Source organism: Neobacillus cucumis, from assembly GCF_016908975.1.
GTDB classification, from domain to species: Bacteria; Bacillota; Bacilli; order Bacillales; family Cytobacillaceae; genus Neobacillus; species Neobacillus cucumis.
Genome location: NZ_JAFBEX010000013.1, coordinates 1 through 57,671, shown reverse-complemented (window position 1 = coordinate 57,671; position 57,671 = coordinate 1). Strand labels below are relative to the sequence as shown.

At 41.5% G+C, this 57,671-nt stretch carries 54 protein-coding genes, 1 rRNA gene and 1 riboswitch (1 of these 56 running past the window's edge); of the genes, 6 read left to right on the top strand and 49 right to left on the bottom strand.

From position 1 onward, the window contains the following. On the top strand, positions 1-300 hold the 3' end of the coding sequence (locus JOC76_RS17955) for an MFS transporter (RefSeq protein WP_205179812.1). It extends 1,047 nt beyond the left edge of the window; the window shows 300 of its 1,347 coding nt (coding positions 1,048-1,347); the start codon falls outside the window, past its left edge; it ends in the stop codon at positions 298-300. Positions 301-737: 437 nt separating this feature from the next. On the opposite strand, the gene JOC76_RS17950 is transcribed toward JOC76_RS17955, so the two are convergent. Both JOC76_RS17950 and JOC76_RS17945 read right to left on the bottom strand, forming a co-directional pair. Then, positions 738-1,364 (bottom strand): YczE/YyaS/YitT family protein, encoded by a 627-nt coding sequence (locus JOC76_RS17950; protein WP_205179810.1) that lies wholly within the window; start codon positions 1,362-1,364, stop codon positions 738-740. A 28-nt stretch (positions 1,365-1,392) separates the two neighbouring features. After that, positions 1,393-1,941, bottom strand: a complete 549-nt coding sequence (locus JOC76_RS17945; protein WP_205179808.1) for a helix-turn-helix domain-containing protein — start codon at positions 1,939-1,941, stop codon at positions 1,393-1,395. A 197-nt stretch (positions 1,942-2,138) separates the two neighbouring features. Between JOC76_RS17945 and JOC76_RS17940 the strand changes: the two genes are divergently transcribed. After that, positions 2,139-2,459 carry a hypothetical protein gene (locus JOC76_RS17940; RefSeq protein WP_205179806.1) on the top strand — a complete coding sequence of 107 codons (321 nt, stop codon included), beginning with the start codon at positions 2,139-2,141 and terminating at the stop codon, positions 2,457-2,459. 91 nt (positions 2,460-2,550) lie between these two features. Here the strand turns inward: JOC76_RS17940 and JOC76_RS17935 are convergent, their stop codons facing one another. The 9 genes from JOC76_RS17935 to JOC76_RS17895 form a co-directional block, all read right to left on the bottom strand. Beyond that, entirely contained in the window at positions 2,551-3,165 is a 615-nt protein-coding gene (locus JOC76_RS17935) for a hypothetical protein (protein WP_205179803.1), read from the bottom strand. Positions 3,166-3,387: 222 nt separating this feature from the next. Then, on the bottom strand, positions 3,388-4,758 hold the full coding sequence (gene rlmD, locus JOC76_RS17930; protein ID WP_205179801.1) for a 23S rRNA (uracil(1939)-C(5))-methyltransferase RlmD: 1,371 nt from the start codon (positions 4,756-4,758) through the stop codon (positions 3,388-3,390). Positions 4,759-5,001: 243 nt separating this feature from the next. Next, complete coding sequence (locus tag JOC76_RS17925) at positions 5,002-6,474, bottom strand: nicotinate phosphoribosyltransferase (protein WP_205179799.1); 1,473 nt, start codon at positions 6,472-6,474, stop codon at positions 5,002-5,004. 65 nt (positions 6,475-6,539) lie between these two features. After that, positions 6,540-7,085, bottom strand: a complete 546-nt coding sequence (locus JOC76_RS17920; RefSeq protein WP_205179797.1) for a cysteine hydrolase family protein — start codon at positions 7,083-7,085, stop codon at positions 6,540-6,542. 210 nt (positions 7,086-7,295) lie between these two features. Further along, on the bottom strand, positions 7,296-8,240 hold the full coding sequence (locus JOC76_RS17915; protein WP_205179795.1) for a diacylglycerol kinase: 945 nt from the start codon (positions 8,238-8,240) through the stop codon (positions 7,296-7,298). Positions 8,241-8,332: 92 nt separating this feature from the next. Beyond that, positions 8,333-9,250 carry a hypothetical protein gene (locus tag JOC76_RS17910; RefSeq protein ID WP_205179793.1) on the bottom strand — a complete coding sequence of 306 codons (918 nt, stop codon included), beginning with the start codon at positions 9,248-9,250 and terminating at the stop codon, positions 8,333-8,335. Between the two features lie 84 nt (positions 9,251-9,334). After that, positions 9,335-10,420: a DUF6677 family protein gene (locus JOC76_RS17905; protein ID WP_205179791.1), complete on the bottom strand. Its 1,086-nt coding sequence runs from the start codon at positions 10,418-10,420 to the stop codon at positions 9,335-9,337. Next, positions 10,417-10,881: a hypothetical protein gene (locus tag JOC76_RS17900; protein WP_205179789.1), complete on the bottom strand. Its 465-nt coding sequence runs from the start codon at positions 10,879-10,881 to the stop codon at positions 10,417-10,419. Before JOC76_RS17900 ends, JOC76_RS17905 begins: the two co-directional genes overlap by 4 nt. Then, positions 10,878-11,423 carry an RNA polymerase sigma factor gene (locus JOC76_RS17895; RefSeq protein ID WP_205180012.1) on the bottom strand — a complete coding sequence of 182 codons (546 nt, stop codon included), beginning with the start codon at positions 11,421-11,423 and terminating at the stop codon, positions 10,878-10,880. The genes JOC76_RS17900 and JOC76_RS17895 overlap by 4 nt, the downstream gene beginning before the upstream one ends. A 444-nt stretch (positions 11,424-11,867) precedes the next feature. Here JOC76_RS17895 and plsY point away from each other — a divergent pair, with 444 nt between their 5' ends. Next, the gene (plsY, locus tag JOC76_RS17890) at positions 11,868-12,482 is read left to right on the top strand and encodes a glycerol-3-phosphate 1-O-acyltransferase PlsY (protein ID WP_205179787.1); all 615 of its coding nucleotides are present in this window, start codon (positions 11,868-11,870) and stop codon (positions 12,480-12,482) included. A gap of 200 nt (positions 12,483-12,682) precedes the next feature. On the opposite strand, the gene JOC76_RS17885 is transcribed toward plsY, so the two are convergent. Then, complete coding sequence (locus tag JOC76_RS17885; RefSeq protein WP_205179779.1) at positions 12,683-13,231, bottom strand: thioredoxin family protein; 549 nt, start codon at positions 13,229-13,231, stop codon at positions 12,683-12,685. Positions 13,232-13,247: 16 nt separating this feature from the next. After that, the gene (locus tag JOC76_RS17880) at positions 13,248-13,784 is read right to left on the bottom strand and encodes a DUF1697 domain-containing protein (RefSeq protein WP_205179777.1); all 537 of its coding nucleotides are present in this window, start codon (positions 13,782-13,784) and stop codon (positions 13,248-13,250) included. A 180-nt stretch (positions 13,785-13,964) separates the two neighbouring features. Between JOC76_RS17880 and JOC76_RS17875 the strand changes: the two genes are divergently transcribed. Then, positions 13,965-14,396: a VOC family protein gene (locus JOC76_RS17875; protein WP_205179775.1), complete on the top strand. Its 432-nt coding sequence runs from the start codon at positions 13,965-13,967 to the stop codon at positions 14,394-14,396. Positions 14,397-15,402: 1,006 nt separating this feature from the next. Here the strand turns inward: JOC76_RS17875 and gatB are convergent. From gatB to JOC76_RS17855, 4 genes are all read right to left on the bottom strand, one after another. Then, positions 15,403-16,830 carry an Asp-tRNA(Asn)/Glu-tRNA(Gln) amidotransferase subunit GatB gene (gene gatB, locus JOC76_RS17870; protein ID WP_205179766.1) on the bottom strand — a complete coding sequence of 476 codons (1,428 nt, stop codon included), beginning with the start codon at positions 16,828-16,830 and terminating at the stop codon, positions 15,403-15,405. 14 nt (positions 16,831-16,844) lie between these two features. Next, the gene (gene gatA, locus JOC76_RS17865; protein ID WP_205180010.1) at positions 16,845-18,302 is read right to left on the bottom strand and encodes an Asp-tRNA(Asn)/Glu-tRNA(Gln) amidotransferase subunit GatA; all 1,458 of its coding nucleotides are present in this window, start codon (positions 18,300-18,302) and stop codon (positions 16,845-16,847) included. A gap of 12 nt (positions 18,303-18,314) precedes the next feature. After that, positions 18,315-18,608: an Asp-tRNA(Asn)/Glu-tRNA(Gln) amidotransferase subunit GatC gene (gene gatC / locus JOC76_RS17860; RefSeq protein WP_205179764.1), complete on the bottom strand. Its 294-nt coding sequence runs from the start codon at positions 18,606-18,608 to the stop codon at positions 18,315-18,317. A 181-nt stretch (positions 18,609-18,789) separates the two neighbouring features. Further along, complete coding sequence (locus tag JOC76_RS17855) at positions 18,790-19,269, bottom strand: VanZ family protein (RefSeq protein ID WP_205179762.1); 480 nt, start codon at positions 19,267-19,269, stop codon at positions 18,790-18,792. A 93-nt stretch (positions 19,270-19,362) separates the two neighbouring features. On the opposite strand from JOC76_RS17855, the gene JOC76_RS17850 reads away from it, so the two are divergent. Then, positions 19,363-19,818 (top strand): OsmC family protein, encoded by a 456-nt coding sequence (locus JOC76_RS17850; RefSeq protein WP_205179760.1) that lies wholly within the window; start codon positions 19,363-19,365, stop codon positions 19,816-19,818. A gap of 47 nt (positions 19,819-19,865) precedes the next feature. Here the strand turns inward: JOC76_RS17850 and JOC76_RS17845 are convergent, their stop codons facing one another. From JOC76_RS17845 to JOC76_RS17760, 18 genes are all read right to left on the bottom strand, one after another. Further along, positions 19,866-20,306, bottom strand: coding sequence for a YueI family protein (locus tag JOC76_RS17845; protein ID WP_307784740.1), 441 nt, complete (start codon positions 20,304-20,306; stop codon positions 19,866-19,868). Between the two features lie 102 nt (positions 20,307-20,408). Beyond that, positions 20,409-20,558 (bottom strand): hypothetical protein, encoded by a 150-nt coding sequence (locus tag JOC76_RS17840; RefSeq protein ID WP_205179756.1) that lies wholly within the window; start codon positions 20,556-20,558, stop codon positions 20,409-20,411. A 568-nt stretch (positions 20,559-21,126) separates the two neighbouring features. Further along, on the bottom strand, positions 21,127-22,410 hold the full coding sequence (gene aceA / locus JOC76_RS17835) for an isocitrate lyase (RefSeq protein WP_205179754.1): 1,284 nt from the start codon (positions 22,408-22,410) through the stop codon (positions 21,127-21,129). A 36-nt stretch (positions 22,411-22,446) separates the two neighbouring features. After that, a complete protein-coding gene (aceB, locus tag JOC76_RS17830) occupies positions 22,447-24,039 on the bottom strand; it encodes a malate synthase A (RefSeq protein WP_205179752.1) in 1,593 nt (530 codons plus the stop codon). A 184-nt stretch (positions 24,040-24,223) separates the two neighbouring features. Further along, positions 24,224-24,844: an NAD(P)-binding protein gene (locus tag JOC76_RS17825; RefSeq protein ID WP_239557799.1), complete on the bottom strand. Its 621-nt coding sequence runs from the start codon at positions 24,842-24,844 to the stop codon at positions 24,224-24,226. Further along, a complete protein-coding gene (cobA, locus tag JOC76_RS17820; protein ID WP_205179750.1) occupies positions 24,841-26,295 on the bottom strand; it encodes a uroporphyrinogen-III C-methyltransferase in 1,455 nt (484 codons plus the stop codon). The genes JOC76_RS17825 and cobA overlap by 4 nt, the downstream gene beginning before the upstream one ends. Positions 26,296-26,316: 21 nt before the next feature. After that, positions 26,317-26,637 (bottom strand): nitrite reductase small subunit NirD, encoded by a 321-nt coding sequence (nirD, locus tag JOC76_RS17815; RefSeq protein ID WP_205179748.1) that lies wholly within the window; start codon positions 26,635-26,637, stop codon positions 26,317-26,319. Further along, entirely contained in the window at positions 26,634-29,057 is a 2,424-nt protein-coding gene (nirB, locus tag JOC76_RS17810; RefSeq protein WP_205179747.1) for a nitrite reductase large subunit NirB, read from the bottom strand. Before nirB ends, nirD begins: the two co-directional genes overlap by 4 nt. A 416-nt stretch (positions 29,058-29,473) precedes the next feature. Further along, entirely contained in the window at positions 29,474-30,469 is a 996-nt protein-coding gene (locus JOC76_RS17805; RefSeq protein WP_205179745.1) for a hypothetical protein, read from the bottom strand. 88 nt (positions 30,470-30,557) lie between these two features. After that, positions 30,558-30,785, bottom strand: a complete 228-nt coding sequence (locus JOC76_RS17800) for a hypothetical protein (protein ID WP_205179743.1) — start codon at positions 30,783-30,785, stop codon at positions 30,558-30,560. A gap of 298 nt (positions 30,786-31,083) precedes the next feature. Then, entirely contained in the window at positions 31,084-32,631 is a 1,548-nt protein-coding gene (gene pruA, locus JOC76_RS17795; RefSeq protein ID WP_205179741.1) for an L-glutamate gamma-semialdehyde dehydrogenase, read from the bottom strand. Between the two features lie 153 nt (positions 32,632-32,784). After that, positions 32,785-33,945: a CamS family sex pheromone protein gene (locus JOC76_RS17790; protein WP_205179738.1), complete on the bottom strand. Its 1,161-nt coding sequence runs from the start codon at positions 33,943-33,945 to the stop codon at positions 32,785-32,787. 12 nt (positions 33,946-33,957) lie between these two features. Next, the gene (ligA, locus tag JOC76_RS17785) at positions 33,958-35,964 is read right to left on the bottom strand and encodes an NAD-dependent DNA ligase LigA (RefSeq protein ID WP_205179736.1); all 2,007 of its coding nucleotides are present in this window, start codon (positions 35,962-35,964) and stop codon (positions 33,958-33,960) included. A 49-nt stretch (positions 35,965-36,013) separates the two neighbouring features. Continuing rightward, complete coding sequence (gene pcrA / locus JOC76_RS17780; protein ID WP_205179734.1) at positions 36,014-38,302, bottom strand: DNA helicase PcrA; 2,289 nt, start codon at positions 38,300-38,302, stop codon at positions 36,014-36,016. A gap of 72 nt (positions 38,303-38,374) precedes the next feature. Further along, entirely contained in the window at positions 38,375-39,058 is a 684-nt protein-coding gene (gene pcrB, locus JOC76_RS17775; protein ID WP_205179731.1) for a heptaprenylglyceryl phosphate synthase, read from the bottom strand. Positions 39,059-39,214: 156 nt separating this feature from the next. Next, positions 39,215-39,526 (bottom strand): YerC/YecD family TrpR-related protein, encoded by a 312-nt coding sequence (locus tag JOC76_RS17770; protein ID WP_205179730.1) that lies wholly within the window; start codon positions 39,524-39,526, stop codon positions 39,215-39,217. A 27-nt stretch (positions 39,527-39,553) separates the two neighbouring features. Continuing rightward, positions 39,554-40,609: a DUF3048 domain-containing protein gene (locus tag JOC76_RS17765; RefSeq protein WP_205179729.1), complete on the bottom strand. Its 1,056-nt coding sequence runs from the start codon at positions 40,607-40,609 to the stop codon at positions 39,554-39,556. A 75-nt stretch (positions 40,610-40,684) separates the two neighbouring features. Then, positions 40,685-42,430 (bottom strand): adenine deaminase C-terminal domain-containing protein, encoded by a 1,746-nt coding sequence (locus JOC76_RS17760; RefSeq protein ID WP_205179728.1) that lies wholly within the window; start codon positions 42,428-42,430, stop codon positions 40,685-40,687. Positions 42,431-42,590: 160 nt separating this feature from the next. On the opposite strand from JOC76_RS17760, the gene JOC76_RS17755 reads away from it, so the two are divergent. Then, positions 42,591-42,884, top strand: coding sequence for a YgaP family membrane protein (locus JOC76_RS17755; RefSeq protein ID WP_205179727.1), 294 nt, complete (start codon positions 42,591-42,593; stop codon positions 42,882-42,884). Positions 42,885-43,458: 574 nt separating this feature from the next. Here JOC76_RS17755 and purD read toward each other — a convergent pair. The 14 genes from purD to rrf form a co-directional block, all read right to left on the bottom strand. Beyond that, complete coding sequence (gene purD, locus JOC76_RS17750) at positions 43,459-44,730, bottom strand: phosphoribosylamine--glycine ligase (protein WP_205179725.1); 1,272 nt, start codon at positions 44,728-44,730, stop codon at positions 43,459-43,461. Between the two features lie 87 nt (positions 44,731-44,817). Continuing rightward, on the bottom strand, positions 44,818-46,356 hold the full coding sequence (gene purH / locus JOC76_RS17745) for a bifunctional phosphoribosylaminoimidazolecarboxamide formyltransferase/IMP cyclohydrolase (protein ID WP_205179724.1): 1,539 nt from the start codon (positions 46,354-46,356) through the stop codon (positions 44,818-44,820). Beyond that, on the bottom strand, positions 46,331-46,933 hold the full coding sequence (purN, locus tag JOC76_RS17740) for a phosphoribosylglycinamide formyltransferase (RefSeq protein ID WP_205179723.1): 603 nt from the start codon (positions 46,931-46,933) through the stop codon (positions 46,331-46,333). The genes purH and purN overlap by 26 nt, the downstream gene beginning before the upstream one ends. Continuing rightward, positions 46,930-47,964, bottom strand: a complete 1,035-nt coding sequence (gene purM / locus JOC76_RS17735; protein ID WP_205179722.1) for a phosphoribosylformylglycinamidine cyclo-ligase — start codon at positions 47,962-47,964, stop codon at positions 46,930-46,932. Before purM ends, purN begins: the two co-directional genes overlap by 4 nt. Positions 47,965-47,978: 14 nt before the next feature. Beyond that, positions 47,979-49,382, bottom strand: a complete 1,404-nt coding sequence (purF, locus tag JOC76_RS17730; RefSeq protein WP_205179718.1) for an amidophosphoribosyltransferase — start codon at positions 49,380-49,382, stop codon at positions 47,979-47,981. Continuing rightward, on the bottom strand, positions 49,367-51,583 hold the full coding sequence (gene purL, locus JOC76_RS17725) for a phosphoribosylformylglycinamidine synthase subunit PurL (RefSeq protein WP_205179715.1): 2,217 nt from the start codon (positions 51,581-51,583) through the stop codon (positions 49,367-49,369). The genes purF and purL overlap by 16 nt, the downstream gene beginning before the upstream one ends. Then, positions 51,567-52,250: a phosphoribosylformylglycinamidine synthase subunit PurQ gene (purQ, locus tag JOC76_RS17720; RefSeq protein ID WP_205179713.1), complete on the bottom strand. Its 684-nt coding sequence runs from the start codon at positions 52,248-52,250 to the stop codon at positions 51,567-51,569. The genes purL and purQ overlap by 17 nt, the downstream gene beginning before the upstream one ends. Next, positions 52,247-52,501: a phosphoribosylformylglycinamidine synthase subunit PurS gene (purS, locus tag JOC76_RS17715; protein WP_205179711.1), complete on the bottom strand. Its 255-nt coding sequence runs from the start codon at positions 52,499-52,501 to the stop codon at positions 52,247-52,249. The genes purQ and purS overlap by 4 nt, the downstream gene beginning before the upstream one ends. Beyond that, on the bottom strand, positions 52,494-53,207 hold the full coding sequence (gene purC, locus JOC76_RS17710) for a phosphoribosylaminoimidazolesuccinocarboxamide synthase (protein WP_239557798.1): 714 nt from the start codon (positions 53,205-53,207) through the stop codon (positions 52,494-52,496). The genes purS and purC overlap by 8 nt, the downstream gene beginning before the upstream one ends. Before the next feature lie 79 nt (positions 53,208-53,286). Next, positions 53,287-54,585, bottom strand: coding sequence for an adenylosuccinate lyase (gene purB, locus JOC76_RS17705; RefSeq protein WP_205179702.1), 1,299 nt, complete (start codon positions 54,583-54,585; stop codon positions 53,287-53,289). A 4-nt stretch (positions 54,586-54,589) separates the two neighbouring features. Beyond that, complete coding sequence (gene purK / locus JOC76_RS17700) at positions 54,590-55,744, bottom strand: 5-(carboxyamino)imidazole ribonucleotide synthase (protein WP_372441973.1); 1,155 nt, start codon at positions 55,742-55,744, stop codon at positions 54,590-54,592. Further along, complete coding sequence (gene purE, locus JOC76_RS17695; RefSeq protein ID WP_205179700.1) at positions 55,731-56,219, bottom strand: 5-(carboxyamino)imidazole ribonucleotide mutase; 489 nt, start codon at positions 56,217-56,219, stop codon at positions 55,731-55,733. The genes purK and purE overlap by 14 nt, the downstream gene beginning before the upstream one ends. Positions 56,220-56,342: 123 nt before the next feature. Continuing rightward, positions 56,343-56,444, bottom strand: a riboswitch (purine riboswitch). 89 nt (positions 56,445-56,533) lie between these two features. Continuing rightward, the gene (locus JOC76_RS17690; RefSeq protein WP_205179699.1) at positions 56,534-56,731 is read right to left on the bottom strand and encodes an NETI motif-containing protein; all 198 of its coding nucleotides are present in this window, start codon (positions 56,729-56,731) and stop codon (positions 56,534-56,536) included. A gap of 592 nt (positions 56,732-57,323) precedes the next feature. Next, positions 57,324-57,440, bottom strand: a 5S ribosomal RNA gene (gene rrf / locus JOC76_RS17685). Between the last annotated feature and the right edge of the window lie 231 nt (positions 57,441-57,671).

The following is a 57,671-nucleotide window of genomic DNA, read 5'->3' as shown; positions in this document are numbered from 1 at the left end:
AATCGAAGTATTGCAGGGATGATTGCAGCTTTTCAAGGCTTTTTTGTAAAAGTAAGCTTGGGTCTTGGGAGTGCACTTGTAGGTGCACTTCTGAAAATGGGGGGGTATATTCCAAATGTTAAACAAAATGCAACCGCTTTAAATTATATTGAAATAAGCTTTATCTGGGTACCACTTGTCATCTGTGTACTGATTGGAATCACTATGATTCCCTACAAACTCGATGGTAAACGGGCAGAAATGGATATAGAACTTGAACGCCGCCGTTCAGAAGAAAGTCCAATTCAAAATGTTGGGTGATGCATGGGGAAATATCTTGATTTAAGAAGAAAGCTATAACCCAAATGCCACTGACTAATCTGTATAGTGTGAAGAAAAGTGGAGAGCAATGTCTCTCTGCTTCTTCCTTTTTTACGGCATGCTTTAATCAAAAAAATCTCTCTGCTATGCAAAGAGATTTTTAAATACACGGCCACATTTTTAATTATTTTAATATCAGTAGTGAATAGCACTTCACATGTGTGGACTGTAATTGACAACACAATAGATGTTGGTGGGTTTATCAACATTTTTCAGACTTTTTCCTCTCAGAAAACACACCTGTTCAACTTAAGCCCTTGATTGGTTAAGTGAAAACCTCCACAATTTTTCTACATACACGCAATAATAAGCATATAACCAAACTATAATTTAGATCGCACTTGTAATATAATGCGAAACACCTAGTTTCACTTCGATTACATTGCTTTTACTGTATCAGCTACACTCTCATGCTGAATATTTTTTACATCAAAGCGTAGTAATTTAAAAGTGAATTGCAAAATAAGTCCAATACCAAATACAGATATTACTGTGCCAATGCCAACCTTTGCACCTAACAGCCATCCAATAATGAGAACAGTACCTTCTATTAAACCTCGTATTGCCCCTATGGGTACTTTTGGCATACGCTTTCCAAGTGCAACCATGAGTGCATCACGGGGTCCACAACCGAGGGATGCACTCATATAAAAATAGCTTCCAACGCAGATAGCAACTTGTCCTAACAGGAGCATTAGTATGCCAAGCCAAATATTGGACATCAAAGGAACAATATTGGCAAATTGGATCAAATCCACAAACTTTCCTATGAGTATAGCGTTAAGAATTGTACCAAATCCAATTTTTTCTTTAAGCGCAAAATCAATTGCAATGATAACAAAGCCAGAAATGACAACGATATTACCATACGATATATGGGTCAGATAAGCCCCCCCCATACTGAATGCTTCCCAAGGGGCTAAGCCTATGTTAGCCTGTATACTAAAAAAAGAGCCGAGTGCATATAAAAAAAGTCCAAATATCAACTTAATTGTTCTTTTCACATAGTTATTTATAGTAGAATCCCCCTTCCTATTCATGATATAGAAGCATAACAATATGTACATCTTGATTTGTTAAGTTCATATATTTATGTTTGCAATTTGCAAGAAATTGTATTGCTTCACCTTCTTGCAAATGAAACGTTTTGTCTTCAATTTGTACACTAAAAACGCCCTTCGTACAGATAATATATTCCCTGATACCTGATACATGGCGCTCCGACGCACGTTCAGAATGGGGATTAATGACATGACGAAATATTTCAAACTTTTTATTTGGGTCAAATTCAAATAAAACAAATAATTCAAATCCATCCCATGCAGAATAATGTTTTACCGTATCATTTGTGGTAATAGATACTTGAGGCGTTTCGGTATGCGTAAGTTGAGAGAGTGGAACATTAATCCCCTCACATACTTTTTCAAGGACAGATATTGTAGGGCTTTTTGTGCACCGTTCTATTTCACTCAACATACTCTTGCTGACACCAGTTAATAGAGCTAAATCATCTAATGTAAGATTTCTTTCTTGCCGAATTCTTTTTATATTTCTACTAATCGTTTCGCTTGCTGAAATCATACGCACCTCCTAAACACTATAGTAAATTGTATTCACTATAGTGGAAAGATTACTGTGTTTCGAGTGGTTTGTCAAGTATTTCCTGCATAAGAAAAGGGACCGCCGTAGCTATCCCCATCTTTTGTAACAGGCGTTCCCGATTTCTAGTATACTAATACAGGTGGAATGCTGATCAATAAAAAAGATGGTGAGCAGGTATGAGAATACATTTATCAGAGAAACAAATCGCCGAAATAACGCGAATAGCTCAAAAAGAATTTTTGTTAAAAGGTATCGAACCAACAGATGAATATCTATTTATCAACTGTTTTTCGAAAATACACAAGGAAACCGTCTATTATCATCTCTTAAAAGACAATGATAAGTTGATCATCCGCTGCTATGCGCGCTTGTTTGACAACTTAGGTCTGAGCGAGAAAACCAGAGGAACAGCAAAAGATGTATTTGAATATTTGGTAAACCAAACCGGATTACCAAATACAATCTATATAGAAAACGGGATAGAATTTAAATTTTAAGCTCTATTAACCGAGTAGAGTATTGGAATCAAAAAAACGACTGCACCGTAGCAATCGCTTTTTTATTAACTTAAACGTTGGAACAAACAAGTTATGGGTTGGTTGGATTGTTGGCTTTGATTTTGGAAGCAGTAAAAACGATAAAATTTGTATCACTGGAACCGCCGACAAAGAAAGATACATCACTTCGTAAGTTTCCCGTTTTGAGTTCATATAGGACTAACCCTGAGGGAGGGACCTCAGCTAAAGGTGTCTTATCTAAGAATGAAAAACCAGTTGTTGTAGCTGAAATAAATTCTACTAATGGAGGGATATTATCGATCGTGCTATATATTTCAGTTCCATTGCGGAATATAGAAAATTGTATAGATAAAGCAAAAGGATTAGGATTTATGGATTGAATCGTTGCATGTAACAAAACGCGATCACTCGGATCATTTATATGCAAAGTGGCTGTCCCTATAGTAATAGGTGACAATCCAATAGGTATATTAACGAAATCAGTTCCCGGTAATACACTTCCATCAAATTCTGTTAGCAATCCTTGTTCACCGTTAACTGGTGTAGGTGAAATATTAATTACGGGATTGACGTTAATTGTTGGGTTGAAAGTATTCCTATTAGTATTTTCGATTGGACAACAACACGGATTCTTATCGCAACGTGAACAATTTTTTGAATTAGACCTTTTTTTACTATCACTCAAACAAAAGCATCTCCTTTCTTGTAAAATACTATATTATATAGACATATTGTCCTTTCTGCTTGTATTCTTGTGACACAGCAAGCAATAATTCACAAAAGTATAAAATAGACAGTCTTAAACAGCATTGTCCAATGTAACAAAACATCCATTATGTTACATTCGGGTTTTACCTTAGATCCCCAAGTCCCAAAAAAATAAACAGAAACCTAGTTCGGTTTCTGTTTATTTTAATACTATTTTCGCAACTGCTTCGCAATGCGTCGTCATTGGAAACATATCAACCGGCTGAACCTCAACCGTTTTGTACCCGCCATCCTCAAGAATTCTTAAGTCCCTTGCCAGCGTCGCAGGGTTACAGGATACATACACCACTTTCTTTGGCTTCATGTCAATAATCGTCCTTAGCAAAGCCTCATCACAGCCTTTACGGGGCGGGTCCACAACAAGGACATCAGCTGCATTGCCATCCTTGTACCACTTTGGAATCACAACCTCTGATTCGCCAGCAGCAAACTCAGTATTGGTAAGGCCATTCAGCTCCGCATTTCGCTTCGCATCTTCAATCGCCTCCGGTACCACTTCCACACCGAAAACTTTCTTAGCCTTTTGAGCCAAAAATAACGAAATCGTCCCAATCCCACAATACGCATCAATTACTGTTTCTTCACCACTTAAATCGGCATATTCAAGTGCCTTATCATAAAGTACTTTTGTCTGCACCGGGTTCACTTGGTAAAACGACAAAGCGGAGATGGCAAACTTCACGTCGCCTATATAGTCATAAATGACCTCACTTCCCCATAGTACCTTCGTTTTCTCCCCTAAGATTACATTCGTACGCTTTGAGTTTACATTATGAACGATTGACTTCACCTTTGGGAGCCGAGCCACAATTTCTTCAACCAGCTTATCCTTCTGCGGCAAATCAGGTGTTCTAGTAATGATAACGACCATGAGTTCACCAGTTTGCTTTCCATAGCGGGCCATTATATGACGAAGAACTCCTTTATGAGTCTCCTCGTGATAAGCGGGGATCGCCAGCTTATTGCAAATTTCCTTTATCGTTTGAACCGCTTCATTAATTTCTGACAGTTGAATCAAGCTTTCATCCGTATCAACAATTTCATGGGTTCTTGGTTTGTAAAAGCCAGCAATCAATTTGCCATCTTTTGCACCAACGGGTACCTGGGCTTTATTCCGGTAATGCCATGGGCTTTCCATTCCGAGAATGGGATGCACGACTACATTCTCAAGCTTTCCAATTCGGGTCAGCACCTCTCGGACTTGATTTTCCTTATATTTTAACTGGCCTTCATAACTGATATGCTCGAGCTGGCAGCCACCGTATTTTTGAAGGTCATCGCTTGGTATATCCACCCTGTACGGGCTTTTTTCATAAAGCTCAATTAATCTTCCAAACCCATAGCTTTTACCAGTCTTAATTACTTTCACTTTTGCCTTCTCACCAGGTAAGCCGTTCGGGATAAATAATGGATACCCATCCACCTTTGCCACCCCTGCACCGTCATGGGTTAAATCTTCGAATACAACATCTATATATTCATTTTTAGTTACTGGTATGGTTTTGTTCATTTACTTCTTCCTTTTCTCCGAATTGACTAGAAAGATTGTAACACACAATGGGCGGGAATACGAAATGGACCTTATAGAGGAGGGATTCCGCCAGATTTATTTGCAACTATTCTTACGTACATGCTTAATAATTCCACCTAAATCCCCGATTCAGCCCAATCTCCCCGCTTTTCCGCCGATTTAAGCATTAATTCCGCCAAACTGCAAAAAATTTGGGACGCCCTGTCCAGACGCCCCCCAAAATTATACTTCTTCTGCTTTCATCGCCGCTACTTTTTCTTTGACTTCTTCAATATTTCTCATCTTGTTATCCCAGCACTTTTGACTCAAATCAACAGGATACTCTTCCGGGTTCATGGTTCGCTTGTACTCATCCCATAGAGCATCTAGATTTTGCTTTAAATAGTCACGGGATTCCTCTAAACAAGGTACTTCATAAACAAGGTCACCATTTTTAAAGATATCCACATGGAGTTCTTTTGCCGTATAGTTGGTTACAATTTTATTGATGAACGTATGGGTCGGGTGGAACATGCGGAGCCGTTTTTCCGGCAGCACTTCATCTTCCATCGCAATATAATCCCCTTCGGCATGGTGATTGGTATTATTAATAATCCGGTAAATCTTTTTCATTCCTGGGGTCGTAACCTTAACAGGATTGGAAGAAATTTTAATCGTATCTTCTAATCCGCCATTATCATCCTCAATCGCGACAATTTTATAAACAGCTCCAAGTGCTGCCTGATCATAGGCCGTAATCAGCTTCGTTCCAATTCCCCAGCTGTCAATTCTTGCCCCTTGCCCTTTCAAATTCATAATGGTATATTCATCCAGGTCACTTGAAGCCACAATCTTCGCATCTGGAAAACCAGCATCATCGAGCATTTTCCGAGCCTCTTTTGATAGATAGGCAAGATCACCACTGTCCAGGCGAATCCCGATGAAATTAATTTTATCTCCTAATTCCTTCGCTACCTTAATCGCATTTGGTACGCCAAGGCGAAGAGTATCATATGTATCAACTAAAAAAACGCAGTCCTTATGTGTTTCCGCATATTTGTGGAATGCTATATATTCATCCTTATAAGCTTGAACCATCGCATGGGCATGTGTTCCGGATACAGGAACGCCAAACAATTTTCCTGCCCGCACGTTACTAGTTGAAGCAAAGCCGGCTAAATAAGCTGCTCTAGTCCCCCAGATGGCGGCATCCATTTCCTGTGCCCGTCTAGTCCCAAATTCCATTGCCACTGCATCACCGACTACCTGCTTAATTCTTGAAGCTTTGGTCGCGATTAATGTTTGATAGTTCACAATGTTAAGTAAGGCCGTCTCAATGATTTGTGCTTCACCTAGGGGTGCATCCACACGTAAGATTGGCTCATTGCCGAAAACAAGTTCGCCTTCTTGCATAGAGCGAATGGTTCCAGTAAAACGCATATTTTTTAAATAGTCGAGGAAATCCTCCTTATAACCAACTTCATTTTTCAAATATTCAAGATCATCTTCACTAAAACGAAACCCTTGAATAAATTGAATCACCTTTTCTAGGCCAGCGAAAACAGCATAGCCGTTACCAAACGGCATCTTACGGAAAAACAGTTCAAAGACCGCTCGTTTATTATGTATGCCATCTCTCCAATACGTCTCTGCCATATTTATCTGGTACAAATCAGTATGCAGAGATAAACTATCATCCTCATAAATGTGTTTCATCATAAAACCTCCGGAATACTATTACAGCTTATTAATTATTATAACTAATAATAACATTTCGTAATCTATTTCACCATAGCACCGAGGGTTTGCTCAAAGTGGCCGAGCGCCCATTCATGGCCTGCTTGGTTAAAGGAAGCTACAGCATCTTTATAGACAACAATTTTAAAGCCTTTGTTATAGGCATCAACCGCCGTATGGAGCACACAGATATCCGTACATACACCTACAAGGTGAACCTCCGTAATTCCCCGTTCGCGCAATTTGATTTCGAGATCCGTTCCTGCAAAGGCTGAGTAGCGGGTTTTATCCAGATAAGCCACATTTTCACGCTGTTTATTTTCCTCGTAAACACCCTGAAGAGCACCAAAAAGATCACGTCCAGACGTTCCTCTTAGATTATGCGGCGGGAATAACTTCGTTTCCGGGTGAAACTCATCTCCCTTATCATGAACATCAATAGCAAAAACCACATAATCCCCGTTCTGAATAAATTCCTTTGTCAGCTTCACAATCTTCCCTTCAATCCTTTGCCCTGGCACTCCACAAGTTAAAGCACCGGCATCGGCAACAAAATCGTATGTATAATCAATATTAATGAACGCCCTCATTTTTTGGACTCCTCTCCTTAACACAATCTAGTGCAACCATTATACATAAAATATGGAAAAAAGTCCGCTCCATGAGGAACGGACCTTAAGATTAGAAATTATAAAAGTGGCTTTGAGAATTGTCTAGCCCCAGCGCCTAGGAGCTCGGGTCATAAGCCCCTAGGAAAAAATGAACTACTTTTTTCCCTGTGCAAGGTGCCTCCGTTTTTCTTAACTATATCGTGTACCTGATATCCAATCAGTTGGACGGTCATTTGGACGAATATCATCAAGAGGTACAAACACTTCCAGATGACGGTAAAGATTTTCAAACTCTGCAGGAAGCAGACCGCCAAACTCTCCGTCTAAATTTAATTGGACTTTCTCTTCCGAATAAACCTTAATGCGGTTCGCCTGGGTATAAATAACATTCGGATCATTAACATGCTCCCCGCGGACGGCTAGCGTCGAGATCCGAATAAACTCAGCCAGGTTTACCTTTTTCAAAATCAATAAAGAGAATAAACCGTCATTAATGGAAGCGTCCGGTGCAAGCTTTTCGAATCCTCCAATCGAGTTCGTTAACCCCACAAGGAACATCATCGCTTCCCCTTCAAACAGCTTCCCATCGTACTCAATTTTGAGATCGGATGCCTTAATGGACGGAAGCATTTCCATCCCTTTTAAATAGTAAGCAAGCTGCCCGAGCATGGTTTTTAACTTGCTGGGCACTTCATATGTAATTTCAGTTATCCGGCCTCCGCCAGCGATATTAATAAAATAACGATCATTAATCCGGCCAATATCTACAGGAATGAGTTCCCCTCTGGTGATAATGTCCACTGCTGTCCCGATATCTCTAGGGATTTGAAGGGCTCGGGCAAAATCATTGGTTGTTCCAGCCGGGATAATCCCTAATTTAGGTCGATATTCTTGTTCAGCTAGGCCGTTTACTACTTCATGTATCGTGCCGTCGCCGCCTGCTGCAATGACCACATCATATTGGCGTTCCACTGCCAGTCTTGCGGCCTGAGTAGCATCTCCTGCTGCACTAGTGGTGGCATGACAGGACGCTTCATAACCGGCCATCTCCAGTTTTTCTAAAATTTCCGGTAAGTTACGCTTCAGAATTTCTCTTCCTGAAGTAGGATTGTATATAAGTCTTGCTCTTTTCATTCATCATCATCCTAATTTTTAAATAACAATTGGCGTTGTCAGTTCAATATTCTACCAATTATTATTCGAGCTTACAAATATATTGGAATCAATTATTGATTTGCATTCAAGTTAACATCATAAGCATTGCTAATATGAATACGATATTTACCTTCACCTGATTGATATACCGCATTTTTTAAAGTCGCATTTAACTCGTCGCTACCCTTTGGTTCCTCCTTGATGTTCCACTCCTTCCCTTGCAGTTGCTCAACATCGGTCGTCTCTACAGATAAATTACTATTTTTCAATACATTAACCGTTACGTCCGAGGTACTGTCAATATTCCAATCGTTTGTTATCGTGCGCGGCTTTAAGCTAAGCGAATCCGTATTTCCGACCACTTCAAGCTTGAGATGATTAGGAATGAGGAGTGTTGCCGCTAGAATCCCCTGTGAATGGAACAGACCAGCATCTTCGGGAAGCATCTTAAAATTAAGATAAAGTGTATCTCCCTTCTGATTAGCAGTAACAATATCTTGGGCATTTTTTAATAGAGCTGTTTTTTTCGCGGTTTCTACTCTGTAGGTTCCAAACATGGAGACCTCTTTACTCTCCGTTGCTTCTACCGTCATATCATAACCAACTGTTCTTACTACTACACGTTTTATGCTGTCATCCGTTTTATAATTAAAATTTGGGAGATTATAGGACCGCACTTCCCTCGCCATTACATCTTCCACCTTGCCCATAACTCCCGTTGAGCTGAGGACAGCAAAAATAATACCCGCTGTACCAATAAGGCCCACAAAGAAAATGCTGAGAAAATCATATTTTAAGAACGGCTGTTCCTGGCGTGAAAGGAATAAGTAGATTAGGATTTCACCACCCAAAACCACCAGTAATACCGGCCACCAAGCCATTAAAACTTCAGCTAGCTGCAAACCGAGAAACTTTGAAAAGAAAAGGAAAAGACCGAGCATAATAAGCGAGGCTCCCATCGAAAATGTTCCAACGCGCCAAGTCCTCATTCTTTATGTTCCCCCTTTCTTTTTCTAAAAAGGAACCCCATTCCGGCTCCAATCAGCACAAAGCCTGCCATTCTGCGTCCCCACTTACTCATGGCTCTTTACCTCCCTTTTTTGTTTACTTCCGGATAAAAGCTTGATTCCACCGCCAATCAAGAGGACACATACAAGTGCGGTTTGGAAATATCCTTGAATCCAATACATGATATCCACGTTAATTAATCGGTTGATGATGGGTGAAAAGGCTGGCAGCAGGATGTTCATAAATAAATAGTAAACACCTAACAAGACAAGTCCAATTCCAACCCATTTTTGGTGGTTAAGGAAATACGCAATAATCGGTTCATCCTCAACCTGTTCTACTCCGTATCTGGAGACTTTTTGCATGGCATCAAAGAAGTTGTAGAACCAGATGATTGGAATTAAAAACAAGAAGATTCCGAGTCTTAAAACATCTAGGATATAAATAGAGAACAAGAATGCCGCCATTAACTGGATTCCGCGGCGCTGCAGGCCTAAATAAAGATGTCCCGCTCCTGGGAAGATGGAAAGAAAGGTGGCAATTGATTTACTCTTTTTGCCGTCTTCCCGACGCATTTCAAAGTCCTCAAAGATGGTTCGATCCACGAGCTCTTCGCCGCGCTGCTTTTTATTCACCTGCTGTACGGCATCAAAGAATCCATAAACCCAGATAATCGGCAATACTGCCAAGAAAACCATAAACTCTGCGCGATTGGACATGGCCGTTACGAACATCACCATAACGCCCAGCCCTAAAAACGAAGCTAACAGTGTTAAGCCCCTGTTCATGAGACCGATTTGAAAGTGCCCTAGCCCCGGGATAAAGGAAAGGACAATTGTGTAGAAGCGTTCTGAATCCTGAGAGGCTTTATTTTGATTTTCAAGATTTGAGCTCCCTTCCGCGAGTTGTGCCTTTTTTTGTTTCGAAATTTGGACACCCATATCGATAAAGCTGACCAAATATATAAAGATTCCGGCTAAAAAAGCTAAGATGGCAAATTCCTTGTTATTGGTGATTAATGAAATAATCGTTATAAATGCCAGTCCAACCACCGAAAGTAAATACAGAACCCCGCGTATGGTGTTACCAAAATAAATATGACCTAGCCCGGGAAAAAGCGATAATGTTAATGCCTTGGTTGAACTTTTCATTTCTTAATTGCCTCCTTCTTTTCTATCGAATCCATCCATGCAAATGTCCTATTGATAACTCCTTCCGTCACAGAAGGCTTAGGCTTCTTTTCCTGAATCATCGGTTTCTCAAACGCACTCGTATACGAAGCCAGCGTCTGAAACACCCCCGTAAACATTAGTAACAGAGTCGCAGCCGCCGCCAGCAAATAATGAAACAACCGGGTGTCAGGCACCCTTTTGGTTATTTCCACTTTGCTAACGTTGCAATTGGTGACAGGCACCATTTCCATTACGCGGTCAGTGAATTGGGTTTCGTTTGGAAGGGTTGGCAGGGATGTTTCATTTGCTGTTACAGCTTGTAGGTATATGTCTAGACATTGATCACATGTATAAAGATGACCTTCCAACTCTTCACGGAGACTATTACCCATCTCGTCCTTCACGTATTGCTGCCATTCTGCGTAACTATAATGCTTCATGAAAAATCGTCCTCCTTCCAATTCCTTTTCATCCAGTTTCTCGCCCGGTACAATTTGGTTTCAATCGTTTTCACCTGAACATTTTGTTCTTCCGCCATTTGCTGATAGCTCTTTTCCTCTATGTAAAAACCATAAATCACTTCCCGGTAATTTTCCGGTACCTCATTCAGCTTCTTCTGAACCAGACGGCGTTGATCAAAGGCGATAACTTCCTTTTCCACACTATCCCTTGGAGTTCCTAACTCCTGCTGTTCTAAGGCGCCTACAACATCCTCTCTGCGCCTTTCCTGTTTCCGCTTTACATCTATCGCATGGTTAACGGCAATGCGTGTCATCCACGTTTTAAACCCTTGATTTTCATATCGGGAGAGAGAGTTATAAAGTTTCATAAACACTTCCTGTGAAGCATCTTCTGCTTCCTTTGAATCGCGAAGAATAGCAAAGATGGTCCGGAACACATCATTGCGATACTTCTCGACCAAAAGGCGAAAGGCATGGTCATTGCCAGCAAGCACTCTTTCAATTAAATCTATATCACTAATCGTTCTCTCCCCCTTTCTTTTATCTCTTTCACATCAATAGACGAAACTCCACTCAACTACCCCTACACAAAATAAAAAAATTAATACGACTTTTTTATCTTAACAAGTCATTTGTAAAAATTTGGTCATACTCCAACTAAATAAATCGAACAACAAAAAAACGTGCAAGGCACTTTCCTCAAACGTTTCAAGGTTACTATTCTGTTATTCTTGAGACACAAAAATGGCACTCTCTTACGGTATTTTAAAAGGCATCAGTCCTGCAGCTGAAGGCTATCCATTAATGCCATAGGTATATCTTCTCTTTAACTTGCATAGCTATAAGCAACTTGACCAAAGTCTGCCCTGCATCATGCGAACATTCCTGACGTCTCGCAATTGTTATAATTAACAAATAGTATGATAGAATTCTAATAGGAAATCCTTTTTGAGGGGATGATGCAATTGTTCTGGTTGTTACTCTTGGCTTCCTACTTACTTGGAAGCATTCCAACCGCCTTAATAGTAGGCAAGCTGTTTTTTGATGTCGATATACGTGAACTGGGAAGCAAAAATCCAGGAGCTACCAACAGCCTAAGAGTCTTTGGAAAGAAATGGGCTATTTTCGTCCTCTTCATTGATTTGGCAAAAGGCGCCTTAGCTGCCTATCTGCCAATCTACTTTCATCTTGATGCCGAACCGTTATTCTTTGGTCTCATGGCCGTCGTTGGCCACTGTTTTCCCATTTTTGCAGGCTTTCGCGGCGGTAAAGCGATCGCAACTACTGCCGGCGCCCTGTTGATGACCAACATTCCCTTACTCATCATCGCCTACATTACCTTCTTCCTAGTCATTTTCCTAACCAAATATGTATTTTTAGGGTCTATCTCGGTTGGTCTTAGCATGCTGATTTATGCATTCATCTCCCCTAAACTAGAATTAGAACTTATCTTTTTATTATTCTCACTTTTTTTACTATACTTACACCGCTCCAACATACGTAACTTCATTCTTGGCATTGAACCGAAAATCAACGATAAAAATATAAAAAGCGACCGCATCCCGCCAAAGAGCATGTAATAAGAAGCGCAAGCGCCTTGAGCAGCCCCGGAAAGCTTAAGACGTTTCCAAAAGGAAGGCGCTTTTTGCCTTCAATTATGGGAGTGGCTTAAGACCTCGAGGGGCTAGGCGCTGGAGCTAGACAATTTTCAAAGGTCGATTTTATACTTTTTTATCATTAAAAACAGGGGCCTTCCATTTGGAAGTGCCCCTCACCTTTATTAAAGCTTTGAAATTATGCTATCAGCTACCGTTTGCCAAATCCCTGCATCCTTCTGATACGATTCCCTTAACTCTTTATATAACGCCATTTGCTTCTCCTGGAAATCAGGTGCATCCTTATCCGGAAGCCCCGCGCGTTTCTCCGTTACAAGCGTCTGCATTTCAGGTGCCCTTGGTCCCCATACCACCTTCTCCGTTCCTTCTTCATTTAGAAAAATGTAAATAGGAATCGCTCGTGAAGTGCCATTGGTCAGGTATTGGTCCATTAGCTCGAGATTTTGGTCACGGAGGAGAAAACGTAGTTGGATACCTGCTGCCTCAGCTATCTTCATCAAAATCGGGTTATTCAGCAGCGCATCCCCACACCAATCCTCTGTTAGAGCAATGACCCTCAGGCGCTGCTCCTTTAAAGCCTCCAGTTTGCTTTGATCCTCTGCTGTTAAACGGAATTTCTCATAAATGGACAGCATTTCATCTTTATTCTTTTTCATAGAACCGATGTACTCGTCCGCTGCCATTCCTTTTTCAAACCATTGATTTAAATTCATCTTGCAAATCCTCCCGTTAAATTGTTTTTGACAGGTCTGCCAGTTTAATAACGGTCTTCCAATTTCGGACCGTTGCTGTAACCCCGAGTTTTGGAAGCTGTGCTGCCAGCTTTGAATCCCTAATACTTTTGCGGAAATAAAAGTAAACTTCCCTGCCCTCGATTTTGCATTCTTCTGTTTCATTATTATAGGTGTACATGTGGTCAACGCCCTCTTGAGAAGGCTCTCCGCCTAAAAAAGCTACTTGAACACTTTCCCCCTCTTTCCATGTATCACTAGAATAGGGACAATCGAGGGTGATCTGATGAAGGTCCTCAGCCGTTCTTAAAACAACTGGAACAGGAAAACCAAAGGTATGATTTAGTTTTTCCTCCATTCGCTTAGTAAGCTGGGCTTCCTCCTCTTCCGACTCAAACAAAACATTTCCACTTTGTATATATGTTTTTACTTTATGTAAGCCCATCGATTCTAATAGACTTTTCAAATCTGCCATTTTTATCTTATGATGCCCGCCAACATTAATGCCTCTTAACAACGCTATAAAAATAGTCATTCTTTAGCCTCGCATCCTTTGAGATACCCACTTAACTAAATCTTACCATTTTGTGACGTGATTAAACTAAGGAAACGCTTTTCGGCAAAGGCATTTTTAATTTTTCTCTAAATTTAAAGGAAACTAGTCACTGTTGAAGAACATTATCTACTAACAAAACTAAATTGGAGGAATGAAAATATGGTCCCACAAAGAGTAAGTTTACTAACAATTGGAGCTTATAACTTACCAGTACTTCGATCTTTTTATAATTCTTTAGGTTGGGATCAAACAGAGTCTAGTTCTGATGATTATGCTGTCTTTAAAACAGCCGGCGTCTTGCTTTCAATTTTTCCAATTGCGGAACTAGCAAAAGATTCAGGAGTTGAATTCTCATCCCCCCCTGAAACCTTCCGTCCTGTAACTTTTGCTATTAATGTTGAAAAGCCCGACCAAGTAGACTCTACCATTGAACAAATCCGTCAAGTAGGAGGGATCATTACAAGAGAACCAAGTAATGCTTTCTGGGGCGGGCGCACAGCTTACTTTGCCGATCCTGAAAAGAACCTCTGGGAAGTTGCCTGGAATCCAAGCTCTGTCTTTGACGAACGCGGAGCAATGATTTCTTTTTAAAAACGAGGAGGCCAACATCCTCGTTTTTCTTTGTCTTAATCTTTGCAAAAAACTAATTAAACGTTTGTTTAAATTGGTAAAAAATACTACACAAACGTTTAATTAAAATCCCTTAATCCGTTGATACACCTAGATTTCAGGAACCAAATCCTCAAAAATTTTGTAGAAAGATAGAAACTAATTAAACGTTTGTTTAAATCTACTAAAACCCTTATAAGCATTGGGTTTAGGTCCATTTATACGTAATGCTGCGAGAAGATGCAACCATGATTAATGCTGAGATTAGTCACACACAACACGCTTCGACACATCACCCTAATATCTCTTATTAACTAAACGTTTGTTTAAAAACACAATTACCCTTACAACCAAAAGACTTTCCCCCATTTCCCGGGAAAAGAATGTCGAGACATGTTTCGACATACACTATAATAAAAGACTTTGATTTATGAGTTCATTGACGATTTTAAATTATGATGTGATTAGACCATGGAACCTACCTGGAGACATTTTGCTTCGTTCTTATACTGATTCTTCCTCAAAGCCCCTTCTTGAGGACACTTCGCTCGTTCTTTTACTGATTTTGTCCTCAAAGACCCTTCTTGAAGACACTTTGCTTCCTTCTTTTACTGATTTTGTCCTCAAGGACCCTCCTTGAAGACACTTTGCTTCGTTCTTTTACTGATTTTGTCCTCAAAGACCCTTCTTGAAAACACTTCGCTTCGTTCTTTTACTGATTTTGTCCTCAAAGACCCTTCTTGAAGACACTTCGCTCGTTCTTTTACTGATTTTGTTCTTAAAGACCCTTCTTGTAGACACTTTGCTTCGTTCTTTTACTGATTTTGTCCTCAAAGACCCTTCTTGTAGACACTTCGCTTCATTCTTTTATTGATTTTGTCCTCAAAGACCCTTCTTGTAGACACTTTGCTTCCTTTTCTACCGATATTGTCTTCAAGCAGCACACCCAATAAAAAAGCTGACAGAATCAATTCTGCCAGCTTCCCTATTATCGTTTTTGTAATTCCTGTTGTAACAATTTATTGACCATTTGCGGATTGGCTTGCCCTTTAGTCGCTTTCATCAACTGACCAACTAAGAAACCAACGGCCTTATTTTTTCCATCCTTGAAATCTTCCACTGATTTCGGATTAGCATCAAGTACTTCTGCAATAATCTTAAGAAGTGTGCCTTCATCCGAAATTTGCACAAGTCCTTTATCCTTCACGATTTGCTCCGCATCGCCGCCATTTTCAATTAACTCTTTAAAAACAGTTTTGGCAATCTTAGAAGAAATCGTTCCATTTTCAATCAACTTAATCATGCCTGCTAACCCTTCCGGAGTTAGCGCCACCTGATCAAGTTCTTTACTCTCAGCATTTAAGTATGCAGACACATCACCCATAACCCAGTTCGAAGCAAGCTTCGCATCAGCACCGCCGCTAACTGTCGCCTCAAAGAAATCGGCCATTTCTTTCGTTACCGTCAATACTTTGGCATCATAAACAGGTAAGCCAAGCTCTTCAATATAACGCTTTTGGCGCTGGTCCGGAAGCTCAGGGATTTCAGCACGAATCCGTGCCTTCCAGTCTTCATCGATATATAAATCACACAAATCTGGCTCAGGGAAGTAACGATAGTCGTCTGACCCTTCTTTTACCCTCATTAAAATTGTGGACCCAGTTGCTTCATCAAAACGGCGTGTTTCCTGGTCGATGGTTCCGCCTGAAGAAACCACTTCCCGCTGGCGTTTTTCTTCATATTCAAGACCCTTACGGACAAAGTTGAATGAATTCAAGTTCTTTAATTCGGTTTTCGTTCCGAACTCTTCCTGTCCAAATGGACGGATGGAAATATTGGCGTCACAGCGAAGTGATCCCTCTTCCATTTTACAATCGGAAACACCTGTATATTGGATAATTGATTTTAATTTTTCCAAGTAAGCATAGGCTTCATCCGGTGTGCGAATATCCGGCTCAGAAACGATTTCGACTAGCGGCGTTCCTTGACGGTTGTAATCACACAAGGAATAACCTTTTTCATGGTTCAGCTTGCCAGCGTCCTCTTCTAAATGAATTCGTGTGATACCGATTTTTTTTGTATAGCCATTCACTTCAATTTCAATCCAGCCATGCTCGCCAATTGGCTGGTCAAATTGTGAGATTTGATAAGCTTTCGGGTTATCCGGATAAAAATAATTCTTTCGGTCAAATTTCGTATGTGTGGCAACCTGACAATTCAAGGCCATGGCTGCCTTCATGCCAAATTCAACTGCCTTCTTATTGAGGACAGGCAGGACGCCCGGGTAACCAAGGTCGATTACACTTGTATTGGTATTGGGCTCAGCGCCAAAGTGGTTTGGGCTCGCTGAAAAAATTTTTGAATCGGTTTTTAACTCAACATGGACCTCAAGTCCAATCACTGTTTCAAATTCCATTGTTTCTCCACCTCCTACAATTCCGGCTTCTGTTTATGAAAGTCTGTTGCCTGCTCAAACGCATGGGCAACTCGATAAATGGTCGCTTCATCAAAATGCTTACCAATGATTTGCAATCCTAGCGGTAACCCTGCGTCAAACCCGCATGGAATCGAAATTCCCGGTACGCCCGCAAGGTTTACTGGAATTGTTAAAATATCATTAATATACATGGTTAACGGATCATCGATGTTTTCCCCAATTTTAAACGCAGGGGTTGGTGTTGTCGGTCCAACAATCACATCATAGTTTTCAAATACATCTTCAAAATCCTTTTTAATTAGCGTCCGAGCCTGCTGTGCTTTTTTATAATAAGCATCATAATAACCTGAGCTAAGTGCGAACGTACCAAGCATAATTCGGCGTTTAACCTCGTCACCGAAACCTTCTGCACGTGTCTTTTTGTATAATTCAATTAAACTTTCTGCATCTTGAGTACGATAGCCATAACGAACACCGTCAAAACGGGCTAGGTTGGCTGACGCTTCAGATGAGGAAAGTAAATAATAGGTCGCTAGTGCGTACTTTGAATGTGGCAGGGAAACTTCTTCCCAGACAGCGCCAAGACTTTCAAGAACCTTTAATGAATTCATGACAGATTGGCGAACCGCTTCTGTTACACCCTCACCTAAGTATTCTTTTGGCACCGCAATTTTTAGACCTTTAATATCACCTGTTAAGGCAGACGCAAAATTAGGAACGTCAACATTTGCAGATGTGGAGTCCATTGGGTCTAATCCAGAAATCGCTTGTAATAAATAGGCATTGTCTTCTACTGTTCTTGTAATTGGTCCGATTTGGTCAAGCGATGAAGCAAAGGCAACTAGACCAAAGCGAGATACACGACCATAAGTTGGTTTCATCCCTACGACACCGCAAAAAGACGCCGGCTGACGGATTGAACCACCAGTATCAGAACCTAAGGAAAAAAGGACTTCCCCTGAAGCTACCGATGCTGCGGAACCACCTGAAGAACCACCTGGTACTCGCTCGAGGTTCCACGGATTACGTGTTTTTTGATAGTGAGAATTCTCGTTTGATGATCCCATCGCAAACTCGTCCATATTTAACTTACCAATCGTGACGGTTTCCGCTTGCTGCAATTTCTGAACGACCGTTGCATCATAAATCGGATCAAAATTTTCAAGGATTTTACTTGCACAAGTAGTGCGCAATCCTTTGGTAACGATGTTATCTTTCACACCAATCGGCATGCCAAATAACAGGCCTCGTGAATCACCAGAGTTCATCTTTTCATCTAGTGACTTTGCAGTTGCCCGGGCTCTTTCTTCATCCAGGGTTAAAAATGCCTGAACCTTCTCTTCGACCTGGCCGATTCGCTTATACGATTCTTCCACAAGGTCGGACACGGTTACTTCCTTCTTATGTATTAATTCATGAAGGTCTGAAACTTTATAATCAAAAAGACTCACTTTTTTCACTCCTTACTCTCCCAAAATCGATGGTACCTTAATTTGACCGTCTTGATGCTCCGGTGCATTTTTAAGTACTTCTTCACGTGGCAATCCTTTTTGTGGAACGTCCTCGCGCAATACATTTTTCATATCAAGGACATGGTATGTAGGCTTTACATTTTCCGTATCCAATTCATTTAACTGTTCTGCAAAAGTAATAATCTTGTCCAATTGTTTTGTAAATTTTTCGACTTCTTCTTCCGTAACAGCTAATCGTGCCAGGTTAGCAACGTGTTTTACTTGCTCGTTTGAAATTCGTGACATCATTTTGACCTCCTTTTCCCTTTATCATTTTATAATTGATAATACCAGACTTTTCTGCGTTACCGCAATGATTCATTCTTCAGTATTAACAAACAGAAAGAGTTTTAGATTATGATTTTATATTTTAACAAATAGGATGTGTGACTGCGTGAAAAAACACCCGTGGCTCGGAATAAAAGAGTCATTGGGTTTTTCCCTTGTACTTCACAATGGACAAAATTATTTTAATAGGTATATAACCTAAGATTCCACCTATGGTATTTAAGATTATATCATCGACATCAAAACTGCCAAATTCAAAAATCAGTTGAATCATTTCAAAGGTTAAACTAAAAAAAAGGGTGGCAAGAGTGACCCTGCTTAATTTTTGAAATCTTTTTGAAAGCAATGGTAAGATAAAACCGAATGGCGAAAAACCAATGATATTCCCTGCCAAATTCTCAATTCGGATACTTGGGTTAACATCTGCTAGGTATAAATAGAATTTAATCGTCTTAAAGGGTACAAAGTTATTGTCCCGCCAATGGTATTCATCATATGTAAAATTAAAATGCTCAATTATTTGCGATAACGGAATATATTTGAATAAAATAAATTTCGAAAGTACGGCTATATATATACACAGTATAAAAAATAGGACGATTTTTGAAATGATTTTCATTTATTTACTGCTCCATTTTTTAAGTATCAAACAATACCATAACATAGTTGTCTAATGAAGTGGGGATAAAATTCTAAGTTGGAGGAATTTTGCATGGCAGAGCATCACTTTCACTTAACAGCCAACTGGCCGGGCCTACGAAATGATATTGGCGAAATCGAGTCTGGAAATTTAAAAACAAAAATATCCATCCCTCCGGAGATGGACGGACCGGGTGTGGGTACAAATCCGGATGAAATGCTCCTTGGAGCTGCTGCAACTTGTTACGTTATTACCCTTGCAGCGATGATGGAGCGGGCTGGGCTCGAGAAGGAATCATTAACAATGGAATCAGAGGGAATTGTCGATGTAACCGGAGGCGTTTTTACTTATTTAAAAATAATTCATCGTCCACATGTAGTCTTGAAGGCGAATGCGTCTGTAAAAGAGGTGGCATTAGCAGAAAAGCTCACTCATAAAGCGGAAACCTCCTGTATGATCAGCCGCGCGATTCAAGGGAATGTGAAGATGGAACTGCAGGCTAAGGTTGAAGTGGCTGTTGCTGAATAGCAAAAGAAAAGTGTGTGATTGTCTAGTTGAATCACACACTTTTCTTTTTATCGCCTAAATAATTTAGCAAAAAGACTCTTTTTTTCTGCATGCATTTCCGTAATCTGTACTTTTTTGGTGATGTATATCTCTTCTTTGTCTATTGCATGGTTCATAGTTAACACTAGCCCGATATCTGTGTCATGCTCTTTATTGGTTACAATCTTATGTTCAATTTTATTTTTAGCAGCTAGTTTTACGTATTTGGATAGCTCTTCATAGGTCATGTTTCCATTTAGTAAAAGCTGTGCCTTAGGATACTCCTTCATGGATTGCTGGACTTCGGGATAAGGGTTCGTTTCCGCAACCTGGCTTTTGGTTAGTGCGAGAATGATTCGCTCGCGTAAGGTTCCTAGGTATTTGCGGCGCTCTTCTGGTTTGGTTTCCAATGGTCCGTAGATGCCTTGCTGCAAGACGTCTTCAACGGTTTTCCTTTCCAATGTTATCATCTCCATGTAAAAGGCTATTATTATGTATGATGATACAGGAAAAAGTGTTCCGTACCAAACATGGTTTTGGGCAGTTGGGGTGGCGACGCCAGTATTTTGGGGTTACGCCAGTGAGCTTCCTCTACCGAGAGTTTTTATCTTAAGCGCGAGTATCCGCACATCATCCGAGAGTATTGCCTTCTTATCCGAGAGTACACTCACCCCATCCGAGAGTATCGTCGTCTCATCCAAGAGTATCCTCTCCTCATCCAAGAATAACCACACCTCTCGAGAGTATTCTCTCCTTATCCGCGAGTACACGCGCCCTATCCGAGAGTATCGTCGTCTTATCCGAGAATAACCACACCTCTCGAGAGTATTCTCTCCTTATCCGCGAGTACACGCGCCCTATCCGAGAGTTTCGTCGTCTTATCTGAGAGTAACCACACCTCTCGAGAGTATTCTCTCCTTATCCGCGAGTACACTCACCCTAGTCGAGAGTTTCATCGTCTTATCCGAGAGTAACCACACCTCTCGAGAGTATTCTCTCCTTATCCGCGAGTACACGCGCCCTATCCGAGAGTATCGTCGTCTTATCCGAGAGTAACCACACCTCTCGAGAGTATTCTCTCCTTATCCCCGAGTACACTCACCCTAGCCGAGAGTATCGTCGTCTCATCCGAGAGTAACCAACCTTCTCGAGAGTATTCTCTCCTTATCCCCGAGTACACCCACCCTATCCGAGAGTATCCACACCCCATCCGAGAGTACACGTACGCGCACCCTCACGAACTCAAAAAAATCCTCCTCTCCACCCGGAGAGAAGGACCACACACATCCATTATTTATTACCAGTAAACTGCTCTACTTCCGTTGACCCCTTCAAGGCCGTAGTCGACGAAGTTCCGCCTGAAATCACCATTGACACCTGGTCAAAGTAACCTGTTCCCACTTCACGCTGATGGCGTGTCGCCGTATAGCCATATTGCTCGCTGTCAAACTCAGCTTGCTGCAGCTCCGAGTAAGCAGCCATACCGCGATCCCGATAACCTCGGGCAAGCTCAAACATACCGTGATTCAAAGCATGGAAACCAGCAAGCGTGACAAACTGGAACTTGTAGCCCATTTTGCCGAGCTCCTCTTGGAACCTTGCAATCGTCTCTTGATCTAATTTCTTTTTCCAGTTAAACGATGGCGAACAATTATAAGCTAATAGTTTACCAGGGAACTGCTCATGGATCGCTTCCGCAAACTTCCGTGCCTCCTCAATATTTGGCTCGGAAGTCTCACACCAAATCAGGTCGGCATATGGCGCGTAGGCTAAACCACGGGCGATTGCCTGATCAATTCCTGCCTTCGTACGGAAAAAGCCTTCCGGAGTCCGTTCTCCTGTTATAAATGGTGCATCAATTGGATCAATATCACTTGTAATCAAATCAGCCGCATTTGCATCCGTCCGAGCAACAAGAACCGTTGGAACTCCCATTACATCAGCAGCCAAACGAGCAGCAATCAAGTTGCGCACGGCTGTTTGGGTTGGCAGCAGCACCTTACCGCCCAAGTGACCACATTTTTTCTCAGAAGACAGCTGGTCTTCAAAGTGAACACCTGACGCCCCTGCCTCAATCATGCCTTTCATGAGTTCAAAACAGTTTAACTGTCCGCCAAAACCAGCTTCAGCGTCGGCTACAATCGGTGCAAACCAGTCAATGGAATGATCCCCCTCTGAATGATGGATTTGATCGGCGCGCTGCAGGGCTTGATTAATCCGTTTTACCACACTCGGAACGCTGTTAGCTGGGTACAAGCTTTGGTCCGGATACATATGTCCGGATAGGTTCGCATCAGCAGCAACCTGCCAGCCACTCAAGTAGATGGCCTTCAGACCTGCTTTCACTTGCTGAACAGCCTGGTTACCCGTTAACGCTCCAAGTGCATGAATATAATCTTCTTCATTTAATAGCTTCCACAGCTTTTCTGCCCCCTTCCGAGCCAGAGTATGTTCAATATCAATCGAACCCCGAAGCTTCAACACGTCCTCGGCAGTATATGGTCTAGTAATCCCTTTCCAACGGCTATCCATTTCCCAGCTTTCTTGTAATTGCGCAGTTCTTGTATCTGTCATTTTTAATTCCTCCTATGAATCTATTAAAATAAAATCCTATAGCTGCTCATAACCAGGCAGTGTTAAGAAGTCAATAAACTCATCATTCAAGATTAAGCGGTCAAATAGTTGTACGGCTTCAGCAAAGCGCTCCTTTTCAAAGGTTTCAGAGCCGACCTCGAGCTTAATTTTCTCCAACTCTTCTTGCTTTAATTGCTCATACATTTCAGCTGTCACTTTACGACCATCGTTTAAAATGCCTTTTGGATGGCGGATCCACTGCCATAATTGGGCCCGTGAAATTTCCGCTGTAGCTGCATCCTCCATCAAATGATGAATCGGGGCAGCGCCTCTTCCATTTAACCAGGAGGCAACATATTGAATCCCTACATTAATGTTCGTGCGGACACCCTCTTCGGTGATCGTGCCATTTGGTACTTCTAGTAAGTCAGCAGCGGTAATCGATATTTTTTGCTGTTTCTTTGTATGAATCTGGTTTGGGGTTGGCATTTCGCGATTAAATACTTCCATTGCGACCGGCACCAGACCAGGATGTGCGACCCATGTTCCATCATGACCATCACGAGCCTCCCGCTCCTTATCGGCTCGCACCCTCGCAAATGCTTCCTCATTCGCCTTAGGGTTGTTTTTTACAGGAATTTGAGCTGCCATGCCTCCCATAGCTGGAGCCTTGCGGCGATGACAAGTTTGAATGGTTAATAGGGAATAGGACCGCATAAACGGTGACGTCATGGTTACCTGCGAACGATCTGGCAGAATAACCTGCTGCTGGTTACGCAGCTTTTTAATATAGCTGAAAATATAATCCCAACGCCCGCAGTTTAAGCCAGCAGAGTGCTGTTTTAACTCATAAAGGATTTCATCCATTTCAAAGGCCGCTAAAATGGTTTCAATTAAAACCGTTGCTTTAATGGTTCCTTCAGGAATCCCTAACTTCTCTTGTGTATAAACAAATACATTATTCCATAGCCGGGCTTCCAAATGACTCTCAAGCTTTGGCAGATAAAAATAAGGTCCTGAGCCGTTTGCAAGTAATTTCTTTACATTATGGAAAAAGTACATTCCAAAATCGAAAAAGCTTCCGGAGATTGGCTTGCCATCTAAAAGCACATGTTTTTCTTCGAGATGCAGCCCTCGGGGTCTAACAATGAGTACTGCTGTTTCTTTATGAAGCATATATTTTTTTCCATTAGGATTTTCAAAGGAAATGGTTCGATTGATTGCATCCCTTAAGTTAATTTGTCCTTCGATGATACTCTCCCATGTCGGTGAAGTGGCATCCTCAAAATCAGCCATAAACAATTTTGCCCCTGAGTTCAACGCATTGATCACCATTTTCCGATCGGTAGGACCTGTAATTTCGACCCGTCGATCCTGGAGATCCTTTGGCAGAGGAGCAATTGTCCAATCACCGTTGCGGATATGTTTTGTTTCAGGGAGAAAATCGGGAAGTTTTCCAATATTAATTTCATCTTGACGTTTTTCTCTGTACTGTAACAGTTCCAATCTGCGCCTACCAAAATTGCGCTCTAATTCCTCAATTAAGTTTAATGCCTCGGGTGTCAAAATCTCATCATACTGGGCTTTTAAAGCCCCAACCACTTCAATGCCTGTAGTTTGCGTCGACATGTACTCGATCACCTCTTTGTTATAATACAGAAACATCCTTCGTTTTGTATTATATAACACATTATTGGAAAAGGGAACCATTTATTTTTAAAATTTTTTAAAATAGGTAAATTTCCCCCCTTTAATAAAAGAGGCAAAATTTTACCCATAAAAAAACGAGTGCCCTTTTTAAAGGCACCCGCTCTTAGTTCCATTTATCATATAAAAGTCGGAAATCTTCTTGGCGATTTTGACTGTTTAAGAAATTTTCACTAGCAATCGCTGTTAATAGTTTTCTTTTTAAAGAGGCATCGTCCACCTCTTTAAGAATCCATTGCCTTGTGGTAAAAAGAAAATCGAGATATTCTTCGTAGCGCTCATCAAATTGCTGTTCAAGCGAAGTACGCAACTTCCTCGCAAGCGTTGGGCTTGCCCCTCCCGTTGACACCGCGATACTTAATCGGCCTCGTTGGACATGGGCAGGAAGATGAAAATCTGAGTTGTCTGGATCATCAGCCATGGTTACCAACTGATGTTTTCCAGCCAGAGCTTTGACCGACTGATTGATTTCATGATCATCCGTTGCAGCAAAGATTAGCGCCGCATCCTGAAGATCTTCTGCAGAAAAAGCCTTTTTCTGCCAAACAATTTTTCCACCTTCAAACAAACGTTGAATCGCAGCCGTGGTCTCGGGACTTACGACCATCACATCAGCACCCGTGCTAAGCAAGCTGTGTACCTTTCGCTCCGCGACCTTGCCACCACCGATCACGACTACTTTTTTTCCAATAAGTTTTAGCATGATAGGATAATTCATATCGCTCATACTTGTGCTCCCTGTAATGGATGCCCAATCAGATAATCGACAACTGCTTCTTTTGTCGGACTTGCTGGCTTCTCAGCTGAAATTAGACCAACATTTAAGGCAGCAGCTTTCGTTAATTCACCCATAGCGATTACCTGTTTATCCTTTATCAGCTCAGTTCCATTAATATCGCAATCCGCTAATGCGGCTAAAAATGGTTCAATAGATGCACTGCTAGGAAATATCATGGTATTCACTTGTGCTTCCTGAAGCATTCTTTGAAAAATCGGCAGGAACTGACGGTCCAACTCTTTTTTACTCGTCACCATAACATCCGCTTTTTGATAGCCTTTCTCTAAAAGATGATGATCACCGACAATTAGCATGCCCTCAGCATCGACAATCTCTTGGGCGATTTTCCCGATGAATCCTCGTTCTCGCAATGCTTTCATTGTTTTACTAGACATTCCATAAAATTCAGCTTGGGTACTGCGAATATCGATACCTTGTTCAACCATAGCGGCGAAAAATTCATCCGTACTTTCAGGTGACGTAAATAATATTTTTTCATAGGTTGATACTTTAGCTAGGTCAAGTGGCATCTTGGTCACTTTCCACTTGGGGAATTCAATCACATCGGCCCCGTGTGCAAGTAATTCTTTTGCCAGTTCACTTGGGCTGGCACTTGTCCTGGCAAGCAGGATTTGCCGGCCATACAAAGGTTTTTTCTCAAACCAGCTGATTTTTTCACGAAGGGAGATGACTTTTCCGACTAGAATAATCGACGGATTGCTGAACTTAGCTTCCAATACTTTCTCAGATATATCCGCCAATGTTCCTTGCAATGTTTTTTGCCGGCCAAAAGTGCCCCAGTGAATTAATATCACAGGTGTTGAGGAAGGCTTGCCATGCTGAATGAGATTTTCACAAATATACGGTAAATTACCGACCCCCATGTAAAAGGCAATGGTATCAACACCACGGGCAAGACCTTCCCAATCAAGAAGAGGTTTACCTGCATCCGACTTATCATGGGCAGTTACGACTGCAAATGATTCAGCATGCTCCCGATGGGTAACAGGAATTCCTGCATAAAGGGGGGCTGCAATCCCCGATGAAATGCCAGGAACGATTTCAAAAGGAATTTGGTATTCAGCAAGCGCTGCGGCTTCTTCACCTACTCGACCAAACACACCAGGATCGCCGCCCTTTAACCGGACCACTATTTTTCCTGCTAAGGCCTTTTGGACAAGAAGTTCATTAATGCTCTCTTGCCTTAATGTATGACGATCAGGCAATTTACCACAATAAATGAGCTCACAATCATTTCCGGCATATTCTAATAGCTTTGGATTGGCAAGGCGGTCATATAGAATGACTTCAGCTTGCTTAATCGCCTCTAATCCTTTTACCGTGATTAAGCCTACATCACCTGGTCCTGCTCCTACCAAAAATACATTTCCTGTTTTCATCCTGCAGCCTTCCTTCCCCTTTTATAAAACTATAAAGATTATGTCCTCTTTGATTTCCACTTTAAAGGTTCTCACCTGACCCTCGTCTGGTGCCTGAACCTTTCCATCTATTAAAGAGATTTTCCAATCATAGACCGGACAATACACATACTCCCCGCTAACAAGACCTTCAGTCAAGACCCCGCCCTTTGGATGCGGGCTGCGGTTTTCTAATGCATAAACCAATCCATTGGTTGTTTTAAAAAGAGCTACTTCTGTTGTATCAACTTTAATAGAATACCCAGCCCTTGGTTGAACATTTGCAAAATGTGCTACTGGAATACGGGTAATTGTGTCGATCATTTGGATTCACTCCCAACTGTAATATGGTGTCTTGTATAATACTTATCTTTGATTTCTTCATTTTGAATGGCTTCGTTCCATGGCTCAATATATTTATTTAGTGTTTGGTCCATTCTTTCGTTGAGTGCTTTACGTGTTTCCTCATTTGCCAGAACTTCCTTGACATGGTCAAGTCCCATGCGCTCTACCCACTTAGATGTCCGCTCTAAATAATTAGCTGTTTCACGGTAATATTGGAGATAGGCACCAGTCATTTCCATTACATCTTCTTCTGTTTTCACTGTACATAAAAGGTCCCCGGCACGAAGGTCGACACCGCCGTTACCTGCCACATAAATTTCCCAGCCTCCATCAATCCCGACGAAACCGATATCCTTAATTCCTGCTTCAGAGCAGTTCCTTGGGCAAGCGGATACGCCCATTTTCACTTTATGTGGTGTATCCAGACGTTCAAATTTCTTTTCAAGCTCGATGCCAAGTGCCATGGAATCTTGTGTACCATAGCGGCAAAATTGTGCACCCACACATGTCTTAACGGTTCTAAGTGTTTTTCCATAAGCATAACCGGATGGCATATCAAGCTCTTCCCACATGGCCGGCAGATCTTCTTTTTTCACGCCAAACAATCCGATACGCTGTCCACCTGTTAATTTTACTAAAGGTACGTCATACTTTTCAGCAACTTCTGCAATTTTTTTCAAATCGGCTGCTGTTGTAACCCCGCCATACATTCTTGGAACAACAGAGTAGGTTCCATCTTTTTGGATATTAGCATGCATTTTCTCATTTACAAGACGAGAATCACGGTCATCCTTATATGCATCCATGTGGATCATGCCAAGATAGTAGTTAATCGCCGGACGGCATTTTGTACAGCCTTCGGTATTGTTCCACTCTAGAACATTCATGACTTCCTTGACGCTTGTTAAACCTTTTTCTTTAATTTCAGCGACTAATTCTTCACGGCTTCTGGTTGTACATCCGCAAATGCTTGTTTTCTGAGCAACAGCAGCATCAAATTGGTCGCCTAGTGTATAAGCAAGAATTTGACTAACCATTGGTTTACAACGTCCGCAAGAACGTCCAGCGTTAGTGCAATGGCTGACTTGGTCAAGTGTTGTTAAGCCTTGTGTTTGGATTGCTTCGACAATGGCGCCTTTGGTAACACCGTTACAGCCGCAGACTAGTTCATCAGCTGCCATAGAAGCAACATCGTCAGTGCCGCCTTCTCCTGTACACTCTGTATGGAAAATAGAAACACCGCTGATATCTTCTTTTTTCGTCAGCATACGATATAACCTTGTGCTGTCTTTTGTGTCACCATAGAGGACGATTCCCACAATCTCATTATTTCTGATTAAAACTCGTTTATAAAGTCCTTCATACTCGTTATAGTTCATAATGGATTTGGTTGTGCCATCTTCAAAAATTTCACCGGCAGAAAATAGGTCAACACCAGCTACTTTTAGTTGTGTTCCTGTAACAGAGCCTTCATATGGCTTGGTTTCAATCCCACTAATATGACCGGCTAAGATTTTTCCCTGTTCATATAATGGAGCAACAAGACCGTAAACAATTTCTCTATGCTCTGCACATTCACCGACTGCATAAACATGTGGGACACTTGTCTCCATAAGGTCATTCACAACAATTCCACGATTTACATAAATACCGCTGTCTTTTGCCACCTGCGTGTTGGGCTTAATACCGATGGCCATGACAACAAGATCGGCTTCAACTTCAGAACCATCTTTAAAACGAAGACCTGTTACGCGTTCATCACCTAAAATCTCAACAGTTTGTTTCTCCATTAAGAAGTTCATGCCCTGTGATTCTAGTTCAGATTTCAATAAAGAAGAGGCGATTGGATCCAATTGACGCTCCATGAGATGCGGCATTAGGTGGACAACATCGACCTTCATGCCAAGGTTTAGAAGTCCTCTTGCGGCTTCAAGTCCAAGCAGCCCGCCGCCAATGACAACAGCTTTTTGATATTGACCTGCTGATTTGATCATCATTTCACAATCTTTTATATCACGAAAGCCCGTTACACCCTGTTTGTCCGCACCGGGAATTGGCAGTATAAATGAATTGGAGCCAGTCGCAATAATGAGTTCATCATACTCTACCTCACGACCTTGATTACTAATGACACGCTTAGCCTCTACATCGATTTTTTCAACTGCTTCTCCTGTGTATAGCTGGATATTATTTTCTTGGTACCACTCAAGCGGGTTAATAATAATATCGTCAAAATGGGTGTCCCCTTGTAGAATATTGGATAGTTTAATTCGATTGTAGTTCGGATGCGGCTCTTCCCCAAAGATGATAATTTCAAATGGTTCCGCATTTAGTTTAAGAATCTCTTCAATGGTTCTTACTCCAGCCATTCCGTTACCGATCATTACTAGTTTCTTCATTTCTGGTTGGCTCCTTTATAGTTAATATATATTTGATTAATTTTGTCTTAATATGTTTTTCTCTATATGTAGATTGTAAATGGTATAACCCTAAAAAATTGTGACGTTCGTCACATCTGATTGCTCAATTGTGAACATTTCAAGTAATTGTCACAAACTAGTAAATCCATCAATATATGCACCATAAATAAAAGGCAAAAAGAACAAAAGCGCAAGCGCCTTGAACAGCCCCGACAAGCATAAGACGCTCAGGGAAAGAAGGCGTTCTTTGCCTTCATTCCCTGAGTGGCTGTAGACCATCGAGGGGCTAGGCGCTGGAGCTGGACGTCAACAGTCCTTATATTAACAGTTATCCACAAGCGAAAATTATATAATTTCCTCTAAAATAAAAAAGGGTGACAGACACCCTTTTTACGTTAGGCAGGTTGTTTAGTTTTTTTTATTGCAAGATGTGGTTTGATAATCGCATTGATGACTGGGACTAGACTACCTGCTATGGCTGCGGGAACTAGTTCCCATATTGCAAGTGGCGGGGTGATAAGGATACCTGAAACATGGATTGCATATAAGCTGAGAAAATAAGCTAGGCTGCCAATAAGTCCCGCAAGCCAATTGATTCGTCTAAACAACAAAAAGGCAAGTGGAATCAAGATAATCGTTATCGGTACATAGGAAGTAGGATATCCTACAGCCGCAAAGATGGCTTTGTAGAGAAATCTTAAACCAATGTAAAGCACCGCTCCCATGAAAGGAATGCTAAAATCCTGTAAAAGTCGAATGGTTACAACTGTTAATAATACGATCATTAATACCGAATAAATTGGATACACATATTCAGGAATACCGCCGAAGATTTGTGAGGCAGGGTCTGAAATTAATTCAAGGATTTCTTTGGAAGCAATCGACCTCCCATGAATATACTGGTCATACGAAATGGCCCCGTTTTCTTGCTGCATGTTCGGAAACAAAAGGCACTCCAGCAAGAACATGGCAAACCATGTATGCAGCGATTTCCATATCGGAACGGTATGCCATGTGTAAAAGTAAAAACCACGCCATACTCCAAAAATCATAATATCGGTTGCAATATAATAAATAAAATGGGTTGGGCTCCAGGTTGTTAAATCAATCCCATAGGCAATGTGATAGCTAAAATCAAGAGGAATGCCGATGAGAAACAGCGCATATCCAATTGTAATGAGATTCCTAGAAAAAGCGTCTAAGTAAGTAGATTGTCTCCACTCCTTGAATAACAAGAATCCCCCTAAAGCAAATCCGATAAAATTAACAATATGCGGAATCGAGTATTCTTCAAATAAATATTTAAAATGGTACGACGCGTCCCAAGCAGAACCTATAAATTTTAATAAAAAGGCAATTACCCATAAACGGTAATATTTCAATTCTTTCATCCCCTCTCAAGCTTTTTACCTAAGATTTGCTCCATGACTAGGCAATAAGAGAACTGCTTCTAAAAGCAACTTGAGTCCATTTCTCTCCTTATCCCAACAGGTCAAAAGGGTCTCCAAATATAGCGATTAAGATATAATTAATGACTAAGGTTATCACAAACAAAAGCCCGGCTAATCCTACCTTTTTTTGCGTAAACAATTTATACATAAAGACAATACCAGAAATGACGACAAAGGCATTACAGGTTAAAAAGGGCAATAACAAGCCCTCACTATGTGCAACTGCTGTAACATGGAACAAATATAATGGGATCAAACGCACAATACCTCCAAGGATCATGACATACCATCTAAGTCCTTTAGCTAAAAATAAGCTCTTTATTAATGACGAATTTCTTTTTAAAATGTTTCTTTCTCATCTTGCTTTTTAATATTATCACAACATATACGTTAATTTACAAAATATACATCCAAAGGATGAATTAGGTATATATTCTCGAGTGATGAAAAAGTCCTATGAAACATATTGTTTTCGCTATCCTCTTATTTATTACTTTTTTAGCACAAAAAACCCCTTCTCAACTTGAGAAAGGGCTTCTTTACTTTGTATGAAGTTAAAACATTTCAGAAGTTGTTTTTGCCTGCATATGAAGAAGCAAGTAGTCAGGTCCGCCCGCTTTGGAGTCAGTACCGGACATATTAAAACCGCCGAACGGCTGGTAGCCGACAATGGCACCTGTACAAGAACGGTTGAAGTAAAGATTGCCGACATGGAAATCTTCACGAGCCTGTTCCAGGTGGGCACGGTTATTGGTGATCACCGCCCCTGTCAAGCCGTACTCTGTATTATTGGCGATTTCAATTGCTTCTGTGAAATCTTTAGCTTTGGTAAAACCAACAACGGGTCCAAAAATTTCTTCTTGCATCATACGAGCTGTTGGTGAAAGGTCAGCAAACACAGTAGGCTTGATGAAGTAACCTTTGGATTCATCTCCATCGCCGCCTGTCATGAGCTTACCTTCTTGCTTTCCAATTTCCATGTATTCCATTATTTTATTAAATGCATTATGGTCAATGACTGGACCCATGAAATTACTTTGTTCTGCTGGATCTCCAACCGTTAATTCATTGGCTAATTCAACAACTCGATTCAAGACTTGATCATATACATCTTCGACAATGACTGCTCGTGAACAGGCAGAACATTTTTGCCCAGAAAAGCCAAAGGCTCCGGCCACAATCGATTGGGCTGCAAGCTCAAGATCTGCTTCCTTATCCACCACAATCGTATCTTTTCCACCCATTTCGGCGATTAAGCGTTTCATCCAAATTTGACCTTGGCTTAATTTAGATGAGCGTTCAAAAATCCGAAGACCAACATCACGAGAGCCTGTAAAACTGATGAAACGTGTATCTTTATGATCTACTAAGTAGTCACCCACTTCAGCACCGCTGCCAGGTACAAAGTTTAAAACCCCTTTAGGCAGCCCGGCTTCTTCCATTACCTCAACAAATTTCGCTGCGATAATAGGTGTAGTCGAAGCAGGTTTTAATAAAACGGTATTCCCTGAAACAATGGCTGCCACAGTCGTTCCTGCCATAATGGCAAACGGGAAATTCCATGGGGAAATAATGATACCCACTCCAAGTGGAATATAATCGTAGCGATTGAATTCATTTGCACGACTTTGGACTGGGACACCGTCTTTTAATGACAGCATTTGTCGTCCATAAAATTCAAGAAAGTCGATTCCTTCAGCTGTATCTGCATCTGCTTCTTTCCACGGCTTTCCTGCTTCCTTTGTCATTAAAGCAGAAAACTCATGCTTGCGGCGGCGTATAATCGCTGCAGCTTTAAATAGAATATCTGCGCGAACTTCCGGTTTTGTTTTTTTCCATGTTTTAAATGTCTCACTTGCAGCTTGCATGGCTTTTTCAGCAAGCTCTTGGTTGGCCTTTGAAACTCGGCCAATTACTTCTTCTTTCTTTGCTGGATTGTAGGAAACGATTTTCTCTTCAGTCGTGATCTTTTCTCCGCCAATTACGAGAGGATAATCCTGCCCCAAATAGCCTTCAACAATCTTTAATGCCTGAAGATACTCCTGACGGTTTTCATCTACTGAAAAGTCTGTCAATGGTTCGTGTTTATAAGGTTGTATCATTTCTAAACCCCTCCCACAAAAATATGTATAAAAATGGTTATACCCATTTTTATTCTAACATGAGCTAGAAAAGAGCCGCAATGACAGAAATCTCTAGTATTAGGGACTTGACTTTTTTTATCAAAAAAAAAAAACCTAGCACAAAGCCAGGTCTTATTGATAAATATGAACGAATGGTTCCGTTGCATTGGCCTCTTTGACAATTAATGATTCAGGACCGTCAACAGAAGTGACGCTAACAGTAACGGACAGATATTTAGGGAAATGTTCCATAACAAGCCCCGTCACATACTGAGTGAACCCAATTCCTTCTGTTTTACCGTAAAATTGGATGGGTATCGTGATATCTAAGCTTTGCAGTTGACCACCACTATAAAAAGCTTTACCAATTACCCCATTGTAGTTAGGAAAATATGTTTCTACATCTTGTTTAAAGTTTAAGAAAGCAATCGTATCATCACGATGGTCGTTTGTCGCCTCAGTAGAAGGGAATAAGTAGTATTTTTCATCTACCTTTTTCCAAGCATTTAGTTCAGAACTTCCTTCATCAACAGTTGCATACGCCGTGAAGTTCCCTGGTACAACCGAAGTTTTGCTTTGTTGCTCAAATAATGCAATGGTGATGGGGATATTGCCTAAATTCTTCATGGAACGGATACGTTTTATGATTTCCGCAGCCATACTCTTGCCTTGCTTCTCCACTTCAGCATACGGAAGCTTTTTCTCAAGGGTATCGCCATCTGTTTGTAACTTATAATAGTAAATTGAATTTAAAGCCAGACCAATGGTGATTCCTGCAAGTGAGACATTTCCCTTGTCGTCCTTGGTCAAGTAATCATGTTCGAGAACATGAGCAAGATAAATAGGGCTTGAAGGGGTACTGCCGGTTGGACTAGTATTAACAGGATTCAATCCAATATTGTCCGATGCCTTAATATTATTTGCTTTAAGCTGGGCAGGCGTATATTGACGGCTTAACCACTGTTTAATGGTTGCTCCCTTAATTTGCTGGCCCTCTTGAAAATAATACTTATCTGTACTAAAACTATTTTGGGCGATTCTCATCAAGCCCATTTCAAACTCATTTAGGTCATATCTAGTATTAATATTGTTAACAACTAATCCGCGCGCTTCCCCAGGTTCAAATGGCAGGATGGTCCGGTAATAATTATTCGAGATATTATATTTAGGAATAATTGCCTTTCCTGTTGTCTTCTCCTCCGTTTGAACTGTATCATTTTGCTTTTGAAAGTTAGGTGCACAAGCACTTAACAACAAGACAAGGGAGAGAGCGAGCACTGAGACTTTCCTCACGTCGTCCACCTCTTATTTATTTAATTCTACTAAAAGCCTCTCCTCATCCCACACTTCAATACCAAGTTCTTGAGCTTTTGTTAACTTAGAACCAGCATCTTCACCTGCGATGACGAGATGTGTTTTTTTACTTACACTTCCGGCTACATTTCCGCCAAGTGCTTCGATTTTTTCCTTTGCTTCATTTCGTGATAATTGCTCGAGTTTTCCTGTAAGGACGACTGTTTTCCCAGCAAAGAGGCTGTTTGATTCTTCTGCAGAAACAGGTTTCGCCCCTTTGTACTCCATATTCACGCCAGCATTAGCTAATTCATGAATAAGTTCACCAGCCTCTTCCTGCTCGAAAAATGAAACGATCGAATCAGCCATTTTATCTCCTATTTCATTAATGCTCGTTAACTCCTCTTTTGTAGCTTGAGCTAATTGATTCATAGTCATAAATTGCTGTGCCAGAGTTTTCGCTGCCTTTGCTCCTACAAGGCGAATTCCTAGTCCAAATAGCAGTCTTTCAAGGGAATTATCTTTGGAAGCCTCAATGGCTTTTAACAGATTGGTAACAGACTTCTCACCCATTCTCTCAAGGGCTAACAGTTGCTCCCGGGTCAGTTTATAAATATCTGCAACATCGCTGATTAACTTTTCGGCAAAAAGCTGACTGATGACTTTTTCCCCAAGACCGTCAATGTTCATGGCATCACGGGAAACAAAATGGATCAGTCCTTCACGAATTTGTGCCGGACATTTCGGGTTAATACAGCGAAGGGCTACTTCTCCCTCTAAGCGTACAAGCTCACTTTCACATTCCGGACAATGGGTTGGCATATGAAAATCGACTTCATCACCTGTTCGTTGGTCTGCTAAAACATTCACCACTTCCGGAATAATGTCGCCAGCTTTTTTCACAACCACCTTATCACCGATTTTAATATCCTTTTCGCGGATTAAATCTTCATTATGCAAGGAAGCCCTTTGTACGGTTGTCCCTGCTACCTTAACAGGTTCGAGAATGGCTGTCGGCGTGATAACGCCTGTTCTTCCCACACTTAATTCAATTTCTAGAAGAGTCGTCACAACTTCTTCAGCCGGGAATTTGTATGCAATTGCCCAGCGGGGGCTCTTAGCTGTCGTACCAAGCGCAGCCTGCTGCGCAAGTGAATCGACTTTTATTACAATTCCATCAATTTCATATGGAAGAGTCGGACGCTTATCTACCCAGCTGTTGACATACTCAATCACCTCTTCAATGGTTGCACATTTTCTACGCTCTTTATTGGTTTTAAAGCCCAGTTGATCTAAATAATCCAGTCCTTCACTATGGCTCACAACACCCACTTCATTTGGATTACCTATGCCATATAAGAATACATCCAACTTTCTTGATGCTGCAATTTTAGGGTCAAGCTGCCTTAATGACCCGGCAGCTGCATTTCTTGGGTTGGCAAACAGCTCTTCACCACGCGCTTCCCGCTGCTTGTTCAATGATTCAAACGAGCGCTTTGGCATATATGCTTCGCCGCGCACCTCAATCGAAACATTTTCCCGAAGCCGGAGCGGGATCGCATTAATTGTTTTCAAGTTAGCGGTAATATCTTCCCCAATGGTACCGTCGCCACGGGTTGCTCCTTGAGCAAATAATCCGTCTTCATAGCGTAATGAAACGGCAAGTCCATCGATTTTCAACTCAGCAACATATGAAACATTGTCGCCTGCAGCTTGATGAACTCTGCGGTCAAAATCTCTTAAATCTCCTTCGTTAAAGGCATTCCCTAAGCTTAACATCGGTGTACGATGCTCTACCTTTTCAAAGAGATCAAGTACTGGACCGCCAACACGGACAGAAGGAGAATCGACTGTTTTTAACTCAGGGAATTGTTCCTCTAAACCCAAAAGTTCTTGCATCAGCTTGTCATATTCGGCATCTGGTACCGTTGGTGTGTCTAACACATAGTATTCATAACCATATTGATTTAAAAGGCTTCTTATTTCCTCCATTTTTTTCGAAGCAGTTTGAAGATCCATATATCCAGCCCTTTCACTAAAAGGTAATCTTGTACTGTCCTAGCAAACTTTATGCCTTTTTAATAGGCGCAAATTTCGCTAATAATCTTTTAATGCCAGCTGGGCTTGGAAAAGCAATATCTAATTCCGTTCCCTCGCCCTGTCCTTTTACACTAACAACCGTTCCAATTCCCCATTTACCGTGTTCGGCTTTATCGCCAACCTTCCAGCCTGTTTCATCTCCGCCAGATGCCGCCGCTGAAGTAGGACGCATAACAGGTTTTCGTGGTGTTGTTGGTGTCGTAAACGTGCCCCTTGATGAGCCAAACGAAGTTCCTGAAGAACCAAACGAGTTTCCAGAGGATCCAAATGATCTTTCACCAGCATTAAATGGACGGCTTGTTTGCTGCTCTGGTTCGACGCCTTCAATTAGATCTTGTGGAATTTCCGCAATAAATCTAGAGGCAGGATTCATATTAGTTCTACCAAACAAGGTTCTCATTTGCGCATTGGTTATAAATAAACTTTGCTCTGCCCTTGTAATCCCTACATAAGCAAGACGGCGCTCTTCTTCCATTTCTGCTTCGTCCATTAAGGAACGGCTATGCGGGAACACCCCTTCTTCCAAGCCAATCAAAAAGACGACTGGAAATTCCAATCCTTTAGCAGAGTGCAGTGTCATAAGAGTAATCGTATCAGCCTTTTCCCCATCATCATCTAATGAATCAATGTCGGCTACCAGTGCCAAATCAGTTAAAAAGGCTACAAGTGTTTTATCTTCACTGGAGTTCTCAAAGTTTTTCGTAACGGATAATAATTCCTCAAGGTTTTCGAGACGACTTTGGGCTTCAAGGGATTTTTCCGCTTTTAGCATTTCTCGATATCCCGATTTATCCAGAATTTCTTCGACTAATTCTGTTACAGATAAAAATTCCTGCATATTGGTATAGTTACGAATTAAATCACGGAACTGACCCGCTGCTTTCGTAATTTTCGGGCTTAAGCCAAGCAATTCCACTGATTCTAACGCCTGATATAAGGAAATATCATGCTGAGCGGCAAAGTTTGCAATTTTATCAAGTGAACTTGAACCAATTCCTCGTTTCGGTACATTGATCACACGCTGCAAGCTGATATCATCATCTGGGTTCGCAATTAAACGTAAATAAGCAAGCATGTCCTTAATTTCTTTTCTATCATAGAACTTGATGCCGCCAACAATGGAATATTCGATATTTGATTTTAAAAGCACTTCCTCCATTACACGGGACTGTGCGTTAGTCCGATAAAGAATGGCAATGTCGGAAAGTGGACATTTTTTATCGCGCGTTAATTCTTTAATTTTTCCGGCCACAAACTGCGCTTCACCTTGCTCACTATCAGCGCGATAATAGACAAGCTTATTTCCTTCCGGGTTTTCCGTCCAAAGATTTTTCTTTTTACGGTTTAGGTTATTTTCAATCACCTTATTTGCCGCAAGGAGAATACGCTTAGTGGAGCGGTAGTTTTGCTCGAGAAGAATAACGGTTGCATTCGGATAGTCTTTTTCGAAGGATAAAATATTAGCAATATCGGCGCCGCGCCATCGGTAGATTGATTGATCGGAGTCACCGACAACACAAAGATTCTGAAACCGGCTGGCCATCATTTTGACCAGCATATATTGCGCTCGGTTTGTATCCTGGTACTCATCCACGTGAATATATTGGAACTTGCGTTGATAATATTCAAGTACTTCCGGCACACGCTGGAATAATTGAATCGTCATCATAATTAGGTCATCAAAATCGAGCGCCTGATTTTTTCTGAGCCGCTTTTGATATTCCTTATAAACTTCACTTACCGTTTGTTCAAAATACCCGCCGGCAGCCTTCTCATATTCTTCCGGACCGATTAGTTCATTTTTGGCCGAACTGATTGAACCTAGGATTGCACGAGGGTCATATTTTTTCGGATCCAGATTTTTGTCTTTAAGAATCGATTTAATAACCGACTGTTGGTCAGTTGTATCTAGAATTGTAAAATTCCGGTTATAGCCCAACCGATCGATGTCGCGGCGCAAAATCCTTACACACATCGAGTGGAAAGTAGAAATCCAAATTTCCTCTGCTGCCCCTCCCATCATTTTCCCGATACGTTCCTTCATTTCTCTTGCTGCCTTATTGGTAAATGTGATCGCCAGAATGTTATATGGGTTCACACGTTTTTCCACTATTAAATACGCAATACGATGCGTTAATACTCTTGTCTTACCACTTCCGGCACCTGCCATTAGAAGAAGTGGTCCGTCCGTTGCTTTAACAGCATTTTGCTGTTCCGGATTAAGTCCGTTTAGGAGCTTATCAGTTAAAAATTGCACTTATCCCACCACCATTACAAACATTTGTTCTTATTTTTTATTTTAGCTTGTTTAATGCTTTGAAGCAAATTTCTATTGAACTGCTTTTACAGTTTCAAGGGCCGTTTGAAAATCTTCATAAATCACGTTTCCAACGACAATCACATCAGCATGCTGAGCCATTTCGGCTGCTTGTTCAAATGTCGAAATGCCGCCTCCATAGAAGAGCGTTGTTTTCTTTAGCACCTTTTTCGTTTCTGCCACAAGTGACGGCTCACCATATTTACCGCTATATTCTAAATAAAAGATGGGCAGTTGAAACATTTTTTCAGCCATCATGGCGTACGCCTTTACATCTTCTCTTGTTAATCGAGCATCCGCTTTTGTCAGCTTGGCCGCCTTACAGTCCTCGTTTAGGATACAATATCCTTCCATAAAGAATTCATCCCAGTCGATGATTTCTCCAAATTCTTTTACAGCCTGATGATGAAGCCCTGTAATCCATTTTGGATCGCAACTATTTAATATGGTTGGGACAAAATAAAGGTCAAATCCCGGTGTTACGGTCTCTATACTAGATACCTCAAGAATACATGGTACAGTATAACGGCGGATTCTCGCCATTAAATCGAGGACATTTTCGAGTGTTACTCCGTCTGTTCCGCCCACAATCACGGCATCCGTACCTGATTCACAGATTTTTTCTAATTGATCATCGGTTATTTCTTTATTAGGATCGAGTTTAAACACATGCCTCCACTCGCGAATATCATACATCGATGGAATCCCCCATTCATCTTTCCATTACAACATTATAGCATTAGCTGTTTGTAATCAAAAAAGAAAACCATAAATCTCTCAATAGAAACTATATCCAACTATTTTGGAAGCTCATACAAAAAGAAAAACCGAAGAGTTTGTCTCCGGTTCGAATTATTCTTGTTCAGCTTTATTCTCTTCCTTAATACGCTCAAGGACCATCTCATACGTATCATTCCCAAAGTTCAAACAGCGTTTTACCCTTGAGATTGTCGCCGTGCTTGCTCCTGTTTCGGTTTCAATTTTATGGTAGGTGTTTCCTTCGCGAAGCATCCGAGCAACATCCAACCGCTGTGCTAACGATTGAATTTCATTGATTGTGCATAAATCATCAAAGAAGCGATAACATTCTTCAAGATCTTTTAAAGTGAGAACAGCTTGAAATAATTGATCAAGCTCTTTTCCACGCAGTTTATTAATTTGCATTTCTTTAACCCCTTTAATTAAAAATAATTATTGTACATTAAACGAAATACTTGAGTGGATTCCTGGGTTGGTTGGAACGACATTTACCCACGTCTTCCCTTGTACGAGTGGTATTTCTTCTCCATTCTTCACGGGGATAATCCGGCCATTCTTATTGGCCCACTCTACCTCGTTCACTTTCCCCTTTTGGAGTAAATAAGCTTTGCCGCCTGATTCTAAGTTAATATCCCGAAGGCCATAGGCATCAATGGTTTTGTGTACTGCCTCTATAATGAAAACATTATCCACTAAAATCGGATCACCTGTTTCCAAGTCAACAGTCTGTTCACCAGCTGAGTAGCGCTTATATTTACCAAGTGTTTCGTCATACTGGAATTTAGAATTAAATGTTCCATCCTTTGAATAAGTGATGCTAACCGACTTAGCCTCCTGACCAGTTAAACTTTTACTTTCTTCCACTGAATAAAAGGTGAAGGCCGGCGGACTGCCTTTCATTGTATATCCTTTTAGCTCCGCACCTTTTAAAATGTTGGCATAAGTAATATACGAGTTATGAGGCGGTTTTCGAGCACTGGATCGTTTAAATAATGTTCCATCATAAACCATTCCGTTTAAATTATCTACATAGTTGCTGTCGAGCAATTTTTTTGCTTCTGGACTATAACCATGAGCAATGTAGAGTGCATTTAACCCTTTGGCCAGGTTAATATAATAAACCCTTGCACTCCTAACAGGTCCAATATTTGTCGGTTTCTCACTTTGGAAAACAGCCAGGAAGCGGGTAATGTTCCCCTCCGCAAGAATCTCATAGACAATATCAGCCTTGTTCAATCCTGATTGTGGTCTCGCTTTTGGATGATTATTTACCATAACGGCTACGGCGCGTTGGTCTGGTTTCGTATCGGTTGCAATACCTGTTAATGGATAAAAATAAGGGTCAGCTTTTACCACGTCATCTGGTTTGTTTGCTTGATTCGTATCTGGCTTTTCATTGTTAACGGGTTTTTTAACGGTTTCCTTGTTATTGGAACAACCTGTAAATAACAAAAGAATAGCTGCCACGGCAACAGCCCATTTTTTCATTAAGTGAACACCCCTATTTTATTTTATCCATTTCGCCAAACACTTTCACACTTTAACCCTTTACTTACTAACAGTTTAACGCATTATCGATGGAAAGAGTACTGTTTTGTTCATAACATCATACATTCCTCGCTGTGTAATACGGATGTATGGCAAATGTGTAGCAGAGAAAAAAGCAAGACTATAGATTGGATCTGAAAACTGATAGCCACGTTCCCTTAATTCTCTTAATAAAGCTTTCTCTTGCTCTATTAATTTTTCAATAGGAAGTCCTGACATAATCCCATTTAGGTCTAGTGGAACCTCACAAACGATTTGAGCGTCCTCCATCATGACAATTCCTCCGCCTAATTCTTTCATTCTATTAAAGGCATTCACCATATCATGCTTGTTTTTTCCAATAATTATAATATCTCCGGTGTTGGAATAAGAACTTGCAAGGGCGGAAAGGTTGGTTGCAAATCCCTTTAACAACGTATTAATTCTCCATTTCCCCTGACGGTCAATCAATGTAAAATAGCACTCATCTGACTCATTTGGCAGTTGATCATCTGATGCATCGATTGAAATGGAGTATGGTTTAGCGATGACCGAATTCTCCATTTTTATCCCAAATGGCATTGAAAATTGCAGGTCATCAACCGAAAACGACCAATTGATTTCCATTGGCTTGAACCCGTAGTCATCCCAGTTTATTGGTCCATACATATCGTCCACTTTCTTACCATTCCGCTTTACCCATTTTCCTTTGGCTAAAACTGAAACCGGGGACGGGTCTTCAATGTTAGACAAGAAATTAATATTCGCAATCCGACCGGTCGCAATGGAACCATGGAGATGTTCCATATTATAATAGCGGGCAATGTTTAGGGTTGCCATATTGTAGGCATCCACAATCGGTACACCTTTTTCGATAGCAATCCGGATCATTTGATCGTTCATTCCCTGCTCGTAAAAAGTCGAAGAAGAACCGTCTGTATTAAACATAAACTTATCATAAGCCTCAATCCCTAATCGCTTTAAATCATCCAAGATTTGCGGCAAGTCGGGGCGAATGGAAGAATAACGCAATGAAACCATATACCCTTGTATAAGCCTGTTATAGACTTCTTCACCGGTCATGGCTTCATGATCACAATCAGCACCTAAAAGCGTCATTTTTGCTAATGTTTTCTCTGATGCACCAGGAAAATGTCCTTCAATTTGCTTGCGCATCCGTTTGGCCTCTTGAATCCAATGAAGCATCATATCATCGCCATCAAGCAATTTCGGCCAGCCTGTTAATTCGCCCCCTTGCAGGACGGCATCATGTTCCAGCCATGCTTTTACATTACTATGTGAAAAAATTTCTTCTTCATTCATTAATTCGGTTTGCGAATCAAATCGGCACCACCAGTACATAGTGGATGGGATTGAACGAAGGTCCCTCAATAATGAAAACGCTTCCCTTTTTTTCAAGTGTAAAATGAGCGCCATATTATCATTTATTAACGTTGTCGTACCAAATTGGGATGCATAGGCAGCCAATGTGAGGGGATTATATAATTGAAATGGATGTGCATGCGGTTCGATGTAACCTGGTACGAGTATTTCATTGGTACAATCGACGATTTCACAGCCTTCGATGTATGTAGGCAGATTTTCGCCTACATAGACAATTCGATCGTCATAAATCCAAATGTTGGCTCTCATCCATTTGCGAAAAGTCTGATTTAAGTACAATGCATTTTTCAGTAGTATGGTTGGAGATGTTTTCCCTTCCAAAACGGATACATGCATGCGTAAGTGCTTGTTTTTCCAACGGTAGCGTTGTTCTAGCATACCATGCCCCTCCCTTTAATAATTATCTATAATAATTAGTTGATTTTTCAATAAAGAAAGCCCTTACAATTTTCTTTAGACTTATCTTATCATATTTTATTTTTTACTGCAGTAAAGTATTGATAAAAATTGTAAAATTTTTGTGAAGGAGTGAACAAGTATGAAAATTACACCGAATATCGGGATTTTGAATGCATTAATTCGAATCACTTTTGGATTAACGATTGTTGCTTGGAGCACTTCAAAGATGGTCAAGCGTCCTTGGAGAGATTCTTATTTGTTAGCTGCTTTTTGCGGGGCTATGAAGGTTGCTGAGGGTATTGTCCGCTACTGTCCGATGACAGCATTATGTGAGCGGTGGGCGGATATGGTAAAGGAGCATCAAGACGCGACACAGTCAGTGGATGAGACGGAAGATTTAGCGGATTTGGAAGTGCCATATAATCCAACATGATTTTTTTGGAGAGCTCTTGGGGTTGTGTTAGTAACCTTGGGGCTCTTTCCTTTTTGGGTTTAGGGAGGTTCATTTACCGGTGGAACTGCGTTTTTTCCTTTTGGGGCAATGAAAGGCTTCTTCATTTACCGGTGGGGCTGTGATTTTTTTGTTTGGGTCAATGAAACGTCACTTCATTTACCGATGGAGCTGCGTGCTCTGCTTTTGGGGCAATGAAATGGCTCTTCATTTACCAGTAGAGCTGCGTTTTCTCCTTTTGGGGCAATGAAACGCCTCCTCATTTACCTATGGAGCTGCGCTTTTTCCTTTTGGGGAAATGAAATGACTCTTTATTTACCAAAAGAGTTCCCGTTTGATCAACTTGGTCAATGAGAAATTTTATGAGGACAGATATTTCAATTTTTATAAAAAGACCACATGAGCTCTTCATGCGGGCAATAGACCCAGGAACTCCACGCTCCCTGTCCTCATAACCCTCATGCGGACATTAAACCCTGTTTTTCAACTTTAAACGTCCGCATGAAATATCTCATGCGGACGAATAAATCGAGCTCATCAAATTCAAATGACCTGCTTAACCAACTACCGGAACTATCGCTTTTGCTCCGATATCCTTACGATAAAAAACGCCATCACAGTCCAACTTCTCTAACTCCACATACACTTTCGTCTGTGCGTCAGCAAGCGTCTCAGCCTTCCCGCCAACAAGAAGCACGCGGCCGCCATCCGTCAAGAACTCACCAGCTTCATTCTGAACCGTACCGGCATGAAACGTGTAGACAGCATCTGAAATATCTGATAATCCCTTAAGGACAGCACCCTTTTCATAAACCTCAGGATACCCTTTGGCCGCCACAACTACACCGACCATTGCCTGCGAATCCCACTCAAGTTCTGGGCGCTCACCATTCAATAGATCTAAAATGACTTGAACCAAATCGGATTTTAGTCTTGGTAAAATAACCTGGGTTTCAGGGTCACCGAAACGAGCATTAAACTCAATGACCTTTGGTCCCTCAGCTGTTTTCATCAACCCAGCATATAAAATTCCACAGAAACTCCGTCCCTCTTGAACCATTGCGCTTGCGGCTGGGAGTAGAACCGTCTCAACAGCTGTCGCCACGGTGTCATCACCAATTTGCGGTACTGGAGAGTATGCACCCATTCCACCCGTATTCGGACCTTGGTCCCCATCAAATGCGCGCTTATGATCCTGAGCGATTTCAAGCGGAATTACCACTTCACCATTGACAAACGCCATAAGTGAAAATTCCTCACCGCTTAAAAACTCTTCAATTACGACACTGGAAGAAGCATCTCCAAATTTGGCACCAACAAGCATCTCTTCCACACTTGCAAGAGCTTCCTCTAACGTCATCGCAACCGTAACACCTTTCCCTGCAGCAAGCCCATCTGCCTTAATAACAATCGGGGCGCCTTTTTCGAGAATATAGTTACGAGCCTCTTCAACGGAAGTAAAAACAGCATAATCAGAAGTAGGAATCTGATATTTTTCCATTAGATCTTTCGCAAACGACTTGCTGCCTTCAATCTCAGCTGCTGCTTTCCTTGGTCCAAACACAGCTAATCCAGCTGCTTCAAATTGATCAGATAGTCCTTCAAGTAAAGGAACTTCAGGTCCGATAATCGTTAAACCAACATTTTGCTCTTTTGCAAAAGCAATAAGCTCATCATGCTTTGATTCGTCAATGGCAATACGTTCAGCTACATCTACCATTCCAGCGTTTCCTGGAGCGACAAATACTTTTTCAACCAATGTGCTTTCGCTGACCTTTCGGCAGATCGCATGCTCGCGTCCGCCGCGGCCAATGATTAGTACATTCATCCATTACACCTCATTTTAATGTTTGACTGTGTGTTTAACTTAAATGTTGATTTTCGCTCCAATCAACAAAGTTACATTCAACAAAGCTTAATGTTTAAAGTGTCTAACGCCAGTAAACACCATGGCAATTCCGTACTCGTCTGCTTTTTTAATCGAATCAGCATCACGAATAGAGCCGCCAGGCTGAATAATTGCGGTAATTCCTGCTTTAGCCGCTGCTTCAACGGTATCATCCATTGGGAAGAAGGCATCAGAGGCAAGGGCAGCACCTTCTGCTTTTTTACCCGCTTGCTTAAGAGCAATTTCTGCTGAACCCACGCGGTTCATTTGGCCTGCACCAACACCAAGTGTCATGTCTTTACTTGAAACCACGATCGCATTGGATTTTACATGTTTAACGACTTTCCAGCCAAGTTTTAGAGCTGCCCACTCTTCTTCCGTAGGTTGTCTCTTCGTTGGAACCGTAATTGTCGCATCTTCTAACGTAAAACGGTCTTGTTCTTGAACAAGCAATCCGCCTTCAATTGTCGTCATTTTTAACTCAGGCTTCTTCGCATCATTAAACGGAATCGTTAAAAGACGTAGATTCTTTTTAGCAGTTAGAGTCGCTAACGCTTCCTCTGAGTAAGACGGCGCAATGATAATTTCTAAGAAAATTTCATGAAGCTTTGCTGCTGTATCGGCATCTACTTCACGGTTCAAGGCAATAATACCGCCGAAAATGGAAACAGGGTCTGCTTCAAAAGCTTTTGTGAATGCTTCAAACACGTTTTCACCTGTACCAACACCACATGGATTCATATGCTTAACTGCTACAGCTGCTGGTTCGGTAAATTCTTTAACAATTTGCAGAGCAGCATCCGCATCATTGATATTGTTATAAGATAGTTCTTTCCCATGCAGCTGAACCGCATTCGCAATCGAGAAAGTAGAACCTAACGGCTTACGATAGAAAGCAGCTTGTTGATGCGGATTTTCTCCGTAACGAAGCGACTGCTTAAGATCATAAGTAACCGTTAAGGTTTCTGGTGTTTCTTCTTGAGCAAGGTTTGTCATGTATTCAGCAATCAAGGCATCATATGCAGCCGTATGACGGAAAACTTTAGCCGCCAGCTTTCTTCTTGTTTCAAAAGTGGTGGTACCTTGTGCTTTTAGCTCTTCAAGGACAGTCCCATAATCAGCAGGATCCACAACCACTGTTAAATATTGATGGTTTTTAGCTGAAGCGCGAAGCATAGATGGACCGCCGATATCAATATTTTCAATCGCATCTGCAACCGTAACATCTGGTTTTGCAATAGTTTGCTGGAAAGGATAAAGATTAACGCAAACTAATTGAATAGGCTGAATTCCATGCTCTTCCAGCTGTTTTAAATGGTCAGGATTATCATGCTTAGAAAGTAATCCGCCATGAATAAACGGATTTAACGTTTTTACACGGCCTTCTAAAATTTCTGGAAAACCTGTTACATCACTAACACTCATTACAGGGATTCCCTGCTCTTGAAGGGCCTTTTTGGTACCGCCGGTTGAGATCAGTTCAAATCCGAGGCTGACTAGTTCTCTCGCAAAATCAGTAATTCCATTTTTATCAGATACACTAATTAGCGCGCGCTTTTGTGACATTGATTACATCTCCTTGTGTGAATAGCATTTGAAGTATTTCTGGATATAGTTTGTGTTCGATCTTCTGAATTTTACTTTGCAGGCTGTCTCTTGTTTCGTTTTCATCTAATCTTACACGTTCTTGAATGATAATGGGACCTGTATCCATTCCTTCATCCACATAATGGATCGTGACCCCGCTCCAATCCGCTTTGGCAGCGAGGGCCTGACCGATCGCATCTTTGCCTGGAAAAGCAGGAAGAAGCGATGGATGTATATTAACGATACGTCCTTGATAGGCACTAAGCAAGGTTGGACCGATTAACCGCATGTATCCGGCAAGAACGATGAAATCTACATCAAATCGCTTTAATTCTGCTAAAATAGCTTGCTCAAACGCTTCTTTGCTTCCATATTCTTTTGCCTGAAAAACAAAACTTGGAATTTTGGCGGTATTGGCTCTCTCAACCGCATAGGCATCAGGTTTGTCGCAGACTAACAGGGAAATGTCCGCCGACAACTCGCCTGACTGAACGACATCAATGATAGCTTGAAAATTACTGCCGTTCCCTGATGCAAATACTGCTATCTTTTTCATAGCCGTCCACCTTGTCCTTTGATTTCAATTCCGTCCTGGTCTGTTACCACACCAATTTCAAAGGCTTTTTCACCGCATTGTTCAAAATGCTCCAGCACGTCAGCAGCGATTTCACGATCCACAGCAACGACCATTCCAATTCCCATGTTAAAAATATTATACATTTCGGCATAATCAATTTGTCCATGAGAAGAAATCAATTGAAACACTGGTGGAATTGGCCAGCTTTTTTCTTCTATTTTTGCGCCAAGTCCCTCAGGCAGCATCCGAGGAATGTTTTCGATGAAGCCGCCCCCGGTAATATGAGCCATTCCTTTTAACTGGAATTTTTTTAATGCGGACAGAATCGGTTTGACATAGATTTTCGTAGGCTTTAATAACTCTTCTCCTAAAGAACAGCCGAGTTCATCCACGAAGTCAAGAAGCGACCAATTGTTAAATACTTTTCTTACTAAGGAATAACCGTTACTGTGAATACCGCTTGATGCTAAACCGATTAGGACATCACCAGCTTTAATCGTTTCACCTGTAATTAACTGCGATTTTTCACAAGCTCCGACCGTAAATCCAGCAAGATCGTATTCATTTTGGCTGTATAATCCCGGCATTTCAGCTGTTTCGCCGCCGATTAATGCACATCCTGCCTGCTCGCAGCCGTCTGCAATTCCTTTTACGATTGCCTCAATCTTTTCTGGCTCTTGGTTACCGCAAGCAATATAGTCTAAAAAGAACAATGGCTCTGCTCCTTGAACAACAATATCGTTTACGCACATTGCCACTGCATCAATACCAATCGTATCATGTTTATCCATCCAAAATGCAATCATCAGCTTCGTGCCAACTCCATCGGTGCCTGACACCAATACCGGCTCCTTTAGTTGCAGTGATGATAGGTCAAACATGCCGCCAAATCCACCCAATCCGCCAATTACACCGGCCCGGGCCGTTCTTTGAACATGTTTTTTCATTCGTGAAACAGCCTCATAGCCCGCTTCAATGTTTACGCCAGCCTCTTTATACGCTTTAGCCAAGAGTCTCCCCCACCTTATTTTTGATAATAGTATTGTAGTGTATCCGGATAAATTTCTGTTGGATAATTCCCGGTGAAGCAACCAAGGCAATAACCGCTTGTTCCTTCTTGACCGAGTGCTTTCATCATTCCGTCGATACTAATAAAAGTTAATGAATCAGCACCAATTAGTTCTCTAATTTGTTCCACACTTTTATCAGAGGCAATCAATTCCTCTTTTGTCGAAGTATCAATTCCATAAAAACATGGATTTTTGATCGGCGGTGAACTAATCACAACATGAACTTCTTTAGCCCCTGCTTCTTTCAACAGGTTTACAATTCGTCTGCTAGTCGTTCCGCGTACAATCGAATCATCCACCATGACCACACGTTTCCCTTCAACAACGCCGCGGACAGCTGATAGCTTCATCTTTACCCCTTGCTCGCGTAGTGTTTGGGAAGGCTGGATAAACGTCCTGCCCACATATCTATTTTTAATTAAACCCATTTCATACGGAATACCAGCAGCTTCTGCATAACCAATCGCAGCTGAGATACTTGAATCTGGAACTCCAGTTACGACATCGGCATCAAGCAGTGCTTCCATTGCTAATTGTTTTCCCATATTCTTACGTGCAGTATGAACATTAATCCCCTGAATATTACTATCTGGTCTTGAAAAATAAATATACTCCATTGTACAAATGGCTTTTGTTGTGCTTAAGGCAAAGCGTTCAGAGGTTATGCCTTTGTCATTAATAATCAACAACTCGCCAGGCATAATATCACGGATATAAACCGCTCCTACGACATCAAATGCACAAGTTTCCGAAGCCACTACATAAGCATCGCCGAGACAGCCAAGTGATAACGGTCGTAAACCGTGGGGATCAAGAGCGACCATTAGCTCATTTTCGGTCATAATTAGGTAGGCATAGGCCCCTTTTAACATTGAAAGAGCATTTTTCACTTGATCATTCAGGTTAGGAAAACCGCTTCTTCTAATTAGATGAGCAAGTACCTCAGTATCTGAACTTGTTTGAAAAATACTACCTTGCGCTTCAAGCTGGTGCTTTAAAGAATTGGCATTAACGAGATTCCCATTATGAGCAAGTGCAAGGCTGCCTGTTTGTGAGTGGAACAATAGCGGCTGAACATTTTCGTAGCCCCCTCCACCTGCTGTTGCATAACGGACGTGACCGATTGCTGCACTTCCATTTAAATCTTTCATTGCATCTGCTGTAAAAATTTCGGATACAAGGCCTTCACCTTTAACACCTCTAAGCTTTTTCCCATCGGAAACAACAATACCTGTTCCTTCCTGACCGCGATGCTGAAGGCTATGAAGTCCGTAATAGGTTAACTGTGCTGCATCTTGGTGTCCCCAGACACCAAAGATACCGCACTCTTCATTTAATCCCTTTATTTCAGGCAGCATGGGATAGCTCCTTTCCAAGCAGCTTTCAGTTCTGCTACTGAAGCTTCAAGCACTGATGCATCATCATTTTTGATTTCTAATGTTGAAGTTTCCGTTACAGTACCAATCTGTACTGCGTTTACTAAGCTTTCAAACTCATTCTTATGTTCTGGTTTTACTGTTAATAGGAAACGAGATTGAGTCTCACTAAATAAGGCAGAGACTGAATTTCCTCCAATGGTTACTTCTGCACCAAGCTTTTCATTTGCGAAAAGACTTTCTGCTAATGCTACACCTAGACCGCCTTCAGACAAGTCATGAGCAGATTGCACTAAACCTGCACGAATAGCTGCAAGCACTTGATTTTGTCTTTCTTTTTCGACCGTTACATCTAGTTCAGGAGCTTTACCAAATACACGTCCGTTCAGAAGTTTCTGCAGCTCACTGCCGCCAAATTCATCCTTCGTTTCCCCTACTAGATAAATAAGGTCACCATTCTCTTTAAAGTGCTGTGTGGTGATATGATCTAGATCGGTTACTAAACCAACCATTCCAACTACTGGTGTTGGATAAATTGCTGTACCGCTTGTTTCGTTATATAAAGACACGTTTCCGCCAATAACCGGTGTCTCTAACACGCGGCAGGCTTCACTCATGCCATCAGCTGCTTTTTCAATTTGCCAAAATACTTCTGGCTTTTCTGGATTCCCAAAGTTTAAGTTATCTGTAATGGCTAAAGGCTCTGCACCAGAACAGACAATATTACGGGCTGCTTCTGCTACGGCAATTTTTCCGCCTACTTCAGGATCTAAATAGACATAGCGTGCATTACAATCCGTAGTCATTGCTAATGCTTTACGTGTACCGCGAATCCTTACCACTGCTGCATCAGAGCCTGGTGCAACAACTGTATTTGTACGTACCATATAGTCATATTGCTCGTAAACCCATTCTTTGCTAGCTACTGTTGGCTGGCTTAAAAGACTGACTAATGTTTCTTTCAAATCGTCAACTTGAGGAACTTCATTTTCCATCGCCTGGAACTCAGCGAAATAGCTTGGTTCTTGAGATGGCTTGTGGTAAACTGGTGCGTCTTCAGCAAGTGCATCGGCTGGAACATCCGCCACGATTTCTCCTTTATGGAAAAGGCGAACCTGTTTATCGCTCGTAACCTTTCCGATTCCTACCGCTTCTAAGCCGTACTTTTCAAAAAGCTCAACGATTTCTTGTTCTCTGCCCTTTTTAACAACAATCAGCATACGTTCTTGAGATTCAGACAACATCATTTCGTAAGCGGTCATGCCTGTTTCACGCTGTGGAACCAAGTCCAAATTCATCTCAAGTCCCATTCCAGCTTTACTAGCCATCTCAGCTGATGAACTGATCAATCCAGCTGCACCCATATCTTGAATACCAACTAGGGCATCAGAGTGAATCAATTCTAAGCATGCTTCTAAAAGTAGTTTCTCCATGAATGGATCGCCAACTTGAACGGCTGGACGGTCTTCACTTGATTGTTCTGTTAATTCTTCTGAAGCAAATGTTGCACCATGAATTCCGTCACGGCCTGTTTTTGCCCCTACATACATAACCGTATTGCCTTCACCATGCGCTTGGCCTTTTTTGATATCCTTATGATCGATTAACCCTACACACATGGCGTTCACGAGTGGGTTTCCTTCATAGCATGGATCAAAGCCAATTTCGCCGCCAACTGTTGGAATACCGATACAATTTCCATAACCAGCAATCCCGGCAACTACTTCTTTGAATAAGTAACGTACGCGTGCCGAATCTAGTTCACCAAAACGAAGTGAGTTCAACATTGCAATTGGACGAGCGCCCATTGAGAAGACATCGCGGATAATCCCGCCAACACCTGTTGCTGCACCTTGATATGGTTCAATCGCTGATGGGTGGTTATGGCTTTCGATTTTAAAAACAACTGCCTGCCCGTCACCGATGTCGACAATACCAGCGCCTTCACCAGGACCTTGAAGAACGCGTTCACCTGTAACAGGGAACTTTTTCAAGACAGGCTTTGAGTTTTTGTAACTGCAATGTTCTGACCACATAACCGAGAAAAGACCTGTTTCGGTATAGTTAGGTGTGCGCCCAAGAATGTTTTCAACCAGTGCAAATTCTTCGTCGGACAAACCCATTTGCTGATATATTTTTTCTGCTTTAATCTGAGTAGGATTTGGTTCAAGCGTTGACAACATGTGCTTCCCTCCAAGCTTTTACAATCGATTGAAACATTTTTAAACCATCGGCGCCGCCCAATAATTCATCAACCGCTCTTTCTGGATGCGGCATCATGCCTAGGACATTGCCTTTTTCATTCGTGATTCCTGCAATATCCGCAAGACTTCCGTTCGGATTTTGATTATAGGTAAAAGCAATTTGGTTGTTTGCTTTCAGTTTCGCAAGTGTTTCTTCGTCACAATAATAATTTCCTTCTCCATGTGCGACAGGGATCATAATGCTTTCCCCTTCACCATAGGCATTTGTAAACATCGTCTGATTGTTTTCCACCTTTAACTCAACTGGTTTACAAATGAACGATAGGCTTTCGTTCCGTCTCATTCCACCCGGAAGCAATCCTGCTTCAAGAAGAATCTGAAATCCATTACAAACACCAAGGACTGGCTTCCCAGCCTCCGCTGCTTTGACTACCTCTTTCATCACGGGACTAAAACGGGCAATCGCGCCTGTACGCAGGTAGTCACCAAAAGAGAAACCTCCAGGTAGCAAGATGGCGTCAAACTCGTCTAGATTATCGGCATCATGCCAAACATATTCGACTTCTTCGCCAAGTTCATCCTTAACGGCATGAAACATATCAACGTCACAATTCGATCCTGGGAATACGATCACCGCAAACTTCACTGTGTCACACACTCCTCTACTTCGTAACGGTAATCTTCAATAACCGGATTGGCTAATAGGTTCGTACAGATTTCATTAACGACTTCATTAATATCACGGTCTGATTTTTCAATCGTTAACTCCATGAATTTTCCGATTCGGACATCTGTTACTTGCTTATAGTTTAAAGAATGTAAAGAATGATTCACGGCTTTCCCTTGTGGATCTAGTACACTTTCTCTTAATGTTACATACACCTTTACTTTATACATGCTGATGTCCTCCCAATTTCGCTAAAATAGTTTCATAGGCTTCTGTTAAACTTCCTAAATCCCGGCGGAATACATCCTTATCGAGCTTTTCATTGGTTTCTTTATCCCACAGTCTGCAGGTATCCGGAGATATTTCATCGGCAAGTAAAATTTGCCCGTCACTGTCTTTGCCGAACTCAAGCTTAAAGTCGATTAAGCGAATCCCTAGCTCATTGAAAAAGCTTGATAAAATTGTATTGATTTGTAGTGCTTTACTCTTTAGGATTTCTAGTTCCTTGACCGTTGCTGCTTTTAATTCAAGGATGTGATCAACGGTTACGAGCGGGTCGCCCAAGTCATCATTTTTAAGATAAAATTCAACGATTGGTGTTGAAAGCTGCTTTCCTTCTTCGATTCCTAAACGTTTAGAAAGCGATCCTGCAGCAACATTACGAGCAACAACCTCAAGAGGTATAATCGTCACTTTCTTCACTAACTGCTCGGTTTCTGAAAGTCTCTTGATAAAGTGGGAATCAATGCCCTGTTCTTTTAGCTTAATAAATAACAAACTAGTAATCTCGTTATTCAAACGGCCTTTACCTGAAATATCCGCCTTCTTTTGACCGTTGAAAGCTGTTGCTGAATCTTTGTATTGAACTCGCACAATTTGTTCATCGTCCGTTGAGAAAATCCGTTTTGCTTTGCCCTCGTAAAGCATTTCGCTCATCCTAATTGCACCTCTATTCGTAATATTGGGAACTTTTCTGACATGAGAAGGGCAGACCTCGCCCTTCCTCATGATTTATTTATCCATTTAACCCTAATCGATCAAAAATGGTATCAACATGCTGGAGATGATAGTTGTAATCAAAACAATCCGCAATCTCTTCTGCTGAAAGTAATGCAGTAATCTTATTCTCTTCTTCAATTAAGCTGCGGAATGGAACTTGCTTTTCCCATGCCTCCATCGCTTTAGGCTGTACGGTATCATAAGCCTCTTCACGTGATAAGCCCTTATCAATCAAAGCTAGTAAGACACGCTGCGAGTAAATCAAGCCTAAAGTACGGTCCATGTTACGCTTCATATTCTCTGGGAACACCGTTAAATTTTTCACAATGTTACCAAAGCGGTTTAACATATAGTTCAATGCAATTGTTGCATCCGGAAGGATAATCCGCTCTGCAGATGAATGCGAAATATCACGCTCATGCCATAGCGGCACATTTTCATAAGCAGTCATCATATAGCCGCGAATCACACGAGCCAATCCTGTCATGTTCTCTGAACCAATTGGATTTCGTTTATGTGGCATTGCGGAAGATCCCTTTTGACCCTTTGCAAAGAACTCCTCAACTTCACGTGTCTCACTCTTTTGCAGACCACGAACTTCAACCGCAAACTTTTCAATCGAAGTCGCAACCAACGCAAGCGTAGACATATAGTGCGCGTGACGGTCACGCTGTAAGGTTTGTGTTGAGATTGGCGCTGGGCTAGTTCCTAATTTTTCACAAACATATTGCTCTACAAATGGATTAATGTTTGCATAGGTTCCGACCGCACCGGAGATTTTGCCAAACTCCACGCCAGCAGCCGCTTGCTTAAATCTCTCAAGGTTACGCTTCATTTCTTCATACCATAAAGCTAGCTTCAAACCAAAAGTGGTTGGTTCAGCATGCACACCATGTGTCCGGCCCATCATAACCGTAAACTTATGTTCAATCGCTTTATTTTTTAAAATCTCAATGAAGTTTTCAATGTCTTTCAAAAGAATCGTGTTAGCCTGCTTTAAGAGATAAGATAAAGCCGTATCCACCACGTCTGTTGACGTTAAGCCATAATGAACCCATTTCCGTTCTTCACCCAATGTTTCCGAAACCGCGCGGGTAAAGGCAACTACATCATGTCTTGTCTCCTCTTCAATTTCTTTGATTCTGTCAATATTGAAAGAGGCATTCTCACGTAATTTTTTTACATCTTCTTTCGGAATTTCACCTAACTCTGCCCATGCTTCACAAGCAAGAATCTCTACCTCAAGCCAAGCATTAAAACGGTTTTCCTCCGTCCAAATAGCTCCCATTTCAGGTCTTGTATAACGATCAATCATTCATTTATCCCCCGATCTTTTCTTTAGCAGATTCCCAGATGCTGCTTTCATCGATTTCTTGCAGAGCCATCTCAACATTTTCTCGAAGAATCGTCACATGGCCCATTTTGCGTTTGACTTTAGGTTCTTCTTTACCGTATAAATGAACTTTCCAGCCATTCAACTCTGGAATCTCTTCATACAGGTTTTCTAGGTGTTCTCCTAATAGGTTGACCATTACTGCAGGTTTTAACAACTCCGTACTTCCTAACGGCCATCCGCAGATAGCCCGGACATGCTGCTCGAACTGCGAGGTCTCGCAAGCCTCAATCGTATAGTGCCCGGAATTATGCGGTCGTGGTGCCAATTCATTAATAAAAATCGTGCCATCCTGATTAACAAACATCTCGACAGCCAATGTTCCAACTAACTCAAGTGAATCAGCAATCTGCTTGGCTTTTTGAATTGCCTCTACCTCTGTAGCCTTTGAAATTCGTGCCGGAACAATGGTCTTGTGCAAGATATTTTCCTTATGAATGTTTTCAGCTACTGGAAAAATCGCTGTTTCCCCATCAAGCCTCCGCGTCACAATCACCGAGATTTCTTTTTCAAAAGGAATCCATTTCTCTAACACACACACGCCGTGTGTTAAAAGCGGCTCTGCTTTCTCTAAGTCCTGCTCTTGTCTAATCACGAGCTGACCCTTTCCATCATAACCGCCTCTTGCAGTTTTTAACACCGCTGGGTATCCAATCTCCGTTATTTTTAAAAATAAATCCTGATAGGTGGTAATCACTGCGTATGGCGCAACCTCCACACCCGCTTGTTGGATGGCTGCCTTCTCCTTAACCCGATCCTGTGTGATCGTGAGAAGCTTTGGTCCCTGCGGCACATAGGCTTGATCACAAATCCAGCTTAACGTATCTGCATCTATATTTTCAAATTCGTACGTAATCACATCACTGACTTCTGCCAAGCGGCTGATCGCCTCGCGGTCATCGTAAGCGCCAATGACTTCAACATCTGCAACTTGTCCACATGGAGAGTCAGACGTCGGTTCTAACACGGCGATTCTATAGCCCTGAGCTTTGGCTGCTAGTGCCATCATTCTCCCTAACTGACCTCCGCCGATGATTCCAATCGTTGAACCAGGTAATAGGGTCTGCTTATCCAAGTTGATCACTACTTTCCAATACCTCTTGTTTAGTGGCTTCCCGTCTTGCGTCTAATCTATCTGCAAGCGCTTGGTCATTGGTTGCAATAATTTGTGCGGCTAATAATCCAGCATTCACTGCACCTGCTTTTCCAATCGCTACTGTGGCAACCGGAACACCCCCCGGCATTTGAACGATAGACAGCAGGGAATCCATTCCTTTTAACGCTTGAGTTTGAACTGGAACACCAATGACAGGCAAGGTAGTCTTAGCTGCAACCATTCCTGGAAGATGTGCCGCACCGCCAGCGCCAGCGATAATGACCTTTAGCTCTCTGTTTCTGGCTTCTTCTGCATATGTGAACATTAAATCTGGTGTACGATGTGCGGAAACGACCTTTTTTTCATAAGCAACCTCTAACTGATCTAGAACATCACATGCATGCTTCATTGTTTCCCAATCTGATTTACTTCCCATGATGACACCAACAACTGCGGTCATCTTTAATCCCCCTTTTTAAGGCAAATAAAATACCCGTAACAAATAGCTTCTCTGGTTGAAGAGAAAGCCATTTGTTCGGGTAGGATAAATTCATAGTAAAACAGGGACTGTCCCCGTTTTCCGAACATATTGACTTTCCCTCATAGTCCAATAATTTACGGTTATTGGGTAGAAACTTATGGGCCATATTCCCATGGATATACGAGGGTAAAAATTGTTGTTTAATCCGATAGCTTTATCTTACCAACCATCACCTTAGGCTGTCAACAAATTTGTCGAACATTATTTTTAAATGTTACTATAATGTTCGTGTTTTACTCCAATAACCTTGCCTCAAAGACAATTTGGCGACCTATTGGTTCATAAATAGTTTCACCGGCTTTTTTTACCTCTTGAAAAATGGGCTTTTCTGTGCGACGGATGGGAGCATATCCCTGCTCTTTTATCCTATTCAGGCATTCCTCAATACTTTCATTTTCCTGTACCTCAAATTGCTGCTTCTTTTGGCTCATAGCTTAATACCTCTTTCTATACTCGTTATTTTGATACATCAATGACGAGGAGGATTTCTTTGCTAAAAAAATAACTACTGTTTTATTTGTTCGCGATTATTATTCCATTCTTCTAAAATCAATAGTCACTTTAAGGTAAGTGCCAATACGGATAACCACTTTCAGTGGATCTTGAGTGATAATGGGATAAGTTCTTTAAATTAATAAAAAATTATACGTGCTTAATCTCAATCCTGCAATTCCTTTTTAAATTTCAGAAATAGCAGAAAAAAAAGAAAATATTAATTAGAGCTTTCTGGTAGTCTTGGGCTGCTGCTTTTCTTGGGAGCTTAAGCTTTTTTGAAGTTGTGTTTTTAGAAATCGCTGATAAATTTTAAAAAAAGCGTCGATAAATTATGGAAATTCGCTGATAAAAACAAAAATTCGCTGATAAAGTTTCGAAAATTGCTGGATAAGATGTAATTTTATACCTGAACGGATTACTTCTAAAGAGGAAACTGAGGTTGAGAACAACAAAATATCTTGAAACAGTCTAAATTCAATACAAAGATAAAACAAAAAGACAACCAGTGGTTGTCTTTTTCATTTTCGTGCCTGGCAACGTCCTACTCTCACAGGGGCGCATGCCCCAACTACCATCGGCGCTGAGAAGCTTAACTTCCGTGTTCGGTATGGGAACGGGTGTGACCTTCTCGCCATTATTACCAGACTTATGAAACTAGAGAGTTCGTTCTCTCAAAACTAGATAATATAGAAGAAATTGGGTAAAAACGAGTTCAATCACTTACATGTCCAGCTCCGGCTCCTTGCCTCTCGAGTCGCTTCACTTCTTCTGTCAAAGTCTCTCGACTTTTCCGCCAGAAGCTCCAGCGCATTTCGAGGCAGAACAGTCGCCTCCGCTTTTCGTTTTGGTTAAGTCCTCGATCGATTAGTATCAGTC

Bases quoted from the DNA above. Each gene is read 5' to 3' on its own strand.
- aceA (WP_205179754.1), bottom strand. From the start codon at position 22,410: ATGACAGATACAAGAACTGCGCAATTACAAGAAAGCTGGGAAATGGAT.
- JOC76_RS17920 (WP_205179797.1), bottom strand. From the start codon at position 7,085: ATGAGGGCGTTCATTAATATTGATTATACATACGATTTTGTTGCCGAT.
- JOC76_RS17845 (WP_307784740.1), bottom strand. From the start codon at position 20,306: ATGATAACATTGGAAAGGAAAACCGTTGAAGACGTCTTGCAGCAAGGC.
- purS (WP_205179711.1), bottom strand. From the start codon at position 52,501: ATGTATAAAGTAAAGGTGTATGTAACATTAAGAGAAAGTGTACTAGAT.
- JOC76_RS17905 (WP_205179791.1), bottom strand. From the start codon at position 10,420: ATGAAAAGTTCAACCAAGGCATTAACATTATCGCTTTTTCCCGGGCTA.
- aceB (WP_205179752.1), bottom strand. From the start codon at position 24,039: ATGTCGACGCAAACTACAGGCATTGAAGTGGTTGGGGCTTTAAAAGCC.
- cobA (WP_205179750.1), bottom strand. From the start codon at position 26,295: ATGAAAACAGGAAATGTATTTTTGGTAGGAGCAGGACCAGGTGATGTA.
- JOC76_RS17945 (WP_205179808.1), bottom strand. From the start codon at position 1,941: ATGATTTCAGCAAGCGAAACGATTAGTAGAAATATAAAAAGAATTCGG.
- pcrB (WP_205179731.1), bottom strand. From the start codon at position 39,058: ATGTATGATATTCGCGAGTGGAGGCATGTGTTTAAACTCGATCCTAAT.
- JOC76_RS17770 (WP_205179730.1), bottom strand. From the start codon at position 39,526: ATGCAAATTAATAAACTGCGTGGAAAAGAGCTTGATCAATTATTTCAA.
- JOC76_RS17755 (WP_205179727.1), top strand. From the start codon at position 42,591: ATGAAAATTACACCGAATATCGGGATTTTGAATGCATTAATTCGAATC.
- purD (WP_205179725.1), bottom strand. From the start codon at position 44,730: ATGAATGTACTAATCATTGGCCGCGGCGGACGCGAGCATGCGATCTGC.
- JOC76_RS17855 (WP_205179762.1), bottom strand. From the start codon at position 19,269: ATGAAAATCATTTCAAAAATCGTCCTATTTTTTATACTGTGTATATAT.
- JOC76_RS17690 (WP_205179699.1), bottom strand. From the start codon at position 56,731: ATGAGCCAAAAGAAGCAGCAATTTGAGGTACAGGAAAATGAAAGTATT.
- JOC76_RS17825 (WP_239557799.1), bottom strand. From the start codon at position 24,844: ATGAGCGATATGAATTATCCTATCATGCTAAAACTTATTGGAAAAAAA.
- purN (WP_205179723.1), bottom strand. From the start codon at position 46,933: ATGAAAAAGATAGCAGTATTTGCATCAGGGAACGGCAGTAATTTTCAA.
- JOC76_RS17910 (WP_205179793.1), bottom strand. From the start codon at position 9,250: ATGAGGACTTGGCGCGTTGGAACATTTTCGATGGGAGCCTCGCTTATT.
- JOC76_RS17915 (WP_205179795.1), bottom strand. From the start codon at position 8,240: ATGAAAAGAGCAAGACTTATATACAATCCTACTTCAGGAAGAGAAATT.
- purH (WP_205179724.1), bottom strand. From the start codon at position 46,356: ATGTCACAAAAGCGCGCGCTAATTAGTGTATCTGATAAAAATGGAATT.
- purE (WP_205179700.1), bottom strand. From the start codon at position 56,219: ATGACCGCAGTTGTTGGTGTCATCATGGGAAGTAAATCAGATTGGGAA.
- purL (WP_205179715.1), bottom strand. From the start codon at position 51,583: ATGTTGTCAACGCTTGAACCAAATCCTACTCAGATTAAAGCAGAAAAA.
- JOC76_RS17940 (WP_205179806.1), top strand. From the start codon at position 2,139: ATGAGAATACATTTATCAGAGAAACAAATCGCCGAAATAACGCGAATA.
- purC (WP_239557798.1), bottom strand. From the start codon at position 53,207: ATGAGCGAAATGCTTTACGAGGGCAAAGCAAAACGGATTTTCTCAACG.
- JOC76_RS17850 (WP_205179760.1), top strand. From the start codon at position 19,363: ATGGCAGAGCATCACTTTCACTTAACAGCCAACTGGCCGGGCCTACGA.
- rlmD (WP_205179801.1), bottom strand. From the start codon at position 4,758: ATGAACAAAACCATACCAGTAACTAAAAATGAATATATAGATGTTGTA.
- gatC (WP_205179764.1), bottom strand. From the start codon at position 18,608: ATGTCACGAATTTCAAACGAGCAAGTAAAACACGTTGCTAACCTGGCA.
- pruA (WP_205179741.1), bottom strand. From the start codon at position 32,631: ATGATACAACCTTATAAACACGAACCATTGACAGACTTTTCAGTAGAT.
- JOC76_RS17765 (WP_205179729.1), bottom strand. From the start codon at position 40,609: ATGAAAAAATGGGCTGTTGCCGTGGCAGCTATTCTTTTGTTATTTACA.
- ligA (WP_205179736.1), bottom strand. From the start codon at position 35,964: ATGGATCTTCAAACTGCTTCGAAAAAAATGGAGGAAATAAGAAGCCTT.
- JOC76_RS17925 (WP_205179799.1), bottom strand. From the start codon at position 6,474: ATGAAACACATTTATGAGGATGATAGTTTATCTCTGCATACTGATTTG.
- JOC76_RS17760 (WP_205179728.1), bottom strand. From the start codon at position 42,430: ATGCTAGAACAACGCTACCGTTGGAAAAACAAGCACTTACGCATGCAT.
- JOC76_RS17885 (WP_205179779.1), bottom strand. From the start codon at position 13,231: ATGAATTTAAATCAATGGTTTGAAAAAGGAATGGCAGCGGACGAGTAC.
- purF (WP_205179718.1), bottom strand. From the start codon at position 49,382: ATGCTGCCTGAAATAAAGGGATTAAATGAAGAGTGCGGTATCTTTGGT.
- gatB (WP_205179766.1), bottom strand. From the start codon at position 16,830: ATGGAATTTGAAACAGTGATTGGACTTGAGGTCCATGTTGAGTTAAAA.
- nirD (WP_205179748.1), bottom strand. From the start codon at position 26,637: ATGATCGACACAATTACCCGTATTCCAGTAGCACATTTTGCAAATGTT.
- purB (WP_205179702.1), bottom strand. From the start codon at position 54,585: ATGATTGATCGTTATACAAGACCTGAAATGGGAGCTATTTGGACGGAG.
- JOC76_RS17875 (WP_205179775.1), top strand. From the start codon at position 13,965: ATGGTCCCACAAAGAGTAAGTTTACTAACAATTGGAGCTTATAACTTA.
- JOC76_RS17900 (WP_205179789.1), bottom strand. From the start codon at position 10,881: ATGAAGCATTATAGTTACGCAGAATGGCAGCAATACGTGAAGGACGAG.
- JOC76_RS17880 (WP_205179777.1), bottom strand. From the start codon at position 13,784: ATGACTATTTTTATAGCGTTGTTAAGAGGCATTAATGTTGGCGGGCAT.
- JOC76_RS17805 (WP_205179745.1), bottom strand. From the start codon at position 30,469: ATGAAAGAATTGAAATATTACCGTTTATGGGTAATTGCCTTTTTATTA.
- nirB (WP_205179747.1), bottom strand. From the start codon at position 29,057: ATGAAGAAACTAGTAATGATCGGTAACGGAATGGCTGGAGTAAGAACC.